Annotated in this window: 57 protein-coding genes (1 of these 57 running past the window's edge); 37 read left to right on the top strand and 20 right to left on the bottom strand. The window is 45.8% G+C overall.

The genetic code is table 11. The annotated features are described in order from the left end of the window. A protein-coding gene (locus FOA19_RS22940; RefSeq protein WP_223809030.1) for a helix-turn-helix domain-containing protein crosses the window boundary here: on the top strand, window positions 1–181 show its final stretch. Its footprint begins 413 nt before the window's first position; 181 of the gene's 594 nt are visible here — the last part of the coding sequence; its start codon lies off the left edge, out of view; its stop codon occupies window positions 179–181. Window positions 182–350: 169 nt separating this feature from the next. Here FOA19_RS22940 and FOA19_RS22935 read toward each other — a convergent pair whose 3' ends face one another. Beyond that, complete coding sequence (locus FOA19_RS22935) at window positions 351–1,019, bottom strand: DUF305 domain-containing protein (RefSeq protein ID WP_149093217.1); 669 nt, start codon at window positions 1,017–1,019, stop codon at window positions 351–353. 348 nt (window positions 1,020–1,367) lie between these two features. On the opposite strand from FOA19_RS22935, the gene FOA19_RS22930 reads away from it, so the two are divergent. The 5 genes from FOA19_RS22930 (at window position 1,368) to FOA19_RS22910 (ending at window position 5,296) form a co-directional block, all read left to right on the top strand. Continuing rightward, window positions 1,368–1,703 carry a four-helix bundle copper-binding protein gene (locus FOA19_RS22930; protein WP_149093216.1) on the top strand — a complete coding sequence of 112 codons (336 nt, stop codon included), beginning with the start codon at window positions 1,368–1,370 and terminating at the stop codon, window positions 1,701–1,703. A 43-nt stretch (window positions 1,704–1,746) separates the two neighbouring features. Then, window positions 1,747–2,037, top strand: a complete 291-nt coding sequence (locus tag FOA19_RS23620; protein ID WP_149093215.1) for a DUF6122 family protein — start codon at window positions 1,747–1,749, stop codon at window positions 2,035–2,037. Window positions 2,038–2,069: 32 nt separating this feature from the next. Beyond that, window positions 2,070–2,699 (top strand): DUF305 domain-containing protein, encoded by a 630-nt coding sequence (locus FOA19_RS22920; protein WP_149093214.1) that lies wholly within the window; start codon window positions 2,070–2,072, stop codon window positions 2,697–2,699. A gap of 209 nt (window positions 2,700–2,908) precedes the next feature. Continuing rightward, window positions 2,909–3,118 (top strand): heavy-metal-associated domain-containing protein, encoded by a 210-nt coding sequence (locus FOA19_RS22915; protein ID WP_149093213.1) that lies wholly within the window; start codon window positions 2,909–2,911, stop codon window positions 3,116–3,118. Window positions 3,119–3,196: 78 nt separating this feature from the next. Further along, a complete protein-coding gene (locus tag FOA19_RS22910; protein WP_149093212.1) occupies window positions 3,197–5,296 on the top strand; it encodes a copper-translocating P-type ATPase in 2,100 nt (699 codons plus the stop codon). A 70-nt stretch (window positions 5,297–5,366) separates the two neighbouring features. Here the strand turns inward: FOA19_RS22910 and FOA19_RS22905 are convergent, their stop codons facing one another. Beyond that, a complete protein-coding gene (locus FOA19_RS22905; RefSeq protein WP_223809029.1) occupies window positions 5,367–7,634 on the bottom strand; it encodes a heavy metal translocating P-type ATPase in 2,268 nt (755 codons plus the stop codon). Between the two features lie 399 nt (window positions 7,635–8,033). On the opposite strand from FOA19_RS22905, the gene FOA19_RS22900 reads away from it, so the two are divergent. Beyond that, on the top strand, window positions 8,034–8,750 hold the full coding sequence (locus tag FOA19_RS22900) for a recombinase family protein (protein ID WP_149093211.1): 717 nt from the start codon (window positions 8,034–8,036) through the stop codon (window positions 8,748–8,750). Between the two features lie 325 nt (window positions 8,751–9,075). Next, window positions 9,076–9,942 (top strand): type IV toxin-antitoxin system AbiEi family antitoxin domain-containing protein, encoded by an 867-nt coding sequence (locus tag FOA19_RS22895; protein WP_149093210.1) that lies wholly within the window; start codon window positions 9,076–9,078, stop codon window positions 9,940–9,942. On the opposite strand, the gene FOA19_RS22890 is transcribed toward FOA19_RS22895, so the two are convergent. The 7 genes from FOA19_RS22890 to FOA19_RS23775 all read right to left on the bottom strand — a co-directional run bounded on the left by FOA19_RS22890 (window position 9,929) and on the right by FOA19_RS23775 (window position 19,883). Further along, a complete protein-coding gene (locus tag FOA19_RS22890; protein WP_149093209.1) occupies window positions 9,929–10,810 on the bottom strand; it encodes a nucleotidyl transferase AbiEii/AbiGii toxin family protein in 882 nt (293 codons plus the stop codon). The genes FOA19_RS22895 and FOA19_RS22890 overlap by 14 nt on opposite strands. Window positions 10,811–10,929: 119 nt before the next feature. After that, window positions 10,930–12,930 carry a heavy metal translocating P-type ATPase gene (locus FOA19_RS22885; protein ID WP_149093208.1) on the bottom strand — a complete coding sequence of 667 codons (2,001 nt, stop codon included), beginning with the start codon at window positions 12,928–12,930 and terminating at the stop codon, window positions 10,930–10,932. A 10-nt stretch (window positions 12,931–12,940) separates the two neighbouring features. Beyond that, on the bottom strand, window positions 12,941–13,315 hold the full coding sequence (locus FOA19_RS22880) for a DUF3703 domain-containing protein (protein WP_149093207.1): 375 nt from the start codon (window positions 13,313–13,315) through the stop codon (window positions 12,941–12,943). A 58-nt stretch (window positions 13,316–13,373) separates the two neighbouring features. Continuing rightward, window positions 13,374–13,766, bottom strand: coding sequence for a Fur family transcriptional regulator (locus FOA19_RS22875; RefSeq protein ID WP_317132066.1), 393 nt, complete (start codon window positions 13,764–13,766; stop codon window positions 13,374–13,376). Between the two features lie 35 nt (window positions 13,767–13,801). Then, window positions 13,802–14,983: an efflux RND transporter periplasmic adaptor subunit gene (locus tag FOA19_RS22870; protein WP_190300527.1), complete on the bottom strand. Its 1,182-nt coding sequence runs from the start codon at window positions 14,981–14,983 to the stop codon at window positions 13,802–13,804. Between the two features lie 49 nt (window positions 14,984–15,032). Continuing rightward, window positions 15,033–19,421, bottom strand: coding sequence for a CusA/CzcA family heavy metal efflux RND transporter (locus FOA19_RS22865; RefSeq protein WP_149093204.1), 4,389 nt, complete (start codon window positions 19,419–19,421; stop codon window positions 15,033–15,035). Window positions 19,422–19,568: 147 nt separating this feature from the next. Then, window positions 19,569–19,883, bottom strand: a complete 315-nt coding sequence (locus tag FOA19_RS23775) for a DUF6660 family protein (protein WP_394344115.1) — start codon at window positions 19,881–19,883, stop codon at window positions 19,569–19,571. A gap of 299 nt (window positions 19,884–20,182) precedes the next feature. Between FOA19_RS23775 and FOA19_RS22860 the strand changes: the two genes are divergently transcribed. The 7 genes from FOA19_RS22860 (at window position 20,183) to FOA19_RS22830 (ending at window position 26,522) form a co-directional block, all read left to right on the top strand. Then, window positions 20,183–20,644, top strand: coding sequence for a LexA family protein (locus tag FOA19_RS22860; protein ID WP_149093203.1), 462 nt, complete (start codon window positions 20,183–20,185; stop codon window positions 20,642–20,644). Next, complete coding sequence (locus FOA19_RS22855; protein WP_149093202.1) at window positions 20,641–21,909, top strand: Y-family DNA polymerase; 1,269 nt, start codon at window positions 20,641–20,643, stop codon at window positions 21,907–21,909. Before FOA19_RS22860 ends, FOA19_RS22855 begins: the two co-directional genes overlap by 4 nt. A 156-nt stretch (window positions 21,910–22,065) precedes the next feature. After that, window positions 22,066–22,698 (top strand): hypothetical protein, encoded by a 633-nt coding sequence (locus FOA19_RS22850; RefSeq protein WP_149093201.1) that lies wholly within the window; start codon window positions 22,066–22,068, stop codon window positions 22,696–22,698. A 5-nt stretch (window positions 22,699–22,703) separates the two neighbouring features. Beyond that, window positions 22,704–23,795, top strand: coding sequence for a helix-turn-helix domain-containing protein (locus FOA19_RS22845; RefSeq protein ID WP_149093200.1), 1,092 nt, complete (start codon window positions 22,704–22,706; stop codon window positions 23,793–23,795). Window positions 23,796–23,879: 84 nt separating this feature from the next. After that, window positions 23,880–25,487 carry a hypothetical protein gene (locus FOA19_RS22840; RefSeq protein ID WP_149093199.1) on the top strand — a complete coding sequence of 536 codons (1,608 nt, stop codon included), beginning with the start codon at window positions 23,880–23,882 and terminating at the stop codon, window positions 25,485–25,487. A 160-nt stretch (window positions 25,488–25,647) separates the two neighbouring features. Next, window positions 25,648–25,914 carry a hypothetical protein gene (locus FOA19_RS22835; RefSeq protein WP_149093198.1) on the top strand — a complete coding sequence of 89 codons (267 nt, stop codon included), beginning with the start codon at window positions 25,648–25,650 and terminating at the stop codon, window positions 25,912–25,914. A 236-nt stretch (window positions 25,915–26,150) separates the two neighbouring features. Continuing rightward, window positions 26,151–26,522: a hypothetical protein gene (locus FOA19_RS22830; RefSeq protein WP_149093197.1), complete on the top strand. Its 372-nt coding sequence runs from the start codon at window positions 26,151–26,153 to the stop codon at window positions 26,520–26,522. A gap of 255 nt (window positions 26,523–26,777) precedes the next feature. Here the strand turns inward: FOA19_RS22830 and FOA19_RS22825 are convergent, their stop codons facing one another. From FOA19_RS22825 to FOA19_RS22810, 4 genes are read right to left on the bottom strand one after another with little or no spacing between them, the layout of a single operon-like run. Continuing rightward, window positions 26,778–27,191, bottom strand: a complete 414-nt coding sequence (locus tag FOA19_RS22825) for a bleomycin resistance protein (protein ID WP_149093196.1) — start codon at window positions 27,189–27,191, stop codon at window positions 26,778–26,780. Window positions 27,192–27,203: 12 nt separating this feature from the next. Continuing rightward, on the bottom strand, window positions 27,204–27,413 hold the full coding sequence (locus tag FOA19_RS22820) for a GDCCVxC domain-containing (seleno)protein (RefSeq protein ID WP_149093195.1): 210 nt from the start codon (window positions 27,411–27,413) through the stop codon (window positions 27,204–27,206). Further along, window positions 27,413–28,024: a mercuric transport protein MerTP gene (gene merTP, locus FOA19_RS22815; RefSeq protein ID WP_149093194.1), complete on the bottom strand. Its 612-nt coding sequence runs from the start codon at window positions 28,022–28,024 to the stop codon at window positions 27,413–27,415. The genes FOA19_RS22820 and merTP overlap by 1 nt, the downstream gene beginning before the upstream one ends. Beyond that, a complete protein-coding gene (locus FOA19_RS22810; protein WP_149093193.1) occupies window positions 28,021–28,395 on the bottom strand; it encodes an ArsR/SmtB family transcription factor in 375 nt (124 codons plus the stop codon). Before FOA19_RS22810 ends, merTP begins: the two co-directional genes overlap by 4 nt. 407 nt (window positions 28,396–28,802) lie before the next feature. Between FOA19_RS22810 and FOA19_RS22805 the strand changes: the two genes are divergently transcribed. After that, window positions 28,803–29,273, top strand: coding sequence for a beta-barrel fold lipoprotein (locus tag FOA19_RS22805; protein ID WP_394344114.1), 471 nt, complete (start codon window positions 28,803–28,805; stop codon window positions 29,271–29,273). A gap of 13 nt (window positions 29,274–29,286) precedes the next feature. On the opposite strand, the gene FOA19_RS22800 is transcribed toward FOA19_RS22805, so the two are convergent. The 5 genes from FOA19_RS22800 to FOA19_RS22780 all read right to left on the bottom strand — a co-directional run bounded on the left by FOA19_RS22800 (window position 29,287) and on the right by FOA19_RS22780 (window position 35,112). Then, complete coding sequence (locus FOA19_RS22800; protein ID WP_149093191.1) at window positions 29,287–30,633, bottom strand: Fic/DOC family protein; 1,347 nt, start codon at window positions 30,631–30,633, stop codon at window positions 29,287–29,289. Window positions 30,634–30,650: 17 nt separating this feature from the next. Continuing rightward, window positions 30,651–31,118 (bottom strand): hypothetical protein, encoded by a 468-nt coding sequence (locus FOA19_RS22795; RefSeq protein WP_149093190.1) that lies wholly within the window; start codon window positions 31,116–31,118, stop codon window positions 30,651–30,653. Window positions 31,119–31,200: 82 nt separating this feature from the next. Then, window positions 31,201–33,384 (bottom strand): TraM recognition domain-containing protein, encoded by a 2,184-nt coding sequence (locus FOA19_RS22790; RefSeq protein ID WP_149093189.1) that lies wholly within the window; start codon window positions 33,382–33,384, stop codon window positions 31,201–31,203. Window positions 33,385–33,579: 195 nt separating this feature from the next. Next, on the bottom strand, window positions 33,580–34,602 hold the full coding sequence (locus FOA19_RS22785) for a DUF5712 family protein (protein WP_149093188.1): 1,023 nt from the start codon (window positions 34,600–34,602) through the stop codon (window positions 33,580–33,582). A 12-nt stretch (window positions 34,603–34,614) separates the two neighbouring features. After that, window positions 34,615–35,112 (bottom strand): hypothetical protein, encoded by a 498-nt coding sequence (locus tag FOA19_RS22780; RefSeq protein WP_149093187.1) that lies wholly within the window; start codon window positions 35,110–35,112, stop codon window positions 34,615–34,617. A gap of 746 nt (window positions 35,113–35,858) precedes the next feature. On the opposite strand from FOA19_RS22780, the gene FOA19_RS22775 reads away from it, so the two are divergent. The 4 genes from FOA19_RS22775 (at window position 35,859) to FOA19_RS22760 (ending at window position 40,027) form a co-directional block, all read left to right on the top strand. After that, on the top strand, window positions 35,859–36,584 hold the full coding sequence (locus FOA19_RS22775; RefSeq protein ID WP_149093186.1) for a ParA family protein: 726 nt from the start codon (window positions 35,859–35,861) through the stop codon (window positions 36,582–36,584). A 4-nt stretch (window positions 36,585–36,588) separates the two neighbouring features. After that, window positions 36,589–37,152 carry a hypothetical protein gene (locus tag FOA19_RS22770; protein WP_149093185.1) on the top strand — a complete coding sequence of 188 codons (564 nt, stop codon included), beginning with the start codon at window positions 36,589–36,591 and terminating at the stop codon, window positions 37,150–37,152. Between the two features lie 616 nt (window positions 37,153–37,768). Beyond that, window positions 37,769–38,707 (top strand): replication initiation protein, encoded by a 939-nt coding sequence (locus FOA19_RS22765; RefSeq protein WP_149093184.1) that lies wholly within the window; start codon window positions 37,769–37,771, stop codon window positions 38,705–38,707. 333 nt (window positions 38,708–39,040) lie between these two features. After that, entirely contained in the window at window positions 39,041–40,027 is a 987-nt protein-coding gene (locus FOA19_RS22760; protein WP_149093183.1) for a hypothetical protein, read from the top strand. 738 nt (window positions 40,028–40,765) lie between these two features. Here FOA19_RS22760 and FOA19_RS22755 read toward each other — a convergent pair. Beyond that, window positions 40,766–42,727, bottom strand: a complete 1,962-nt coding sequence (locus FOA19_RS22755) for a toprim domain-containing protein (RefSeq protein WP_149093182.1) — start codon at window positions 42,725–42,727, stop codon at window positions 40,766–40,768. A gap of 85 nt (window positions 42,728–42,812) precedes the next feature. Continuing rightward, window positions 42,813–43,193, bottom strand: coding sequence for a hypothetical protein (locus FOA19_RS22750; RefSeq protein WP_223809028.1), 381 nt, complete (start codon window positions 43,191–43,193; stop codon window positions 42,813–42,815). A 290-nt stretch (window positions 43,194–43,483) separates the two neighbouring features. Here FOA19_RS22750 and FOA19_RS22745 point away from each other — a divergent pair, with 290 nt between their 5' ends. The 17 genes from FOA19_RS22745 (at window position 43,484) to FOA19_RS22665 (ending at window position 57,644) form a co-directional block, all read left to right on the top strand. After that, window positions 43,484–44,158 carry a hypothetical protein gene (locus tag FOA19_RS22745; RefSeq protein WP_149093180.1) on the top strand — a complete coding sequence of 225 codons (675 nt, stop codon included), beginning with the start codon at window positions 43,484–43,486 and terminating at the stop codon, window positions 44,156–44,158. A 171-nt stretch (window positions 44,159–44,329) separates the two neighbouring features. Next, the gene (locus FOA19_RS22740) at window positions 44,330–44,734 is read left to right on the top strand and encodes a hypothetical protein (protein WP_149093179.1); all 405 of its coding nucleotides are present in this window, start codon (window positions 44,330–44,332) and stop codon (window positions 44,732–44,734) included. A 10-nt stretch (window positions 44,735–44,744) separates the two neighbouring features. Then, the gene (locus FOA19_RS22735; protein ID WP_149093178.1) at window positions 44,745–45,074 is read left to right on the top strand and encodes a hypothetical protein; all 330 of its coding nucleotides are present in this window, start codon (window positions 44,745–44,747) and stop codon (window positions 45,072–45,074) included. A 250-nt stretch (window positions 45,075–45,324) separates the two neighbouring features. Further along, entirely contained in the window at window positions 45,325–47,640 is a 2,316-nt protein-coding gene (locus FOA19_RS22730; RefSeq protein ID WP_149093177.1) for a VirB4 family type IV secretion system protein, read from the top strand. A gap of 1 nt (window position 47,641) precedes the next feature. Continuing rightward, window positions 47,642–48,991, top strand: a complete 1,350-nt coding sequence (locus FOA19_RS22725; protein WP_149093176.1) for a hypothetical protein — start codon at window positions 47,642–47,644, stop codon at window positions 48,989–48,991. 71 nt (window positions 48,992–49,062) lie between these two features. Further along, a complete protein-coding gene (locus tag FOA19_RS22720; RefSeq protein ID WP_149093175.1) occupies window positions 49,063–49,788 on the top strand; it encodes a conjugal transfer protein TraK in 726 nt (241 codons plus the stop codon). A 21-nt stretch (window positions 49,789–49,809) separates the two neighbouring features. Then, window positions 49,810–50,667: a DUF4138 domain-containing protein gene (locus FOA19_RS22715; protein ID WP_149093174.1), complete on the top strand. Its 858-nt coding sequence runs from the start codon at window positions 49,810–49,812 to the stop codon at window positions 50,665–50,667. Between the two features lie 13 nt (window positions 50,668–50,680). Continuing rightward, window positions 50,681–52,024 carry a conjugative transposon protein TraM gene (gene traM, locus FOA19_RS22710; protein ID WP_149093173.1) on the top strand — a complete coding sequence of 448 codons (1,344 nt, stop codon included), beginning with the start codon at window positions 50,681–50,683 and terminating at the stop codon, window positions 52,022–52,024. A 30-nt stretch (window positions 52,025–52,054) separates the two neighbouring features. Continuing rightward, a complete protein-coding gene (locus tag FOA19_RS22705) occupies window positions 52,055–52,939 on the top strand; it encodes a hypothetical protein (protein ID WP_149093172.1) in 885 nt (294 codons plus the stop codon). A 3-nt stretch (window positions 52,940–52,942) separates the two neighbouring features. Further along, a complete protein-coding gene (locus tag FOA19_RS22700) occupies window positions 52,943–53,464 on the top strand; it encodes a hypothetical protein (protein WP_149093171.1) in 522 nt (173 codons plus the stop codon). A 216-nt stretch (window positions 53,465–53,680) separates the two neighbouring features. After that, on the top strand, window positions 53,681–53,935 hold the full coding sequence (locus tag FOA19_RS22695; RefSeq protein ID WP_149093170.1) for a hypothetical protein: 255 nt from the start codon (window positions 53,681–53,683) through the stop codon (window positions 53,933–53,935). Between the two features lie 26 nt (window positions 53,936–53,961). Continuing rightward, window positions 53,962–54,327, top strand: coding sequence for a hypothetical protein (locus FOA19_RS22690; protein WP_190300526.1), 366 nt, complete (start codon window positions 53,962–53,964; stop codon window positions 54,325–54,327). A 14-nt stretch (window positions 54,328–54,341) separates the two neighbouring features. Further along, on the top strand, window positions 54,342–54,653 hold the full coding sequence (locus tag FOA19_RS22685) for a hypothetical protein (RefSeq protein ID WP_149093168.1): 312 nt from the start codon (window positions 54,342–54,344) through the stop codon (window positions 54,651–54,653). A 4-nt stretch (window positions 54,654–54,657) separates the two neighbouring features. Then, window positions 54,658–54,906, top strand: a complete 249-nt coding sequence (locus tag FOA19_RS22680; protein WP_149093167.1) for a hypothetical protein — start codon at window positions 54,658–54,660, stop codon at window positions 54,904–54,906. A gap of 348 nt (window positions 54,907–55,254) precedes the next feature. Further along, window positions 55,255–55,650: a hypothetical protein gene (locus tag FOA19_RS22675; RefSeq protein WP_149093166.1), complete on the top strand. Its 396-nt coding sequence runs from the start codon at window positions 55,255–55,257 to the stop codon at window positions 55,648–55,650. 324 nt (window positions 55,651–55,974) lie between these two features. After that, entirely contained in the window at window positions 55,975–56,253 is a 279-nt protein-coding gene (locus tag FOA19_RS22670; protein WP_190300525.1) for a heavy metal-binding domain-containing protein, read from the top strand. A gap of 113 nt (window positions 56,254–56,366) precedes the next feature. After that, window positions 56,367–57,644 (top strand): efflux RND transporter permease subunit, encoded by a 1,278-nt coding sequence (locus tag FOA19_RS22665; protein ID WP_149093165.1) that lies wholly within the window; start codon window positions 56,367–56,369, stop codon window positions 57,642–57,644. Window positions 57,645–57,671 lie beyond the last annotated feature (27 nt).

The raw sequence follows: 57,671 nt of genomic DNA, 5'->3' as shown, positions 1-57,671 counted from the left end.
GTATATCAAAGCACAATTAGACTATGAGGAATTATCTCTGGGAGAAATTGCCTCTAAACTACATTACAGCAGCCTAAGCCATCTTTCCAAGCAATTCAAAGCCGTGACTGGCTTTACTCCATCAGAATACAAAAAACTTCAAGTAAATGGCAGGAATTCTCTTGATGCAGTAAGCCAATGAAGTTCTTGTTTTATTCTTCAAATGTTCTTTCTTAGTAAAGCAGCACAGATATTAGATACCGCTGGGGAAGATTTTTAACTGCACTTGAGCCTAATTCAAATGGAAAGAGGCCCTTTTAAGAGGCCTCTTTCCATTTGAAGAATTTATAAGTTCGGGTTTGAGGGAATTCTTACTGCGGGTGCTGTTCTAACCAATTATCTAGCTTCTGCTTTTCATTTTGCTGTTCATCGATAATTTTTTGCGCCATCTTTCTAATCTCTGGTGCTTTGGCTCCGGCTAAATATGCCTTAGCCATGTCAATTCCACTTTGATGGTGCATGCCCATTAGCTTGGCAAAATGTTGGTCGGTGGTACCGGCAGTAGTATGGTCCATATCGGCCATCGCTGCCTCCATTGACTGCATGAGTTTCCTGGAGGCAGCCGTATCTCCGGCCGCAGACTGACGGCTTTCGGCATACTTTTGCAGTTGTTCCTGTTCCTCTTTTTGAGTTGCCAAAGTATTCTTAGCCATATTTACCAGCATGGTATCTTGCCCATTCTCAGCCTCTTCTTGGGCCATTTTAAGGGCTCCTTCATGATGAAGGGCCATCAAAGCGGCAAAATCCCGGTCCAAATCACCAGTCATTTTAGCTTCATGCATAGCCGTCATGTTTTGGTGCATGAGGTCCATCATTGTATTCGAGCTAGGCGCTTGCATATCATGTGCGCTATGGTCTTCCGTCCTCTCGCTCCCAGAAGCCTTTTCCGATTGACCAGATTCCTGATTACATGCACTCAAGAATAAGGACAAGCAAAAAAAGATATATGTCCATTTATGGTTTGCCAAATTAGTTTCCATAGTATTATTTAAAGTCCTAAAAGTTATTACGAAGTTATATAGCCATTAATAAGTACACGTTTATACGGCACTCTTCACCCCTAGTTATTTGAAGAGTGCCTTGTGAAAATGCTTATACAGCTGAAAATAGTGTTCAGGAAACTAAAAATGCTTTGTGGTAATCTTATCGACAGATTAATTAAAAACCGGCTCCATAATTATATAATAATTATTAAAGAAATGGGGAACAGAAGGAAATAGTAACTAAATTCTATAAGTCTAATCAAGGATTGTATAAAACACGGAAGAGATATTGGAGTAAAACCGATAAGAATTCAATAGGCAATTCTTAACTTAACTATTTTCACTATGCATAATTCCCAATTTCAATCCGTTATTCAAGCCTTGACAGCATGTGCTGCCTCGTGTGACCATTGCTTCGATGCCTGTTTACAGGAACAGGATGTTAAAATGATGGAAGGCTGTATTCGGCTAGACCGTGATTGTGCCGACATCTGTAAATTAACTGCCAGCGCTTTGGCTAGAAATTCTTCGGAAGCCAGGTCTTTCCTACAGGCATGTGCCGAAATATGCAAAGCATGCGGTGATGAATGCGCAAAACACGCTCACATGCAGCATTGCCAGGAATGTGCCGAAGCCTGCCGCCGGTGTGAGGAAGCCTGCCGCTCAGCGGTTCAGGCATAAAGTAGGCTTCTTATATTTAGAGAGCCCCTAACAACGGAAATCTTTGCTACATATAGCACTGCATTTATTGGTACCCGCTGGAGTAGCCTGGCTCTTTTTCCGGAACAACTGGATGAAGACCTGGTTACTGTTGGCGGCGGGTATTATTTTAGATATCGACCATCTATTTGCGGTTCCTATCTATGACCCAGAACGGTGCAGCATTGGCTTTCACTTTCTTCATACCTATCCAGCTATTGCGCTTTATGGTATCCTGGTTTTCATACCTAAAGTAAGGCTACTGGCTATAGGTTTCCTGATTCATATGTGCTTGGACTACTTAGCTTGCTTATAATTTTTCACTATTTAAAATAAACATCTGTAAAAATGAAATATAGAATTTACGCACGTCGCTGGTTGGCATTGCTGTTTACCACCTTTATACTAGTGTCATGCGACAATGAGGACGAAGGTTTAGAAATCCAGCCTCATGACCAGAACAAGATGATGGGTATCATGCACGCCATGATGGAGGAGATGGAAATGATGCCCATGAACAGCGACCCCGATGTTGATTTTGCGAAAATGATGGTTATGCACCATCAGGGTGCTATTAACATGGCCATAGAGGAATTGGCAAACGGCAAGAATTCTGAGATGAAGGCTATAGCCGAGAAAATAAAAAGTGAGCAGGAAAAGGAAATTCAGGAATTCAACGCATTTTTAAGTTCTTACCAACCCGACCAACCAATGAACATGGAGTTTCATATGGAAGTGATGGAATCAATGGAGAAAATGGGTAGAGAAAGTGATTTACGGGTAATCACAGGGGATACTGACCAAGATTTTGCCCAGTTGATGATTCCACACCACCAAGCAGCAATGGAGAATGCAAAATCTGTGATTGAGCATGGCAACAGTCCGATTATAAGAATAATGGCCCAGAAGATTATAGATAGCCAAATGATGGATATCAAGGAATTACAAGAGTGGCTACTGAAGAATAAGCAATATTGAAGTTTAAGTTTGTTGTGTTGTGTTATAGCGTCTCATCCTTTTAGGTTGAGACGCTATTTAGCATCTTAAATCTACGGAATCTTATAACTCTTTACCTGAATTCTATCACACAACGCCCTGATTCACTTAATATCTTTGTTCTAAAGGAAGTGCATGGTTTAAGTAGCAACTTTCAGGTTCTGATTTTTAACACAAACATCTTTGCAATCATGGAAACTCTAAAGTTTAAAACTAATATCAAATGCGGCGGCTGTGTAGCCACCGTTACCCCTTTCCTGAACGGGGAAAAGAGTATTGAAAAGTGGCAGGTTGACACAAATAATCCTGATAAGATTTTAACTGTCGAAGGAAATACAGTAGATGAAGGAGAAGTAATAGAAGCGATTGAAAAGGCTGGATTTAGAATAGAACCGCTTTAGTAAGCAGATAAACAAAAAGGATAGTCTATATGATTATCCTTTTTGTTTTACCACCAATTGAAACCAAAAGCTTAAACCATGGACCACTCCCATCATCATCATCATCACCAGGAGACTCCTGCTAAGGCAGCAGCAGCAGATAAATTAGCCGAGAAGACCTTACATGCCCACAACCGAGCAATGCCTCATGAGGGACAGTATCCTTCTGGCCATGGAGAACACGGTCACGACCACCATGCCATGATGATTGATGATTTCCGGAAAAGGTTTTGGGCTTCCCTTGTGCTGTCAGTGCCGGTAATCATCATTAGCCCGATGGTACAGGTTATTTTGGGTTACCGGCTGGAAATACCCTACAGCATGTATATCGCCTTTGTCCTGTCTTCTGTCATCTTCTTTTACGGGGGATGGCCATTCCTGACAGGCCTCAGGGATGAGGTGAAGAAGGGGGCTCCCGGCATGATGACTTTGATTGCAATTGCAATAACGGTGGCTTACCTCTACAGTACCGCCATCGTCTTCGGATTGGAGGGAATGGATTTTTTCTGGGAGCTGGCCACCCTTATTGTAATCATGCTATTGGGCCATTGGATAGAAATGAAATCTGTTCTGGGGGCTTCCCGCGCTTTAGAGTTATTAGTAAGCCTTATGCCCTCTGAGGCGCATGTCATAAGAGGAGGAGAAACGATTAATATAAGGATTGATGCATTACAAAAGAACGATTTTATACTTGTAAAGCCTGGGGAGAAAGTCCCGGCCGATGGGTTTATTGAGGAAGGGGAAAGCTACATAGATGAAAGTATGCTCACCGGCGAAAGCAAGCCTGTACAGAAGAGTAAGGATGACAAAGTAATCGGGGGCTCAATAAATGGCAATGGCTCCCTGAAAGTAAAAGTGCAAGGCACAGGGGAGGAGAGTTACTTGAATAAAGTAATAAACTTGGTGCAGGAAGCACAGAAAACAAAATCCGATACACAGCACCTCGCCGACAAAGCAGCCCGCTGGCTGACCTACATTGCCCTTTTCTCCGGATTTACTACTTTTGCCGTTTGGCTATTGATTGGTGCTGAATTGGCTTTCGCCTTGGAGCGGATGGTAACCGTGATGGTAATTTCTTGCCCCCATGCACTGGGCTTAGCGGTACCTTTGGTAGTTGCTATCTCTACGGCAATTTCAGCTAAAAATGGCTTGCTTATACGAAACCGGACGGCTTTTGAGAATTCCCGCAAGATAACCACGATTATCTTCGATAAAACTGGAACCCTTACCCAAGGCTCCCACCAAGTGGCCCGCATTGTTTCATTCAATCCCGCCTTCCCGGAAAAAGAGTTGCTGCGGCTTGCAGCTGGGGTGGAGCAAAACTCAGAGCATTATATTTCTCAGGGTATCCTAATACGGGTTAAGGCCGAAGGTATCTCCATTCCTACCGCCGAAGGATTTAATTACCTACCTGGAAAAGGTCTGGAAGGGACAGTGGAAGGAAAATCAGTAAAGGTAGTTGGCCCAAATTACATTAAAGAGTTTAGCATTCAGGTTCCTGAAAGCGATGCGGAAGAAGAGGTGGAAACGGTTGTATATGTATTGATAGATGGAACGGTAGCTGGCTTTATTAGCTTGAAAGACCAAATACGCCCGGAATCAGCGGAAGCAATTGAAATCCTGAAAAGAAACGGCATTAAAAATCTTTTACTCACCGGTGATAATGACCGGGTGGCAAAGAGTGTCAGTGACACGTTGAAAATGGATGGATTTCTAGCCAATGTGCTGCCCCATCAAAAACAGGAAAAGATAAAGGAATTACAGGATAAAGGCGAATTTGTGGCCATGACCGGCGATGGGGTAAATGATGCACCTGCATTGGCGCAGGCAGACGTAGGCATTGCAGTAGGCTCCGGAACAGATGTGGCCGCTGAAACCGCTGATATTATCTTGGTGAACAGCAACCCAAAGGATATTGCTTCTCTGATTCTCTTTGGTAAGGCTACCTACCGCAAGATGATTCAGAATATCATCTGGGCCACTGCCTATAATGTCATAGCCCTGCCTTTGGCCGCAGGTGTTTTATACAACCAAGGAATCATGGTATCACCAGCCATTGGAGCCGCATTGATGAGTATGAGCACAGTTATTGTTGCAATTAACGCCCAATTGTTACGGAGTCAAATCAAAAGCCAATAAGATTTAAAAGCCTAATGTCTGCCGGTCTGACAAGCACTAGGCTTTTACAATTGGAAAACGCATTATAAAATTATAGCTGCTGTGCTTTCAAACGCAGGCTGTTAGCAACTACTGATACCGAACTCAGCGCCATCGCTGCCCCGGCAATCATAGGGTCCAATAAGAATCCATAGAACGGATAGAGCACGCCAGCTGCAATCGGAATGCCAACGAGGTTATAGATAAAAGCCCAGAATAAATTTTGCCGGATGGCTTTCACGGTTAACTTAGATAACTTCAGGGCCTTCGGTAACAATTGCAAATCAGAGGTAATGAGAGTCATCTTGGCTACATCAATGGCTATATCCGAACCTTTCCCCATTGCGATGCTTACATCTGCCTGCGCCAGTGCCTGAGAGTCATTAATCCCGTCCCCTACCATCCCTACGACTTTGCCTTGGCTTTGAAGAAGCTTTACAAAATCAGCCTTCTCGCTTGGCATTACCTCGGCTTGGAAATGCTGAATCCCCACCTGCCGGGCAACTGAAGCCGCCGTTCGGGCATTATCACCAGTCAGCATATAAACCTCGATTCCCCTTTGCTGCAGTAATCCAATCGCCTTAGCCGATGTCTCTTTCACTTTGTCGGCAATGGCCAAGATAGCCACTGCTTTCCCCTCCTCCGCAAAATAAATCACGGTTTTAGCTGCCTCTGCCCAATTTTCGGCCAAACTGGATAGGTCACTTGAAACCGATATTTCCTCTGCAGCCATGTACTTAGGGCTGCCCACTAAGTAGAAGCGTCCCTGCCAGCTTGCCTTCACCCCTTTTCCGGTTACGCTATCGAACCCATCTATCTCCACAGATGGGACAGCGCCATCCCGCAGGTGGCGGGCTACGGCTTCCGCTAAAGGATGCTCAGATAGTTGCTCCAGGGAGAATAGCACGGATTGCAGCTCTTTTTGACGTGGGCGGGCTTCTTCCGCCCAGAGAACATTCGTTACTACTGGCTTGCCTTCGGTTATGGTACCGGTTTTATCTAGAATGAGAGCATTCAGGCGGTGTGCCTGTTCCAAGCTTTCGGCATCTTTTATCAGGATACCATGTTCGGCTCCCTTCCCTACTCCTACCATAATAGCTGTGGGGGTGGCTAGACCCAATGCGCAGGGGCAGGCAATAACCAACACCGTTACGAAAGCCAGTAATCCTTGTGAAAGTCCGTTATCACCGCCTAAAACCAGCCAAGCAACCAAAGTGACAAGAGCAAAAACAAACACAACGGGTACGAAAATCCCGGCTATTTTATCGACTAATTTCTGCACCGGGGCTTTAGAACCCTGGGCATCCTGTACTAATTTGATGATTTGAGCTAAAAGTGTCTCACTGCCCACCTTCTCAGCCGTAAACCGAAAGCTGCCTTTTTGGTTAATTGTTCCGGCAAACACTTTGTCTCCCATTCTTTTGGAAACAGGCACCGGCTCCCCGCTTATCATCGATTCGTCAACATAAGAAGAACCAGAGGAAACTTCACCGTCTACCGGTACTTTTTCGCCGGAACGCACGAGAAGAACATTTCCTTTCTGAATAGTTGAAATGGGCACTTCGCGTTCCTGGTCTCCCTCAACAAGCCAAACTGTTTTAGGCTGCAATCCAATCAGTTTTTTTATCGCTGAGGAGGTACTGGATTTTGCCCGCTCTTCCAGCAATTTGCCCAGCATGATAAAAACAATGACAACCGCAGCTGCCTCGAAATATACGTGGGGATGTAAGTTCCGCACATGCCAAAAACCGGGGTTTACTGTATTAAAAACACTAAAAGCAAAGGCAGTGCCGGTACTTAGAGCTACCAGCGTATCCATGTTGGCCTTGCCATGGCGGGCTTGCTTGAAGGCATTAACAAAGAAGTTGCGTCCAAATACAACTAGAACCGGGGCGCTTAAAGCCATCATTATCCAATTGCCATAAGGCATCTCCATAAAGAACATCCCGATGACCACCACAGGCAGCGTAAGCAGGCCTGCTAATATGGTTTTTCTCTTGAGCTCCCGGTAATGGCTCTGCTGGGTTTGCTCTTGGATTTCCTGGGCGTTTTCAGTGTCTATTATCAAGTCATACCCGACCGATTGAAGCGCCTTTTGCATATCCGTTACCTGTACCTTCTCCGGATGATAGGTCACCTGTAAAGTCTGGGTCGCAAAGTTGACGTTGGCCTGGGTAACGCCCGGCGTGCTGGCAACCATGAATTCCACACTAACCGCACAAGCTGCACAGGTCATGCCGGTAACTGGCATGGAAACCTGTGAAGCCAGTCCCTCTGAAGCCAAAACCGGTGCTTGGGGGGCTTTTATATCTTTTACCATTTAGTTGTATCATTATTTCTTCATATCAAATTTACGGCCGACTTAAGATGAAGTCGTTATAGAATTTAGGAAAAGAGTAATATGTTTTTGCGGCACCAGACAAACAACCTAATCCCCTAGCCTATCTACCACAACCTACACCTATATATAAGGAGTGGACGGGAAATTGGAACAGAAAGAGGTTAAAGAGAAAAGCACGCTTCATAAATTTATTTAACATAATTATTAAAACAATATACATTCTCCTCCTATTTTACAAATCAGGAACGTTCGTTGCTGATTTGTAAAATAGGGGGTACCTTAGCAAAAAATAGAAAATGGGGCGGTAGGGAAAAAAGTTTACTGACTTTTGCAATTGCAAAACAACACCCGAAAATTCCAGCCGTCACTCTTATATATATGGAGTATCAGAAGTACATCGCCTACTACCGAGTATCGACCGCCAAGCAGGGCAGGAGTGGTCTGGGTCTGGAGGCCCAGCGCGCCGCCGTTATCTCCTTCACCAAAAACCCGGACGGAATCATCCAGGAATTCACGGAGCACGAATCGGGAAAGAACGATGACCGCCCACTCCTGGAGCAGGCGATACTAGCGGCCAAAAAGCAAAGCGCTACTTTAATAATTGCAAAGCTGGACCGATTGAGCAGGGAAGTGGCCTTTCTGTTCCAACTGAAAAAACGGGTGGAAAAAAACAACATTAACTGGCTCTGCCTGGACATCCCCGAGATGAACACGCTCAACATCGGTATCTGGGGAACCATGGCCCAACACGAGCGGGAGCAAATCAGCAAGCGCACCAAGGTGGCACTACAGGCACTGAAAGCGCGCGGTAGGGAATTAGGTAATCTGGAGAACCTGACGGAAACCGGCCGGGAACTCGGCGTGGAGGCCATTAAAAAGAAAGCAGCCGCCAATGACAATAACAGGAGGGCAGCCGAGCTAATCCGTCTTTATCGGGAGCAAAGACTGACTTGGCTGGCCATTGCCTTGAAACTAAACCAATCCGGTTTCAAGGCAAGCAGAGGAGGGGAGTTCCAGGCAACCCAGGTACAGCGAATTTTTAACCGCTATTGCTCTGAAAGCAAAAATGAGATTACCTCTACTGATTACATGTAGAATGATAATCTCTTGACTTTACGGGGAAATACCTTTAACTTTGCGTAAAGTATATATACTTTACGCATGTGAGATTACATTGTTCCCTATTCCTCCAACTGCCCATCCAATTTAGTTAATACGCTATATCTTTCACTTGCTTTTGTCAGACAAAACGTTTAACTTTGCGTATATAAAGTATATATACTTTATATACTCCATGCTTCTATTAAATTCTCTTCCTCTTCTTCAATAATTACTGGCCACCTATTGCATGTATCCTTCCAAAGTATTAACTTTACGGAAAGTATATATACTTTCCGTCTGACAAACTTTCGACACGGTTATGCCAAGTAAGTCCCGCTTTGTTATTGCTGAAAGTAGTATTAAGTCTTTCTTCAAACAGAATCCCCGAAAAGTCTTCTCCCGAGAACAACTTGGTGGAATCTTTGAGGAAAGGAAAACGGCCTGGAACCTACCGGTGACCACCACTGACCTCAGGTTTATTGAGCAGCTGCAGAAGAGGGGAATCCTAACCAAGATTGAAATCCTTTTTGACGGCTACATAAATAAGAAGGAGCGGTATATCACCGAGGATGCGAATGAGCTGGAGATAGCGGCCTCTTTGATTAACAAGTCTTACCTGTCCCATTACACGGCGATGTTCCTGAATGGGCTGACCACGCAGGTGCCCAAAACCATTTATGTCACCTTCGAGCAAAGCAAGAAACCAGACGGCAATCGCCAACTGAAACAGGAGGCCATTGATGCGGCTTTCTCCAAGCCGCAACGGAAAGCAGTCACCGAAGCCGTGTATGGTGATTACTCCTTTCTCATTCTTAATGGCATGCACACGGGCAGAACCGGGGTTCATTCTATAGAGAATGTACCGGTAACCAGCCTGGAGCGTACCCTGATTGATATTACTGTACGCCCAAGCTACGCCGGTGGGGTGTATTCGGTATTGGAGGCCTACCAGAACGCCCTGCCCAGCATTTCCCTGAATAAACTGGTTGCCACATTAGATAACATGGATTTCATTTATCCTTACCACCAGGCTGTTGGGTTTTACCTGGAACGTACAGGCTATTCCGGCAAGAAACTGGAGGAGTTGCGCAGCCGGAAGAAAGAGTTCCGGTTCTACCTGACCTATGATATGGAGGAAAAAGATTTCTCGGAGGACTGGCAGCTGTATTTCCCTAAGGGAATGTAATCCCTTGAAACGTGTTGACTACGTAGTCAAAGTAAAAATCGAAGCTCTCCAACTCCTCCGAACGAGCCACAGTATCTTTCACGCTTTCCCAGTTATCTTTATGGATGGCTTTGTGATTGGCTATCTCCTGTATAAAAGACAGAGGTACACGCTTGGCCTCGAAAATATTCGCAATCAGTTCTTTGTTTTCCTCGGTGGTCGCATCAATTCCATGCGATTCCATAATCAGGTGAATATCATAAAAGTCGCGTGCCCTGGCGCGGGCAGTACGGGATTTTATAATATCAGAATACTGCGGTAATTGCTGGCAAATGGCCCGCAGCTTCTCAAAGACAATCATTTCCGGTGTATAGACATAAATCGTATAGCCGTCCACCTTCGTCTGGGCCTTTTTTGCGACATACTCGAACTTGCTGAACTCCAACTCAAAAGTAGTGGAGCGTCCTGCGTTCAACGGAACAGCGATTCGCCGCTGGTGCTCCAAATTTCCCTGATGGGCATCGTAAGTCTTCTGGTCCAGCACCTTGAACGTAACTTGGTAGCCTCCCCAGAAATCCGCCACTGCTTCCTTCACGACTTTGGGCCTAGGGAGAAAAGTATAATCAAAAACAACCATTCCATTTTCCGCGAAGGTCTTCACCAAGGTGCTTTCTATCCGCTTGCTGATGATTCCCTCTTCTTCTTCAAAATCACCGTGGTCAATGGAGAAGTCCAGGTCATAGGAAGTTCTGGAGATAGAACTGCTGTCATGGTACACGATATCAATGGCATTACCGCCTTTCAGAACAATGCTTTCTATTAATTCATCGTCTGAAGCCAGGGCAATGATAGCCAAACGTTTGATTCTGTTGATTAACTCAATATTCATCAGCGAAATATATTTATAACGAAAGTACAATATTATCAGCGCACTAATAGTATTACTTGGGGTTTGCTTATACTGTATATGTCCAGTTAATAATGGGTATATACAGTAAAGTAATCTTATTAAAAGCGCATCCGCTGAATCCTGATTGCATTCAGAATAGCCAGGAAGGCTACCCCGACATCGGCAAAAACGGCTTCCCACATAGAGGCCACGCCAAAAGCGCCAAATGCCAACACTAAAGCTTTCACCCCGAAAGCCAGGCCAATGTTCTGCCAGACAACCCGGTTTGTACTTTTTCCAATGTTAATAGCCGTAGCAATCTTAGAGGGCTGGTCGTTCTGAATGACTACATCTGCAGTTTCAATGGCTGCATCAGAACCAAGTCCACCCATCGCCATGCCCACATCGGCCAACGCGATTACCGGCGCATCATTGATACCATCGCCCACGAAGGCTACATTTTTCCCTTCCTTCTTCAAAGCCTCTACCTTGTTTACTTTATCTTCCGGTAACAGTCCCCCATAAGCCTGGTCAATGTTCAGAGTCATGGCCACTTTCTGCACAATGGAGTCTTTATCCCCGGACAGCATGACAATGTTTTTGATACCCAATCCGTGCAGCTGCTCAATGGCTGCCTTGGCATCCTCTTTTATTTTATCCGCAATGGTAATGTAACCGGCATATTGGTTGTTGATAGCCACCAGTACAATACTCTCCACAATAGCATCAACTTCAGCCGGATAAGCTACATTGAATTTCTTCAGCAACTTTCCGTTTCCAACTAAGAGAGATTTTGCGTCAACCGTCCCTTTCAGGCCATGGCCGGAAATCTCTTCCACATCCGCTATGCTTTTCTGCTGATAGCTGTTCCCGGCATGAGCCACGACGGCTAATGCAATGGGGTGGGTTGATTTGCTTTCTAAAGCTGCCGTAAGGGCTAGGAACTCAGTTTTGTCCCATTCATTTACCTGTACCTCCTGTACCTGGAATACGCCTTCGGTCAGGGTACCGGTCTTGTCCATCACCACCGTGTCCACCTTGGTCATTAAATCGAGGAAATTCGAGCCTTTAAACAGAATACCGTTCTTGGAAGCTGCCCCGATTCCCCCGAAATAACCCAGGGGAATTGAGATAACGAGCGCACATGGGCAGGAAATCACCAGAAAAATCAAAGCCCGGTAAAGCCAGTCATTGAACACGTAATCCGCCACAAAAAAGTACGGGACAATAGTAAGCGCAACAGCCATGAAAACCACCACTGGCGTATATACTTTGGCAAAGCGGGTAATGAATTGCTGGGTTTTCGCTTTGCGGCTACTGGCCTGTTCCACCAATTGCAAAATCTTGGAAAGAGCGCTGTTTTCGTAAGTAGAAGTTACCTTTAATTGGACAACCTGGTCCAGGTTAATCATGCCGGCCAGTACCTTCTCTCCTTTGGCTTTGGTGTCCGGTTTGGATTCCCCGGTAAGCGCCGCCGTGTTGAAAGAAGAGCGCTCGGTGAGCAATTCGCCATCCAAGGCAACTTTCTCGCCAGGTTTTATCTCTATGATGTCGCCGATTTTAACCTGCTGCGGGTTAATGGGATTAACTTGGCCCTGTTGCACTAAGCCTACTATTTCCGGCCGGTTATCTATCAAGGCCTTGATGGATTTACGGGACCTGGCCACGGCTGCTTCCTGGAAATGTTCCCCGATGACATAGAACAGCATCACCGCTACGCCCTCGGCATATTCACCGATATAAAACGCCCCCAGCGTAGCGATTCCCATCAAAAAGAACTCGTTGAAAACTTCGCCTCTCCTGATGTTTCTGGCAGCATGTACAAGAACTTTGCCCCCTACCAATAAATAGGCAATTCCATAGACACCTATTCGGATATAACTGACAAACCAGTCCACTTTGAAATAATCAAGAGCGATTCCGGTTAAAAGCAACACCAAACTTATGATTGTAGGGGCATAAGAAGCACCCTCGTGCTCTTCGTGAGCACTGGCTTTATTGGAAGGCACCTCACCTTGCTCATCGGTTTTAGTAGGCCCTGGTTGTTCAGCCGTCCGGGGAGAGGTAATCTCCATTGGTTTCAATGGAGCACTTGGGGTATTATCTTCATTTGCTTTCATAATTCTACATTTAAAAGTTAGAATTTGCCTGCCGTATGATAGCCTGCAAATCATTGGGAATAGGCATAGGTTTTAAAGCAGGCACATTGGCTCCGCCGGTGTTCCCGATAGGTATTTTCCCCGCCCAGGATTTTATACCACCCACCAGGAGCCGGGGAATCTGCCCCATTATCTCCTTCACATTCCGCGTTTTCATTCCAAATTGGAGCATTTTAAAATGCACGGTAGTATGCTCAATGGGATAAGGCTGCCCCAGAATATGGGCCCGTTCCAGATGTACCCAAGCCTTTTGAAGGTCTTCCTTTAGCAGACATCCTTGGTAAGCGTTTAACTCTTGCCGGTAAAACGGCCGCAATGTTTTCGGAATCTTCCAGTTGAATTTCATTGTAACCTCCTGATTTATAACAAAGGTAAAATCGAATATACTGCAACTGCATTGCACTTTAGCAGCTGCATTTATTACAGTTGCCTTTCACAATTAAACTGACTTCTTCGGTTCTGAATCCTTCCGGCAAGGCGATGTCTGGAATACGGGATTTTGGCAGACAGAACGTTTCGCGGCATCGGGTACAGAAAAAATGCACATGCAGGTCGTGGTGTTCCTGTTGGTTGCAACTGTCTGGGCAGAGTGCATACTTGACCGCTGCGCTACCATCGTCAATGCTATGCACTAAGCCCTTTTCCTCAAAGGTTTTAAGGGAGCGGTACAGCGTTATGCGGTCAGCGCGGTGGAAATAGGCTTCTAGGTCGCTCAGGCTCACGGCAGCCGACTGATTCAATAGGTAGTCCAAAACCAGGAGCCGCATCGCGGTGGGCCGCACTCCTTTTTGTTGCAAGGTTTTATCTAAGTCCTGTAGCATTAAGCAAGATATTAATGGCCTTCACCTTCTTCCTCGGAGTTCCGCATCTTGGCCAGAAGGGAATAGGCTCCCTTCGTCACAAAGTTTGCCTGACTGGTATCTATACCAGCAGGGAGGGCTACCTGAACGAAACTCTCGGCTTCCGCCCCCTTCTCAATTTGAACCATCCGGAACTTCTTTATCACCGCTTCGCCTTCTTTTTCCTGGCCGGTGTAAAGGAAAATAAAGTTCTGCCCGTTATCCTGCACCACGGCTTCTTCAGGAAGAGCCAAAACCTGGTTCCCGTCCATGGCTACCTGGGCTTGCACATACATTCCCGGTACCAGGTCTTTGTCTTCCTCTTCCATGTGGGCATGCACCCGCACGGTGCGCTCTTCACTGATTTCCTTGCCTATCAAGTAGATGGTAGCCTCATGCTGGGCAACCGTCTCGTTAGGAAGTGAATAACGAATCTTCTGCCCTTTTTTAAGGGAAGCTACATTCTTTTCAAATACCGTCAATTCCACATGCAGATGGTCGGTGTCCGCTATCCGAAACAGCACATCCGTAGGATTAACGAACTGGCCTACATTGGCATTGATGTAAGTGACAAACCCGTCTATGGGAGAATAAAGAGGCAGGATGCGCCTGATTTTACCCTCCCGCAGGGAAGACGGGGCAATGCCTATAATCCTGAGCCGCTCGCCCAACGCCTCAACCTGAGACCTGGCAGCTCTGTACTCAGCCGTGGCCTTTTGGTAGGCTTTGGCAGAGGTTACCTGTTCCTGGGACAATTCCTTTTGCCTTTGGTAGTCCTGCTCAAGAAAGGTAAGACTGCTTTTTGCCTCCAGGTATTCCTGTTGCAGCGTCACAAACTCCGGGTTTTCTATACTCGCGATTTGCTGCCCTTTCCGGACACGCATCCCCTCCAGCAGTTCTGTGCTTTTCACATATCCTCCCAAAGGGGCACTCACAGAGGCCATGTTCTGCGGCGGCAAGTCCAGTTTGCCCGTCAAAGTCAGAATATTACTCAGGTTGCGCATTTGGGGCTTTCCTAATGCAATACCCGCGACACGGTATTGTTCCTGGGTCAGCTCTGCCGCCTGCGGGTCTTCTTCGTGCTGTTCTTCCGCCTGTGCCTCCCAAGTTCCCTGTGCCGGTTCGGATTCGTTCCCGCAAGAGGAGAAAAGCAAGAGACCTAAGAGGGAAAGCAAGTATATATGGTTTATCCTTTTCATGGAATTTTGATTAAGCCTAACAAGGCTACTGTTTGTTATCTGTGATAAATTGTAGTTCAATGACTGCCTGGTCATAATTGTAAAGCGTCTCCAGGTAATTTGACCGGATACCCAAGGCTCGGTTCAGGTTTAGGAGGTAGTCCTGGTAGTTAATCTCACCGGCCCGGTAAGCCTTGGTGGCTTGGGCAATGATGAGTTGCGCCTGGGGCAGGGCTGTACGTTCGTAGTACCTGACGCTGGCCTGAAATTTCAGAACCTGCTGATGGGCTTCCTCCCCTTGGGCCTCCAATTCATTCCGGAGGTGTTGCAGGTTCTGTTGCGCAATCCGGGTCTGTACTTTTGCCGCCTCAATACGTTTTCTCTGCGGCTTTGCCCAGATTGGGATTCCTACTCCTACCATCACTTCATGGGGCGCTTCCATGTCCAGGCCTCCGCCAATTTCGCTACTGCCCCCTCCTAAAGTTCGGTTGGTATAACCCAGCCTCAGGTCAGGCAGCAGTTTTGCCCGTTCCAGACCTGTCTCTGCCTCCCGTACCGCTATCTGTTGCCGAGCTAGCTGTAACTCTGGATTCTGTTCCACTAGCTGGATGGTAGCAACTGGTAAAGGCAGCCTGTTGAGCGTTGTGTCAGCCGTGGCCACTAAGCTGTCGGTTACAAGTAAAGCCTGTAGCCGAGCCTGAAATACTGCTTGGTCGGCTTTTGCCTGAAACACATTATTCTCTATCTCCGCCAGTTGGGTTTCTGCTGTCACTTTTTCCAGCAGGTTGGTTTCCCCGGTTCTGAGCCGTACCTGGGCGGCGCGGAGAAACTGGGAATACAAACTATCCTGATAGGCGAGCAATTGCAATTGGGAAAGTGTGTACACCAACCCGTAGTAATTCAACCTTACATCGCGGACAATTTCCCGCTGGCGTTGGGTCAGGTTTATCTTGCTTACCTCTACCAGTTCTTCCGCCAATTTTGCCTGCCTGGTAAAAACAGTCGGGAAAGGCAGGGACTGGGTAACGGATATCTCATTGTCATACTGACCGGATTCCAGCTTCCCGGTAGAAAATTGAAACTGGGTTTTCTCAACATCATAAGCGGAACCTTGGAGGCTCTGGCTCCGCTTAATACCAAGCCTCACCGCCTCAACGGATGGGTTCTTTTCAAGTGCCCTGCTCACCGCTTCTTCCAGGGAATATACTTTAGCTGGCTGCTGCTGGGCTTGTGCGGGAGCTGAACTCACTGCCAAGGCAGCTATGATAAGGATAAATATTGTCAAGGCAGCCGGTATTCCACCCCCCTCCCGCTGATTAGTCCTCTTTTTCATAAAGTAGTTTTCAATCAGAATATAAAGGATGGGCAATACCACTAAAGTGAGCAGAGTGGATGTCACCAGTCCGCCAATCACAACAGTGGCCAATGGCTTCTGAACCTCAGCCCCTGCTGAGTTAGAGAGGGCCATGGGCAGAAACCCTAGGGAGGCCACGGCAGCCGTCATCAAAACCGGACGTAATCGCACAGCAGTGCCGTTCAGCACTACCTGTTTTAAGTCCTGAATTCCTTCTTCCTTCCGTTGTCGGTTAAACTCAGCAATCAATACAATGCCATTTAATACGGCTACCCCAAACAGGGCGATAAACCCGACCCCGGCTGAAATGCTGAAGGGCATTCCCCGTAGCCACAGCGCCAATATTCCGCCAATGGCAGACAGCGGAATGGCCGTGAAGATGAGCAAAGAATGCCTGACTGAGCCGAAAGTGAAATAGAGCAACAGGAAAATAAGCGCCAGGGCAGCCGGAACGGCCACCGAAAGTCGTTTGTTGGCTTCCTGCAGGTTCTCAAACTGGCCGCCGTAGGTCATAAAGTACCCAGTAGGGAGCTGAACCTGTTGGTCAATTTTCTGCTGTACTTCCTCCACTACGCTGGCAATATCACGTCCCCGCACGTTAAAGCCCACGATTATGCGCCTTTGGGCATCCTCGCGCTGAATCTGGTTTGGACCCTGCCGGTACTCAATATCTGCCAGCTGCTCCAGCGGCACCTGCACGCCATTCGGTGCCGTGACATACAGCTGCCTTACATCGGCAATATCCTGCCGCTGTTCCTGCAATAGCCTTACCACCAATTCAAAACGGCGGTCTCCCTCATACACCATTCCGGCGCTTTGCCCCGCGAACGCGGCATTGATGGCCTGGTTCACCGTTTCAACATCCAGCCCGAACTTGGCAATCTGACTGCGGTTAATATCCACCACAATCTGCGGCAGACCGGAGACTTGCTCAAGGTACAAGTCCTCGGCCCCTTCCACGGTAGCCACCACCATGCCTATCTCCTTTGAAAGCCGGGTCAGCTCCTCCAGGTCTTCTCCGAAAATTTTAATGCCCACATCCTGGCGCACTCCGGAAATAAGTTCATTGGACCGAAGCTGGATTGGTTGCGAAACCCCAAATGTTACCCCTGGGATAGTTTCCAGGGCTTCCGTCATTTTTTCGGCCAACTCCTCCCGCGTGTCGGCACTAGTCCATTCGTCTTTGTCCTTTAAAAGAATGGTGACATCGGCAGATTCCATGGGCATCGGGTCGGTGGGAATCTCGGCTGCCCCGATTTTGCTGATGACCTCCTCCACCTCCGGAAACCGCTCCTGGAGTATCTTGGAAGCGAGTGACACTTTCTCTATGGTTTCAGACAAGGAACTTCCTGTCAGCAGCCTGGTCTCAAGGGCAAAGTCACCTTCTTCCAGGGTAGGTATAAACTCACTACCCATGCGGGAGAAAATAACCATGCTAAGACTGAAAAGTACCACGGCAGCGATGATGACCACGGCTTTCAACTTCAAAGCGCCCTTTATGAGCGGGCTGTACATTCGCTGAAAGAAGTCCATCATCCGGTCAGAGATATTCCGTTTGTGGGTGGTGTTCTTGCTCAGAATCAGAGCCGACATCATGGGCACATAGGTGAGCGAAAGCAGGAAAGCACCTAGGATGGCAAAGGAAACTGTCAGGGCCATAGGGCGGAACATCTTGCCTTCTATACCCACCAGCACCAAAATAGGCAAATACACAATCAGGATGATGATTTCGCCGAATGCGGCGGATGTCCTGATTTTACGGGCTGAATCGTACACTTCTTCGTTCATCTGGGCCTGGGTCAATCGGCCACTGCCCTTCAGAACTAAGTGGTGCATGGTCGCTTCCACTATAATCACCGCTCCGTCCACGATAAGGCCGAAGTCGATGGCTCCCAAACTCATCAGGTTGCCGGACACGCCAAAGAGGTTCATCATGATAATTGCAAAGAGCATGGCCAGCGGAATAACAGAGGCCACCACCAGCCCTGCCCGGAGGTTACCCAGGAAAAGCACCAAAACAAAAATGACAATCAGAGCGCCTTCTATCAGGTTGGTTGTGACGGTGTCCATGGCTCGGCCAATCAAATCACTTCGGTCCAGGAAAGCCTCTATCTCCACGCCCTCTGGCAGCGATTGCCGTATCTGGTCCATGCGCACTTTTACCCGCTCCACTACCTGGTTGGTGTTCTCTCCTTTAAGCAGCATCACAATGCCGCCTACCGCTTCCCCTTTTATGTTAGTGAGCGCGCCGTAGCGGTTGGCACTCCCAAACTGAACCTCAGCAATATCACCGATGAGCACCGGTGTACCGTTGGAGGTGCTGCTGACCACTATTTTCTTTATCTCATCCAGGCTCTCAATCAAGCCCTCGCTGCGGACAAAGTAGGCATTCGGCTTTTTGTCAATGTAAGCCCCCCCAGTGTTTCCGTTGTTTCGCTCCAGGGCCTCTATCACATCGGTAATGCTCAGGCTGTGGGCTTTCAACCTATCTGGGTCAAGGGCTACTTCATACTGCTTCAAAAACCCACCGAAGCTGTTTACCTCCGCCACGCCGGGCGTACCGAGCAGTTGCCGCCGCACAATCCAATCCTGGATAGTGCGCAGTTCCATGGCGGAAAACTTTTTCTCGTAGCCAGGTTTGGGATGCACCACGTACTGGTAAATTTCCCCTAGGCCGGTGGAGATGGGGGACATCTCCGGGCTCCCTACCCCCGGCGGGATTTTGCCGCTGGCCTCAGAAAGCCTTTCATTCACCTGCTGGCGAGCCCAGTAGATATCAACATTGTCTTTGAAAACGATGGTCACCACCGAAAGGCCAAAACGGGAAATGGAGCGAACCTCATCTACCTCAGAAATTGTGGCCATGGTTTGTTCCACCGGGTAACTGATAAGCCGCTCTACCTCCTGGGCCGCCAGTGAGGGGCTAGTGGTAATGACCTGTACCTGGTTATTGGTGATGTCGGGCACGGCATCAATAGGAAGCTGCGTAAGGGAATAGGCACCCCAGATAACAAGCCCTAAGGTGAAAATACCGATGATGATTTTATTGTAAATAGAGAAGCGTATTATGCGGTCAAGCATACTTTATGGCTTTAAATCAAAAGTTTAGAATTCTCCTGCCAGCTGAAAACGATACCCATAAACAGCCATTAAGCTGAATTTCGGCATAGATAAAGCCGTAAAGCTTCCTAAGCGGAACTTCACAGAGCAGGCAAAAACAAATTTGATTTAAAGCCTTGGCGGTTGCCAAATAGAAAAAGAAAGGGTGGGGACACCGACTACCCGATGAACCGGTACCGGGATGGTTACCTTAACGGCTAAGGGGCTTGTTTTCTGTGTAACAGTCTGCATCGCGAAACCGGCGCAGCAACTGCAGATACACAGGGGGGAACATAAATCCGCCGCCGGGGAATGGTCTTCCGAACCAGTGTTTGAGTTGATGCTGGTTTGTGCAAGCGTATCTACCCTTGGTGCTGCATCAGCACAAGGAATACATGATATCACTATCATGAAAACGCTCAGAAGAATAGCAAACCATTTCATCCGCTGCAAAACTAATAAAAATTTAATGCAATTGGATTGCAAATTTTTAATGATAAACGGATTAAATCCTATTTTGATATGAACGAAAAGGCCTGACTAAGTATTTTTCATAACCCAACCTATGAAAAAAGCCGTTTAGCAATTGCTAAAATATTATAAATATAGTAAAAAAAGCTCTTCCCAAAAATTCTACAAAGCACTATTGATAGTAGTATTAGCAAATAATTTACCGTCTTTATTAGCAAAAACTTATTTTTGTCCGTAATTGCTAATTATTTTAGCTAATTAAAGTATACCGCATGGACAAGAAACTAAAAGGTGCTGTAAAAATGGATACTGTTAATTTCATTCTATTGGGATATGATGCGGAAACTAAGTTCCCGCTATTTGGCTCCTATGTAAAAGCTGGGTTCCCGTCACCTGCCGAAGACTATGCCGAGGAGAGAATCAGCCTTTTGAAATTTCTTTCCGGCAATCCTACCGCTACCTTTTATGTACTACTGGATGGGGATTCCATGATTGACTTCCATTTATTTGAAGGTGACTTGTTGGTGGTAGACCGTTCACTGGAAGTACGTTCGGGTGATATTATTCTGGCTAACCTAGACAATGAGTTTACGGTAAAAATGCTTGAAATCTCCGAATTTGGGGTTCGCCTGGTACCGGGTAACAAGAAATACGCACCCATTACCATAAATGACAACTTAGAATTATTAGTTTGGGGAGTAGTACGGGGTTTAGCCAGGAGGTTCCGGAAATGACAAACTTGTTTCTGCACGCCGACATCAATAACTGCTTTGCCTCCATCTTCCGAATTTTCAACCCGGAGCTGAACGGGGTACCCATTGTCGTCCTGAGTAATAATGACGGCTCTATAATTGCCCGTTCCCAGGAAGCCAAGGATTTAGGTATTAAGATGGGACAGCCTTACTTTGAGGCACGCCCAATCATAGAAAAAAACCAAGTAAGGGTATTCTCCAGCAACTACCCCCTGTTCCATGATTTAAGCACCCGGTTCCATGATACGCTCGGCATGTTCTCCCCTCATCAGGAAATCTATTCCATTGACGAGGGTTTTTTGGATATCGGTGGTTTTTACAACGTAGACCTGAAACAGTACGGGCAAAAAGTAAAGGAAACCGTTTATAAATGGCTTGGATTACCTATCTGCGTTGGGATTGCCCCTACGAAGACACTCGCCAAACTTGCCAACAGGATAGCCAAAAAATCAAAAAAAGCGCAAGGCGTTCTGGTGCTGAAAGAACCTGCCCATATTGAGGCAGCCCTAAAAACCATTTCGGTAGGTGACGTATGGGGAATTGGCCGCAAGTACGCGGAAAAATTACAGGCTTTTGGCGTTACTACCGCTTGGGAACTCTCCCAAGTGAATGATGCCTTCGCCAAAAAACATCTGACCGTAGTTGGGCTCCGAATTGTAAAAGAATTGCGCGGGGTGCCATGCGCTGATTTGGAGATAGAGCCACCGGCAAAAAAAGGTATCTGTACTTCCCGTTCCTTTGGCCAACCCGTTACCAGCTTGGAAGAGCTGAGGGAGGCGGTTACCGCCTATACCACTCGCTGTGCAAGCAAACTTAGAAAACAGAAAAGCAACTGCCTACAAATAACGGTCTTCATTCACACGAACCGCCATAAAGAGAACGAGGAACAGCTTTACAATTGCAAAACCATTCAACTGCCTGTTCCGACGAATTCCACGTTAGAGCTGGTTCACTATGCTATGATAGGTGTAGCTGCCATTTACCGCCCAGGGTATAAGTTCAAGAAAGCGGGGGTAATCATAGATGACATCCGACCGGCTCAGGCTGTTCAGGGAAATATTTTTGATAGGATAGACCGGGGCAAGCACTTAGAATTAATGAATACAATTGATTTACTTTCCAAGAAAATGGGCTCAGGAATTGTAAAAGTGGCATCCGAGGGAATAAACCACAACTGGAAAATGAAACAAGACTATGGTACGCCCTGCTATACCACGCGCATGGAAGATATTTTAATAGTGCGATAAGGGCTATTGGGGAAATTGCCTTACCACTTCTATTTCAATTCGTATCATCACATCCCTTATCAAAGGAATATTTTACAGTATCAATTAAATATTTAGGGAATATTTTTCTTTGTATTTACAAAATATCCTTTATCTTTGTTTTAAAGATTGAAGACTATGAAGAAACTTTTACCCCAGGAAGAAGCAACCGGATATCTGCTCCCCTATTTTGAAAAATTTGTTTCCATTGTTGAAAAAGCGATGGCTGATGTGAAACGGTTGGAGGCAACTCACTCAGAGATTCGGGAAAAATATACAAGGTGGTCACCATTAGCTAAATCAGTGATGGTCAACAACTTTATGTGCATTTATGCTGAGGAAGCTTTTTCGGGTGACCCGGAAGTAATCATCAATCCTTTGCGCAATGACCCTTTCGGCATCTTACTAAGGGGTAAACTCTTCATCCGGTTCAACAAGCTTAACGCGGATTTGTCACCCAGTACCAATAATGCGACAAAGCGGACGGAAGACTTGAATTACCAGAATAGTTTTGAGGGATTTGAGAATATTCCCTGCATATATGCGGGGTACACCTCGAACCGAGAAGCCATTGACAGTATTGGCACTATCAATTTGGTTTATCGGCCCTTCAATACTGTTATTTGGAAAATAGATTTACGGACCCGGTTAGGACAGGAGCAACCGGAAATACCATTCTACACCGAGACCGGCGCAACAGTAGTCCCTATTGCAGAAAGAAGGGTGACCGTAAAGAATAAACCACAGACAGATAAGACAATAGAAGGATAGTTTAAATGATGGAAACGAATATGCTTTTCCTTGGTAAGGTGAACCCCAACATGGTCATTTTAGCTCGTGAATCGCGTGGGGTCACCCAAAAGGAGCTGGCTGAGAAAATGTGCATCAAACAGGGCACCCTGTCTAAGATTGAAAACGGCCTTCAAAATGTATCAGAAGAACTGCTGAATATATTAAGTGCTGAATTGACTTATCCGGCGAGTTTCTTCTTCCAGCAGAACCAGCTGTATAACCCGAACTTGGTGCATTATCGGAAAAGAACAGTGTTTACCAAGAAGGACTTGGCCAAGGCTGATGCCACTATGAATATCAGCAAAATCAACCTAGAGAAATTACTGAACTCAGTTGATATACCTGATTTGCAATTGCCAAAGTGGGAAATAGATGAGCATGGCTCTCCGGAAAAGTGCGCCGCTTACTTACGGGAATACTGGCGTTTGCCGAAAGGAAGAATAGAGAATATAACGAAGCTGGTGGAAGATAAAGGAATTCTGGTGGTACCAATTGATTTTGATTCGCCAAAAATGGATGGTCTGAACATCTTTACCGACACCAACCATCCCATTATATTCTACAACCGCAATATTCCTACTGACCGGCAGCGCTTGACCATTGCCCATGAATTAGGCCATATTCTACTGCACCTAGGGCAACCCATTGCAGAAAACCGGGACGTGGAAGCGGAAGCATATGCTTTTGCGGCTGAATTCCTGATGCCTGCAACGGAAATTAAATCCCACTTGGGAAAGGTTGATATTGCCAGGCTGGCAGATTTGAAAAGGTACTGGAAAGTATCCATGGCAGCCCTCATTATCCGGGCCAAAACACTGCGCCTGATTTCCGACAATCAGTACCGGTATCTTTGGCAGCAAATGAGTGCCCTGGGTTACCGGACTAAGGAACCCAAAGAATTGGATGCTGCTCCGGAGCCACCTACTCTATTGAAAGAATTGGTAGATGCCCATATAAATGACTTAGGTTATTCAGAAGAAGAATTGGCGCAGCTGCTGTCTTTACAATTGGAAGATTTTAAAACGCGATACCAGGAAAACGAAGTTGTAAGACCTAAGCTTAAGATAATCCGGTAATGGTTAATCATCTCTCAAAGCCCCTGTGTTTGGCCAGTGAATAAACATCTTAGAATTATTAGTGACTAGAAGTAACTTTTTGGAATGGTAGAGGAAAAAGACGAAGGTAACGTTTACGCCTATAATGTTGAAGAAAAGGTTATCCATATTTCCGAAGCAGGCAGCGGAAAGAAAGGATACTTTTGCTTGGGCTGCAGACGAGAAATGCAAGCCGTTAAATTTAAGATTGAGAATTATCAATCCTATTTTCGTCATGACCCCAAAGGAGTAGAGCCAAACAGAAAATGTACATACTCAGATGAAACCCATAGGCATAAACTAGCCAAAGATATTCTCCAGCAAATTAAGAAGATTAAAGTCCCGCCGGTTTACAAATACCCCCCAAAGGGACATGACGGGCTAGCCAACCTATTACTAGAGGACAGATTCATTGAAGCACACACGGTAGAAAATGAAACCTGCTTCTATGAAAATGAAAATGGGGAGATTAAGTGGGGAAAGAAAAAAGACGTAGATGAACGTTTCCTACTCATCCAACCGGACGTTACCTTTTTCAATAAAGACTACCAGCCTATTCTTTTCATTGAACTAGTGGCCACCCACAGCTTAACGTTGGAGAAACGGGTGAAAATTAGGCGTCTAGGGATTGACACTGTGCTAGTCCGCATCCCTAAAGACTCTCCACAGGAAATAGAGGGCACCTTTTACAAATCAGAAAAAACAAAGTGGGTATATAACCATGAGCAAGAACGCGCTGAATACATACCAGTTTCCAACCCAGATGCAGTGGGAGTACCACCAGTTGATGAACTCCAAAGAAAGCTTTTTGAAGAATCTTTCGAGTGCCGAGCAGCGCAAATTAGAAGCTTTGTACGTGGAATTAACAAATGCCTGGCAGCGAAACCATACCGAGATATTGAATCAAGTCTTAGAGACGAAATATCAAGAGTTGAGGGAAACACAGCAGATAATCAAGAACGACTGCGCGGACTTCAGGAAAAGCACCGAGCAGAACTTGTCGGCAGATATTCAGAAGAAACAGCAAAAGTTGAATATGGACAGGAGCAGCTTAGCCGAGAGGAAGAAGAATTTCGAGCAAGCGCAGCAACAGCGGAATCTGATTTTAAGCGAAAAGCAGCAGACCTTGACGCAGAAAATGCAGACCTTGACAGAAAATCAGGACTTCTTGAACTTAGAATCTCAGAGGAAATTACAAGCCTTGGACGAAGTAGAGGAGAAACTAACCGAGAAGAAGCAGCTATTGACCGAGACCTTAGAGCTGAAGAACGAAGAATTGAGCAAATTCATAGAGATACAAACGACTTACCAAGCCGATTTGCAGGACTTGAAGCAGCAGCTAAACGCCAGTTTGCAGACGCTTCAGACCGAGAAAGAGCAGAAATTAGTGGAATACAAGAATCTGGAAAGCAACTACCAGCAAGATTTAAACAAGATAGAACAAAACTTGAAAGCGGATTTGTCGGATTACGAGGAGAAATTACTGCAAAAATTGAAACAAGAGATACTACAGGAGATTCAGAACTGTCCCGAAGAGTTAAAAGAATACTTCTTGCGAGAGGAACACTCGCAAATTTCCATGAAGGAATCCTTGCTTTCAAAAGAAACAAAAGAGCGCTGGAATGCCTTAACTCGGGGGCTTTTAAGAATTGGATTAGACAAGAAGGGAATTGATACTACAAAATTTATAGAATATATGGAGCGAAATTCGTCTGTAGTTTCTAAAGAAGCTATCAATTAAAGAAATCGTTTTGGTTATTTAAACCATCACCTTACTTGTCCCATTTAAAAAACAATCCTCATAAGTTTGCCTTTAATTATTACATTTATAGTAATGAAACACCAAATATTAGGGCAAATACCATTAGACCAAGGAAAGAAGTCCTTTAGAATAATGCTTATTCCTGAAAACGAATCTGAACGCTTGGCTATTGATAATGTACATAACCATGAAGCAAGTGAACAAGAGTTTTCCTTAGTAAATGATTATTTGACATTTTGCTTAGGTAACAACTACTCAGTATATGATTCTAGCAAAATGAGCAAAGGGGTTTATTCTCTGAAAGCGCAATCTAATTCTCACTCCGGATTTGGCAGATAACTTCCGTTCTAGGGTAAGCAATAAAATGAACCATTCTGATAAAATTACGGAACTCGATAAATTTTTCTGAAAAATTTAGCTCGCCTGGCTAACTGTAGCGACCTTATTTCAGTTTACAAACTCTTGTTACTGAATAAAGAAAATAAAGAATAACAGAAGTAATCCTGCAAAATGGTTGTGACAGTTACATTGAAAGTAATTTAAGTTTACAACCAGCTTAATCTGCCTTTAAGTTAATGATTAAAATAAATCACCCAGACGAGGATTGTAATAATAGCCAAGCTGAATTCTTAGCTAATTGCCCTGCCGACCAGCGCCGTTTCCATGAGTTACTTTTAACGGTTGGAAACATTACTTACCGGTACCATCAGCGTGCCATAGACTTCTCCCCTAGCCTTCAGGATTATCATGAATGGCTGGAAGGTTTACCAGAAAATATTCGGAAAGGAATGCAGGAGAAAGGCTTTGAAAGCTGCAAAAGTGTTCTCTCTTTTACACGGTATGTGAATGAGAAAAACGATGTGGGGTTAGAAGAATATATTCGGCAAAAGATGGATGCGGAAGATTTAGCAGAATATCAAAGTTTTTTAACAATTGGAAAAGAATAATAGCTAATACCATGCAGGAACTCAAGGGTATCCCGAACTTAAGCCTACTAGAAGCATTTCAACAGGTAATATCTGGCCTTGCTTAGCCATCGAAGCATGATTTGCTCAATGTTAATTATTGCTGATTTTCAGCAGTTTTTATATATTATAAAAACATTATAGATAACAAAAGTTGGCTAATATGCCAAAACAATTATATTACACTTTTCCTTAATAAATTTAACGCATTTAAATACCTTAATCGGCATATTCCGATTAAGGTATTACTTCGTAAAAGGTAAGAAGATTCCTATGATGGTCTAAAACTGGAAACTCTTTGTCCCCCCATAGTTGGTATATCACCACTGTTTCAGTATCGTAGGTAACTCCCTGGCTCTGGTATTCCTTAAACAAATCGTCTATACCTTGTACCTCTATTCTGCAACTGGCAGTACCCGCCAGAAAGCTTTCGGCACCGCTGCAAATAGGTAAAATTGATAACGACGCACCTTTTGAGCGCCAACTTTCGTCCCCTGACTTCCATAGGTGTAGTTCCACCTCGTCGCGGATTAAGATAGCGAACTCGTCTTCATGGTGGCGTGCCTCAAAGCCAAGCTTCTCCGAATAAAATTTAATTGATTCCCCAATATTCCTGACGGGAAGCGCAGGAATGGATTTTTTCATTTTCATGCTTCCAAAGGGCTAGGCACAACACGGTTTGTCCTGTTGAATAGGGGGGCATTTGACGGTGCCGTAGCTACAGAATACACAACAGTCACCCTGCAAGGGCTTCAAAACGGTGTGGCAGTTCTCGCACTCGTAGAAATACTGGCACGCATTGGTGGGCATTTCCTCTTCTTTGGCGTGTCCGCACTCTGGGCATGTGATGGTGGAAGCGGTAAGAATATCCATTACTTCTTAATCTTCACTTCTGTGACTTTGTACCCTGTGGCTTTTATGGCTTTCTGGACCTCTTCAACCGAGGTTTTGGTTTTGTCAAACTCCACTACGGCATTGGATTTGGCGTAGGAAACCGTCAAGCCCTCAATTCCCTGCAATTTGTTTACCTCTCCGGTAACGTGCCCTTCACATGCGGCGCAAGTCATTCCTGTGATGGTGAACTCTGCCACCGTTTTGGCCATTGGCTTCCCTTGCGCCTTCGCGGGGCTGTTCTGCTCCGCGGATTCTGGGGAGAACACGTTGGCATAGTTGGGGACAGTGAGCATTAAGAGCGCGAACGCTGTCACTAGTGTAAGGAAGGTTTTGCCTTGCATAAATTTGGGTTTTTCTTGTTCACAATTACAATCATTCTGGGGCTGTGGCTTGAATTTCTGGTACCAAGCAAATGCCAGTACTGCCAATGTAACGCCGATAAGCCAAGGCCGAAACGGGCCAATCCAAGCAAAGGACGAGGCCAGGCCGCCTGTTCCGGCCACAAGCGCAAGGATAGGGGTGATACAACACAGGGAAGACGCAACTGCCGCTATTAGGCCTGTTCCGGCAAGTTTATTCTCCGTCTTCATACCGCTTCCAATATTTCGCTCTCTGCAATAATATGGAAAAACGGCTTCAAAACGTCCGCATATTCCGATGAAAGGGAATAATAGATGGTCTGCCCTTCCTTGGAGGAATGGATAAGGTTTCTGTCTTTCATCTTGCGAAGATGCTGTGACACAGCCGAAACAGTAATACCCAGAATGTCGCTCAAATCACACACGCAAAGCCCTTTTTCCTCTGAAAGGAGAAAAAGGATTTTCAGCCTGACAGGGTTGCCTGCCATCTCCAAACCGTCGGCTACATGGGAAAAGGAACCATTAAGGGTGTCAATAGTTGCCTTACAACGTTCTATTTGGGAAGTATCCGCGAAAGGTCTTACACAAGAAGTGTTTTCCATGATGCAAAGTTACACTTATTTAAGTATTTTAGCAAATGCTTAAATACTACCTTACTTCAAATCATTTTTAAACAAGAAATTAAAATTTGCAACTTTAACCTGTTTTTCTAGAATGTCTTAAACATGTCTATGTGTATGTAGCATTTATCTTCACAACTGAGGGGCGCATTTTCTACAACACCCAAGTAATGAAAGGGCTTTCTCCTCCCATCTAGGTAATAAACAAACTCCTCCTTGTATAATATATAGATTCTTCTCCACTCCTATTAATTGACACAACTTCTGTTTCCAAAAAAGGAAAAAAAAGATGAGTAGCATCTTTAAAAAATGAATTGCAAGTTTAGGATAACTTGCTACCATTTCTTTATCCGCACACAGGCATTAGACGTATAAGTTCTCTATAACTTTTGTCTAACTTTTTAAAGCCCGATAAAATGAGGAAGTATTATCACCTTCTGGTGCTTATCCTCTTATTTTCCTGTAGTGAGGATAAAGACATAAACCCAGACGGCGGCACCTATAAAGTAGTGATTGAGCAGGCTGGGGATTTTACTAATTATAATAAATCATTGATAGCCGTTACTCCTGATGTGGACGGCCAGACGTTGAAATTCTACAGCGTTGAGAATAATCAAACAACAGATAACTATTTAGATAATAGTGATTTATCAAGCCCCACAATCACATTGGTTTCTCAGAATCCCTCTAGAGAAATAGAATTCAATTTTATCATTAGCCCTATCCCAGTGACTCCCGCTACTGCTGGGCCGATGACAGTAAAATTTACTTTATATAAAGACGGGAAATTAATCGGTGAAAAATCATTTTCCTACCTTGATGATTTTGATGTGAAGCAGGAAAACCTAAAATTCAGATAACCTGCCCAGCCACTTATCGCTCCACCCCTCCCCTATCTTGGTGTAGCACTTTGGTGGCAGTGCCGTGGCTCTGGAACCTCTCCGGCTTTTCTAAGATACTGACTGCTTTTTTAATATCATTTACAGCGCCTCCTTCTGTTAAGCCTGGAATTGTAGCCGAAGCGCCAAGCGCGTTATTGACGTGCGCTTTGTTCACCCCTCCGACATAAGGGACTTTGGTAACGAATTTCACCACGTCTTCCAACCTTTTCCCTTCCGTCTCTTTTCCATTGGCTTTCAACTCTAAGCATATGATGGCCGAAGCCTTAATAAAAAGCTCCTTTGCTTCCGTGTGGTTCTTCGGCTGGCCACTCTGGAGTTGTTGCGCTGGCGAAGGTAACTTTAAAGCAGGAATCTCCTTTCCGGCGGAAACATATTTCACTTGGTCAATTGCTTTTGTAAATCGCTCGGCATCCTGATAAAGGTAATGCTCCGGTTTCGCCCCTCCTTCAAGAATAGACTTGCCGATAGTGCGTAAACCCTTCTCATAGTTTTTCAAGCTTTTGGGTTCTTCCACAATGCTTTTCACTTGCTGCTTCACCACGATATCCCACCGGTCAGCTATCCGGTTGCCGGTCACCTCCAGTTCCCGCAACGCTTCGATACGCTTCATAGCAGCCGATGGCTCCGGAGTTTTGGCTATTCCTCCTTTCCTGTCTTTCTCGGCTTCAATACCAGGCAACGGAGTGGTGATTTCTTGTAGGAACTCTTTCAGCGGAGCTAAGTTTTTATGTGCTTCCTGAGGAGCGTGTGGTTTTACAATTGCAAAATTTCTGGCTTCATTATATTTAGCGGGTTCTGCCCGATTAAAGTCAATGTCATACCCGGCTTCTTTTCCTAACTGAGTAAGAGCGGCTTGCAGGGTTCTACCGTTACCCTCCCGGAAGGGGTGAACATGATTGTACTGGTCTAAATAATAGGCGGCGCGCTCTATAAATTTTTCTTGGCCTAATCCTTTCAAATTGTTTTCCTGCTGGAGTTGCTTGCTGATGGCTTCCAGACGCTGTTCTATCTCCTTGAAAGGTGCATATCTCATTTCCTGGGGCACTTGGTTGGCAACTGTATCTTTTACGCCTTGGAACCCTCCCCTATTCGCTCTGGTCTCCCCAGCCCATGGATAAACCTTTTGGAAAAGCTCCTTATGGATTTTTTGCAAATGCTCCTGGTCAAACTTACCGGGAATGCCCCCCTCCTCTTTCAGGATGGCCGCACCGAAACCGGCAAACTTATTCTCCAGACGCGCCAGGGCTTCCCTGTTCCGGATGCCCTTATGGTTAATTAAAACCCCGTCATCATCGCTGAACCCGTCATGCTTTGCCATTGCTGCAATTGTAAAAGTTAACCTTTCTTCTCTCCATCTGCCCTATCTTTAAAAAGGTCGGGTAAGGTTGCCCTTGAATTCTCTTTGGATGATTCCTTTTCATTGAAAGTTTGGTCAACAGACATTTTTGCGTTCCAATACTCTTCATCGGAATCAGGCAAATATGAAACAGAATTGGCCGCTTCCTCGGGAACGGCCAATGTAATGCTTGCTGGTTTAGGTTCAGGTTCAGGGCTTGGCGAATCCAGTCCGTGGTACTTCGTCAACTCATCCAATGCTTGCCGCAGGGTGCATTCGCCGTCAACATACTTCTGCATAAATTCTAAGGCTTCCCCGTCGGGCATCGGGCCATTGCTCATAACAAGTGCAAATCCGTGATTTGCGATGTTTTCACGCTCCGCTCTCTTTGCCAGTTCCTCAATGCTCAACCCTGCAGGGGCAGGCTTGAAAAAGGTGCCTCCGGGTTTCCAATTGCTATTTTCCATACTTTGTTTTTCACTCAATCTTCTATACAATATACGCAAAAATGGCCAAAAAAACCAGTATAAACAGGGGGTAAAAGTGCCGCTACTCCTCTCCGGGAGCCAGCGTGTTAGGATACATTTCTACTGTTTCTTTTACCTCATCGCGCACTTTTTGGTAATTCGCCTGAACTATTATTCTCTGCGCCTCCTGGGAATCGGTTTCACCTTCATCTGCAAAGAGCGCGAACGGTTCCAGTTCATGTATTTCCGTTTGGGCATCGCTGCGGTCTATCCGCCCTTGGAAAAAGGCAGATTCTGTTTCAACAGTCTGACCGATGAATTCTCCCTGCTCTAACCCAACGGCATCTTGAATACGGACCAAACTGCGTTCCTGAAGGCTTACGCTTTGATTCTGGCTCCGGTTCCGGTGGCCAGCACCGCCGGTGCTGCTGCCACTGCTGGTTGATACCATTGACTTATCTTCCCGACCAACGATTTTAGAAATGAGTTCAGCAGTCTCCATGTTGTTTACTTTCCCTATAAACCAATTATTGAGGTTACTAATCATTACCTGCATTTTATCCCGTCCGTATGAATCAACCATCTGACTCAAATCCTGGCTCATGTAAATGGTAGCTATTTTATTACTCCTGGCCGTCGCGGGAATTACCTCCAGTCCAGGCACGTAGATAGTCGCTGCCTCATCCAGAAAAACATAGCTTGGGTGCTTCCGCTGCTGGTTCATCAGTTTGAGCGCCACGGTTATGATACAGCTGATAACCGGTGAAAAGGTATCTTTTAGGGTGGGGTCATTGCCGATACACAATAACTTAGGATTGTTCGGGTCATTCAGGTCTAACGAGAATCCCTCTCCCCTACTTTCATCCGGGGTAAGCACCCAGACAATCTCCGGGCTGTTTATGCGGCTAAGGATAATTTGCAAGGTGGCCACGACCCCGGCAATTTGTTTCTCGGCCTTCTGTTCTACTGCGGTGATGAGGCTTCGGACCATATCTCCGCACTCTATGTCTGTATCCAGCATTGATAAAACGTGCCTAAAATCCTTATACAGGGCCGTTGCAACTACATGGGGGATGGTACAGTATGCTGGGAAGTTCTTGCGGTAAAACCAAATGATGCCCGTCAAATAAGCAATCGCGGACGTACTGAAAAACTCCCCTGAATTCTTAATGGTATTTGTATTCAGGTTATTGATTATCGCCCGGCTGTATTCTTCGGCAAAGGCTACTACGGGCATTTCCTCCGGCCTTAAGGGGTTAAGTCGCTCCGTGCGGGTTAAATCCCGGAAATTGATGACATGAAGTTGTACGCTGGGCTCGGGTTCGCCTTTGGCTTCCGCTTGTTCGGCAGCAAGGGTTAAGGCACGCTGCGCGACTTCTGTTAGCACTGGGAATTTAAAATCGTAAATCAAGCCTGCCCAGTTTTTACTGGCAAATTGCTCAATTACCGGTTCCCCAATACTGAATGACTTCCCAGCTCCTGCACCTCCTAATACCAGATTCCCCCTAAAAGCGTTGGGTACGTTTATATAACCTCCGTCCTGGGTGGGCAAGCTGAAACCATTTTCTGAAGTAAGCTTTTTGCGTTCAGTAGTTAGTCCGAAGTCAGGCCGCTTGCTACGGGCAATAACCAAACCGGCGACGAAGGTGCTGAGAATTCCTACCAGGCTGGCCATGGGGTAGCCGTACAGAATAAAATCTAGGGGAAACTTTGCAATTGTTAAAAGTACATAGCTACTTATCAGGAAAAATCCACCGCAAAGCAGGAAAATAACCTTTCTGTTTTTTCCAGATATCGGTTTAAGTTTGGGCTGCCCTAATTTCCTTTCCGGGGCTTTCTGAATGAAGAGAAATGCAAGCGAAGCAGCCAGCAGGGAAAGTCGGAAGTAAATACCGGCCTTATTGTATATGCTATCTGCTTTCAAGAGAGATTTTCGCTTAATGTCACTTCCGGCACTCCCCAATCCACCACCTGCACCCTCTACGGTACTGATGCTGTCCCTACCAGCCATCCCATTGACTGATTCAGTTTTTTTCTTACTTACCCCTGTCCTCATACGGTCGGCATGCCGCCGCCTCAGCTCAATCTGTCGGGCAATTCTCTTTTGTTGTGGCGTAAGTTCGGGGTTTGCTTTCACCCAGGCACGTGCCTGACGTATTTCTGCTTGATGAAGCAATACATAATAATCCCCAAAAGCTATTGCTAAAATCACTAATCCAATAACCAAGGCTAGGTTTTGATTCTTACCCGGTGTAGGTACCTGCATAATTATCTCTTCTTAAAATAAAATATGGTTCAATTGCCTTGCCTAAGAAGCCCAGCACAAAGCTGCGTCTGCTTCGGAAATATTTCTTTTAAAATGGTCTCACAATTTACCTGGCATCACCTACCCCTTGTCCCGCTTTAGGCTTGAGTGCTTAAATATTTTCACAATTGCAAAAATATAACAGACATAGCGGCCCTAGTCAATTTCCATTTCCCCATTCCGACGGCTTTTCCGCTCTCCTATTTCTTCTGTTTTAATATCCTTACCTGTACCTGAGTTTACCGCACGCTGAAAAGCGTGCAGCAAATTTCTGACCGGTGCCTTACTTGGTGTGGGTTGCTCCCTTCCCGTCTGCAGTAGATAGTACGCATTATCAATCGGCTTTCCCTGTTGCGCCTTCGTTTCAATCCGTTTTAAGGAGCGGTAAAAAGTCTTGTCAAAATTTCTGCTAACGGCGATTTCCTTTACGCGTTCGCCATCAAGCCTCTGGCTTCTGGGCACATTTCTATTAATGTCTTCTACCCGCTCCCCTATACGTATGGACCTGGTGACATCCCGGCTTGCATCGCGTTGCTTGACCTTTATTTTCTCTTTCTCTTTAGCGGTATATCTGAATTGATGCTCAAACTGCTGCCCTGACTTCCGCTGCCAGTCTATCAGGTCGAACCTGCTCTTGCGCCCATTGGGGTTCAAGGTTATTTTTTGGTTCCTGTCCCGCGCACTGACAATTATATGCACATGGGTCTGCAAGCCTGGGCGCTTATCGCCCACCTTTGCCTCTCCAGCCAATACTTCATTATCTGTTCCCCGGTAGCTCCGGTCTTGGTGGATAGTAGCAGCCCATACCAGGTCTTTGGAGGCAAGGCGTTCGTCCCCTTTCAGGTTAAAATTTTGAGCGTATAGCTCCATGACCTGCCGGGTATAGGCTTTCAATAGTTGTTCATCATTTTTGATGTGCGTGAGCTCATCTGCACTGGGACTTATGATAAGGGAATAGAATTTAGAATCTTTCGCAGTAAGTCCTTTCACATTGGAGTCAATATCCTGTTGTACCCGTTCAGGCTTTAAACCATCGCTGTCCTGATTAAAAAAAATCCCTAAATCCTCTCTTTCCCGCTTTGCTTCATGAACCAAATAGTTGAGCGTTTGAAGACTGCTGCCATTATTGTCATAGGCTGCAAGACCGTGTGATTTTGGGTTTATCAGTTTTATATACATGACATTCTCCTGTTAGGTATCTGCTTTCGGTTGCTCCGATTTCTTCTTTTTACCAGGCGCATTCTCCTTCGCAGAATCAAATATTTGCTTAAGTTGATTAGTGATAGCACCCTCGTTTTGTTCTCTCAAAGCTTTAAGTTTACTTTTCCCGCTTCTCAAATCCTCGTCTTTATACGTGCTCAACACAATCTCCTCCATGCGTAAAACTCGGTCAATAGTCACCCTTGAACGTATCAATTCTTCTAACAGCACCGATAATAATCCTCGTTCTTGCTCTTGCATATAACCAAATATCCGGTCGCCTAAACGTTTAATATCCTGCATTATCAATGCACCTTCCCTTGCCTCAATTTCAACTGGATTCAATCCTCTTGTGCCGAAATAATTTACGGCAGCATCTAGGTAATCAATCGCAGACAAGCCCAGGCGTTTAGCTTCTTTGGCTAATAAGTGATGTGTCACAGCATTAAGGCGGGCACTGGTCGTGCTTGTTTTTTCGAGTTTGCTCATATTATTGAAAATGCCAATATCTCAACTATATATCTACAAAATATTACTGATTACTAAGCACTTATGTTTCATTCTCTACATTTTTAAGCTCTGCTTAAAAGCAAGTGTTTATAAATCAATGCCTTAGCATTGCATTTTAAATGCTCTTCTTGCTAAAAGAAAAAACTACCCCGCATTGGACTTAGGACTTAATGAATAGTTGTTTAGTGAAGTAAACTTGGAAGTGATGGTTCCCAAAGATTAATGTATTGCAGGTCTTACCACTACTCACTAAACATTTTAACTATTTTATAATGTTATAATATTATAAAATATAATCTTAATAAAGTTAGTTGTTAATGATAAGTTATAACAATATAATTTTATATTGTTATAACTTATCCACCAAAGGTTGACTGGTCATTACAATTGTTATAATATTATAGTTTTATATTATTACATTATTATAGTAGTATAGTTTTATAAAGGTATATTTGTATAAGATAATAGAACAATAAGGTTATTGTTGCATGCTCCTATATTTCTATAATACTATAGTTATGGTGTATTATATTTTTATAAGGTTAATGCATGATAACAATATATTATTATAATATTGTAAAGTTATTGTATTATAATAATATAAAAATATAAATCAATAATATTATAAAGTTATTTAAATATAAAATTGAGCCATGATAAAGTTATAAACCTATATTATTATAAATTTGTAAAAAGAAGCTAAGTGATTTAGAAAAAAGTTCGTTATGAAAATTATAAGTTTTGCGACCCAAAAAGGAGGGTCAGGAAAATCCACGTTGACGCTAGTCCTGGCAGCAGCGTTGGCAGTAGACTACAAACTTAAAGTGGCGGTGCTGGACTGTGACTACCAGCAAAGCATCGTGAAAACCCGTGTCCAGATAGATGAGGAAAGTTTGCAATTGCTAAAAGAGTCTAACCCGGATGCTACATATCCCTTCGATATTTTCTCAATTGACTTAAATGGAATTTTTGATTTTGTAGATAACCCGGAAAATGATTACGATTTAGTATTCATTGATGTGCCAGGCCGGGCCGATGGCGATGATGTTTTTAATGCGCTTACTGCCTGTGATGCGGTCATAGTTCCACTAGTTGCTGATTATCTGGATAGAGCAAGTACGGCTGAATTCATGCATATCCTGCAAACGATTAAAACAGAGGCGGATAAGGCAGAAATACCCTTTGAGTATTTCGGTATTTCCACTAAGCGCTCAAACAATAAGGAGGAACAGGAAATGGATGATTATGTGGATGCCCTGGGATTAGCTCGTTTTAAATCCTCTCTTAGCTACCGGGCAGCTTACAAACGCGCATCCACTCTGTATAGCCTGACAACACCCGCTTATTTGCGCTATGTAGGTGGAGATAAAAATGTCTCAGAAGAAATACATGCTGTCTGCAATGAATTAATTGAACGGATGGAATTACCCATAAAATCTGTAACAGAATAGGAAAATGGCTGAACAAGAAAATAACGGCAATAGCCAAAGCGAGAAAAAAGAGATTAAAAAGCAAGGTGCGCCAAAATTCGGGAAAGCACGTATCGTGGTTCCCCAAGCTTCACGTGAAGCAGCCCGTTCAAACATGGCTGGTGAAGCGATGGTAAAAAGCATAAAGACGGAAACGGCTCCAGTTGCTGAACCGGATACACCAGCATCGGAAATTACCCCATTAGTTGATATGGGTTCCAAGGGTGAGAGTAGGGGGGAAGAGCGGGCTGAGAATAATTTAGCCCATGTGCCAGTGGATGCCGGGAAGTCTGCCTCTCCCGCTCCAGAAGGAAAGAAAGCTCGTGCCGCTGCAAGGAAAACGGCCCCAAGTGCTGATAATCAGCCGGAGGAAACCAAGAATGTCAGGCTGTTGAGTTCTCTTTGGTTAGATGCAAAATTCAACCTGGTTCAGTTAAATGGAAGTGGTGGCCCATCAAATCTGACAGATTATGCTGAAGAAGCATTCAGATTGTATGAAAAGCACCTTCTTAAAACAGGTAAGATTAACAGAACTCGGACGGATAAGTAGTTTTGCGATTGTAAACACTTGCAAAATCTTTACTTTTATCCAATTTATACACTAATTTTATAACTTAATTAAGTTAAAGCTAGGTTTCATCAGTCAAAAGCTAGGTTCTATCAGTAAAACCTAGTTTATCACTGCCTAATACTATTCATTTTAGCATGTAGTATTAAAAAGGACTCGCCTACTGATGGAACCTAGCTTTTAATAATATTATTTATATTTATTTTTGATAAGATGCAATTCGCGCGCGCAAAGCTCCTACTTTTTTGGATTTTTTTGTTGTTTTTTCTTTCATTTTTTCCCGTCTGTCCCAAAACCAAACCTCTAAAAGCCTAACTTTTTAACTACAAGTTTGTAGTATTTATATTATTTGTTTAGTATTTGCAGGAGTCATAAGATATTGGCTTACTGACTATTAAGCGCTCTTTAAGCTAGGTTTTATCCGTTTAAAGCAAGGTTTCATCAGTCAAAAGCTAGGTTTAATACGTGAAAAGCTAGGTTTGATATGTGGAAAAGCAAGGTTTCATCAGTCAAAAGCTAGTAAAGTTTTTGGTACTTGTTTTTTCTTTTAAATTTTCTATATTTGGCAGAAAGTTGTGCAATTACTAGTTGGTGGACAATGGCAAAAGGGATAACGGCAAAAGAACCGCATAAATTAGAAATAAGGCAGCATAACGCCATTACAACGGCACGTTATGAGATGTCAGCTATTGAGATGGATATTTCGTTTTTCCTTCTTTCCAAACTGCGTGCCGATGATAAACCTGGTACAAAATACCAAATTTCTGTGAGGGAATTGCAGGAAGTGACTGGAAGGCAATGGCACCATGGCCAATTTTTGGAGGCGACTTCTGCGCTCAGGAGCCGGGAATATGTATTTGAGGATAATAAAACCGTTTTACAGGTGGGGTTACTGGCTTCTGCCTTACACAGAAAAGGGGAGGGATTGATTGAACTTGAAATTTCTGAGAACATAAGGCCATACCTCATAGATTTAAAGAACAACTTCACCAGCTTTCAGCTCCAGGCGGCCTTTATGCTGCCCAGTAAGTGGGCTAAACGCATCTATCAGATTGCAAGCCAATGGAAGGACATCGGAGAAACGAAGATATACTCTATTGATGATTTAAAGGTAATCCTGCATCTAAAGGACCCTAAGAACAAGGAAAAGGAGCAATATTCATCCATCTCCTTATTCAAAAAGAACGTTCTGGATATTGCTGTGGAGCAAATCAATAAATTCACCGACCTGAGAATAAGCTATGTATTGACGAAAAGAGGCCGGGTTTTCACGCACATCCGGTTCTACGTGAACAAACAAACAATTCAGCAGTTACCGTTAGCTTTCGATTTGCCAACCGATGATGTAAGGAAGCAGAACGCCAGGACTATCCTGGATGATTTAAATATTATCGAAGAGAAGCTTGTTAATAAAATCTTGTACGACGAGAATTTATTGAACAAGCTTTTCCAGTTCAGCTATAAATTGAAAACTGACAAAATTAAAGCCGCATCCAATCCTGGGGGGCTATTCCTTAAAATTGCCGGTTTGGTCTAAAAGCTAGGTTTCATCAGTCAAAAATTATGCTGATTGGTAAATTAGCAATAGACAGGGAGCAGAATTTACGAAGTCATAGGAATTATAATTGTTGAACATCCCGCCCTTCGGGCGGTCAATTTCAGTTGCTTTTTGCAATTGCAAACTGCAAGGGTCAAAAAATGAGGAATCGTTCCTCACAAAATAAACATAGGAGTTATTGAATATAAAAAGAAGGCCAAAAAAGGTGTGATTTTTTATTATTTTATGTATCTATTAATATACATTAACGTATAATATAATATACATATCATAACAATTGCAAATAATCATTAACCTTTAACCCTAGGAACCATGTCAACTCAAAGCACAAACCTCGATAAAGCCACTGCATGGGACAATATCTGTTTTCCGGTAAAAGAAGAAAAATTGCAAAGCCTTTTGCCTGACAACTACAATCTGCTGCCGTCTGACAGGCAACGGGCTATCGTCGGCACCATGCCGGACGGTACACAGCATATCTTTGCCCTTCAAAGCGATGAATACACGTTGATTCCTAATCAGCTACTGCGCTCGGTGGTGGACAGCGTGGCAAAAGATTACACGATTGATGCCCGTTATTCAACCCGTGGGGATTTCAGCATTAATGTTATCCTTCCCGATAGCTTGAAGGTGGGCAACGAGCGGATATATAAAAACCTGATTATAAACAATTCATATACTGGCAAAAGCCCCTTCAATATCCAAGGTTCGTCCATTGAATCAACGAACGAAGAAAAAGTAAAGGTTTCCTATTATCGCCAAATCTGTTCCAACGGCCTGATGGGCTGGGCAGATGAATTTATGTCCTATGAAGAATATTTTAACTGGCTGGCCAATGGTCAACCTAAAAAATACCTGGATGCTTTAAAGGAAAAAGTAGAGCACGTAAACATTGAGAGGATTAAAAAAGAGGAAAGAATCCTGGCGGAAACATTCCACCACAAAGGGCTGAATCTGGAAATATTCAGGGAACATTTGACTAAAATTCTCCGGAACTTCATTGCGCAGAAAGATTCAGTTACCGGCACGGTATACAATAAACTGGTAAGGGTGGCCATGCCTACCGATGCCGACGTTCAAAAAGTTATTACGGAAGCCGGTTTACCAAAGAAGCTGGCCGCCTTGGCCGTGGAGCGGTTAAGGTTTGAGGAAAAGGAATTGGAAACCGAAGCCAATCTGTGGTTGGTTTATAATGCTGCAAACTTTGCCCTTTTTAACGGAAAATCTGCCTTGACCATTAACGAACGCTTCAAAGCTGACCAGAAGGCGTTTAATAACATTGCGGCAATGGCTATGTAACTAAGAATTTTTTCGCAGAAATAGGTGAGGCTAAGAAATCCTCACCTATTTCTTGCCTAATTGGAAAGGGCGCTTTTGTAATCGCAAAATTTCTCAAACTTTTCCCCCCTACCGCCCAATTCTTTGCAAATGATGGGTTCGCTTTTTCTGCGAAACCACCATTTGCTTTTTTCTTCCTTTATCGAAGCGGGGAGGGGGCGTGGTTCCGCATCCCGCTGCATATAGCGTATCCGGCTTCCCCAAGCCCTCTTCCGGCCATAGCCCGTGTACATTCTGTATGGTGGGTTCGCCTTTTCCGCGAACAGGCCATACTCCATTTCCGAGGCTCCTGAATATAGGGTAGGGGAGTGTGGTATAAGTTAGGGCTGGAGGTGAAGAGCAACGGAGCCAGCAGCCCTAACTTATACCATACTCCCCGGTTTTCCGGAAAAACCCGCGTTAGGGATACCGGCCACTTGTTCGCATAAAACTGGACTTTTCAGCCAGTTTTATAGGTGGCCGCCGTAGGGGAGTAGCCCGGCCGCCAGGCAACGCCCAAGCTATTGATTAATCTTTAAAATACTCATGCTGCCACGACTAGCAAATTTCTTTTAAAGGGCGGTAGGGGAAAAGATAATTACGGAATTTTCTCTTCTATCTCGATGAACCTAAATAAAAAGCCTCTTTTAAATTATGAAAGATTTTTGAATGACATGGTCTTGCTTTATTTGATACGGCTCAAAAAACTAACCTGGTTTACTACCTTGTTATTTCTTGCTGAGAGGGCCTATAGTTCTCCATATTACTCGCAATATTCCGCCTTTCCGTGCGGTCTGAATGATGTTCTACCACGTCATTCCCTTTTTGGTTACCTATCGCGTCCAAGGTCTTGGATATCTTGCCTATTTCCGGGTCATCCGTCCGGTAGGCAACTTTCATTTCTGAGTGCCTTAAACCATTAGTGGACGTACTTTGAATATCGCCCACTTTTGCCCCACTTCGTTCCACCGTATCTTTCACAGCTTCTGCCTGACCTTTCGCACCGGTCCCCTTATCTCTTTCCTCCACTTTAATGATTAACTCCTTTTCAGAACCAGGCCCATCCAGCTGCTCCTTAGCCGGTAGTCGCTGGCCTGCATCAGTTTTAGCCGAAACCGCACTTGATGTTGCCAGAATTGCTTTATCCTGATGGACTTCTTTATGCTGCAGCCGTCTATCTTGGGCGTCATTAGATTGTTGCAATTGCAGGAGGTACTGGGCTTGCTCCAGGCGTTGGGCTTCCGCTCGAAGCTGTTCTTTATGTAACCGCTGCGCCTCACGCTCCCGCTCATCTTGCGTGGCCTGTGCCTGGATTTGTGAAGAGCTTAATCCCTGACTGGCTAATTCCAAATCACGGTTGTAATCTTTCGCGATTGGATATTCTACCCGGATGAAATTTACCGGGTGCCGTTCCTGCTCGGGGCGAAGCTGTTCGCGTTGTCGGTAGAGCTCCTGGCTGATTACTTCCAATTGGGCGGTGTCGGCTTTGGCTACGCTAAGTTTTATTACCGTGTCCTTCTCGGTAGAGCGTTGCACCTTCATTTCAATACTCGGCTCTTCCTGTACCGAATTGATACGTTCTACCTGACCAGTTAGATATTTTATGCGCTCGACCCCTTCCTGGCTGTTTTCATGATGGTACTCAACCCGCAAATTGGCATGGTACCTCCCGGTAGTAGCGTGCCATTGCACCGGGCGGCTGGCCTCACTGTAAGCCTCCTGATTGGCCAATTCCTTGAATGGTCGGGCAGGCTGTAAATCATTCAGGTAATTGATATTGAACCTTCTTCCTCCCGCATCCCTATCATCGGCCAGTATTACCTCCTGGGGGTTTTGCTTATCTATGACTCGTTGGATTAAGGCCGTCTGCCTTTCGGTCACAGTTCCGGCAGTGGCAATGTACATGGTGTTCTTACCGTCATTCTTCAGTTGGTGGTAACTCATGGAATCGATGGCGCTTTCATTCAAAACCAGCCTTTCAATAGGAGTCCCTTTGCCTTGGGTGGGGTGGGAAACCCAAATGCCGTCTTTGGGCAGTTCCAGTAGATTTTTATAGCCGGTGTTCTTCTGTTCCACGCTGGCCAGCCCATGTTCATTGTAAAGGGGAAAGGCGGTATTCCGGAACCCATGTTCGTTTTTCTCGGTCGTGAATACGCGTCCTTGAAAGGCTGGACTGTCAATGGTTTCGTCTGTGAGGGAGCGGCTATAGAGGTAAGCCCGGTCAGTTAACTCTCTTTTTACACCTAATACCTCTGAAATCAGTCTGGTTCTTTTCTCTTCTTCTGTTTCGGTGGCTGTTCCCCCATGCCCCTTAGGTTTTCCTACCGGCAATCCGTCCAGCCGGGCCGGGGCCGCAGCATAGGTTCTTTGAGGCTCCGGGTACTCATTCAGGTACTCGCGCAGGTGTTGCCGCACTTCCCCCAGGTTTTTGCTTTCCCTGGTTTTTACGAAATCGATGATGGTACCTTTATCGCGGTCGTCACCTGGATTGAAATATACCTGCTTATCGTCCTTCCTGGTAACGATGATATGCTCCCCGCCCTTTTCCAGGTGCTGCCAATCCTCGCGTTTCCCTTGCGCCATTATCTGATAGCCTTGTTTTTGGGCATACTCCACTAAGTCTATCCTTTCCTTAAACCGCTCTAGTTCCTGCGGGTCATTCTCCAAAAATTTTCGTTCCATGCTTGTATGAGCTTTTGGTAATCCATAAAATACAAATAGCGGGTAAACCCGCTATATTTTCCAATATGAATACCCTTCCCAGGTGTTAGTGGGGTGGGGCCTTAGCCAAGCTATCAATATAGGCGAGTTGCTCTTTAAACTTACCTAGTTCCTCCCTGCCCGGGAAGAGAAACAGATAACGGTCTTCTTCACCGATGGATAAAGGGTTCCGGGAAGCGGTTGTCTCAAATGACAGAGCTGCCAGAATCCTTTGTAAAAGAAGGTGTTCCTTTCTTTTCAGGGTACTGTTCTTAAGATTCACGACGGTGGTATAGGGAAATAAATACTGCTTACAGAAAGCCTTTACCTGACCGTGCCCCAATAGTTTTAACCGGTATTGAATATAACGTAGCACATCTGCATATAATACAAACAGACTAGGGTCCGGAAACCCTAAAGGTTGAACGGAGGCGGTTGTAGGCATCATGAAGAACATTTTCAATTGTTAACCCTACAAGCGCTATACGGCTGCATCAATTAGCAATTGTATTCTATAAATAATTGCCTACAATATATAATTATATTTTTTAAAAACTAAATAATTGCCTCAAAATCACGCATTTATAATTATTCTTAACTATTGAATAACTATAAACTAATTAACGTATAACAATTTGAATGGTTTCCTGCCCTCTATAAGAGAATATACAACTATATACTAACTTTTGCACACTATCTGTATAACTCCCGAATTATTTTCCCGTTAAAGGGAGAAATATGCCGCTGGAAACCTACATTATTGGTTTAGTGCTAATTCCAATTTCTTTATTGGTGGCCTTGCTCTGGTGGCGATTTTATGGGTCTGGTAAAGAAGCACGGAAGGTTATAGGGAAATCAAAGTCCGGTAATTATAAGTCACTGAGAACTTATAGATATGAAGTCCGGGATTTTGTGACACTGTTTGATGAATACCCGGAAGTTGACCCCGAATCTACGGGCACCTTACTGGAATATTTATTTAGTAACGAAGAATACTTGGATGATATAAGCACGGCGGAAACGCCTGTTGTATGCGAAGAAAGCCGTGACACTATGCATGCCGATTCTGGAAACAGTCCGAAGGCGGCCACTGCACATACTGACTCTGTTACGGCTGGCGATAAGGAGGAACCCTCAGTGCCTGGTGTTAGGAATACCATTACCCCAGACGTATTTCCGGGGATTGAGCAAGACGATAGCCCTGCCCAATCTCTTTACTACAACCCCCTTACAGCACCGGCACCAACTGATAACGATAAGAAGAACAGGGAGGCTGAAATAGCCTTGAAAAGGCGGAGGAGGGCTGAATTAAAAAACAACGCCTCTGCTGCCCAATCCGGTTTCAACGCATTGTTTTCACCGGATTCATCTATTAAAAATGCAGTAGCCAGAAATACTGCTGACAGTGAATAAATCGACAACTAAAGTCTTTCAGCGATGGCCTTAGAAATCACACTTCCAACTTCTTATTCGGAAAGTCTCCCTTTCGCCCTCCTTTGTATTCCAAAGTTTAAAGAAACGGCATACCCAAGGATTAAGAACCCTTTTCCTATATCAAAATCAATTATAACTAAATACTGAAAAATGTTTACTGAAACCTACAAAAGGAGTGCTGGCCTGGTGGCGCAAATCTCTGGTTCGATTCATTCGCTTGTGCTTACTGGCCGTCAATATGAGGCCTCTCCATGGGAGAAAAGGATGATGGCTACTGCTATGGGCCTGGCCCTGACGAACGGGGCAATGGCCCAAGGCGGCACCGCAGCTGCTTTAGAGGGGGTTCAGGAAACCATCATCACTATTGTGCAGGTTATTTTCTCCATTATTCTGGTGATTGGATTAATCCGGGTCGTGATGAAATTCGTCAACGGGGCACCGGATGCACTTTCTTCTTTAGGGTGGCTGGTCGGTGGGGTAATCCTTTGGTTTGGCTTCCAATTCTTCAAAGACGACTTGGTAGGGACAGTGGGAGGTGAAGGAGGGGTACGTTAACCACCTCTGTATGCGCTCTTACAAAAGTATTGAAAAACCGGCTCAGGTTCTTGGAATGAACATCATGGACTTAGGCTTGGTGGTCGGTCTGTTCATCGGCTCGGTGTTGCTGCTGGGTTTTCTGAACATGATGGTACATATCCCGCGACTGGTCTATTTGGCTGTTTTCCTATTGGAAGTAGGATTGATTCTGGTGATGCGGTTTTTAACGAAAACCCATCCCCCCGGCTTCCTCATAGGTTGGCTTTCTTTCCAATTCGTGCAGCCCCGGCGCATCGCCGTAGGCATTGTCCCCCCAGTGAAGAAAAAAGATGAAAAAGCAAAAAACGGTTCCATTTGATAAAGTAATGCCGGTCCATTCCTTTGAGGATAACAAAGTTATCTTCAAAGATGGGCGGGTAGCGGTTGGGTTCGCAGTTGAGCCTGCGGAGATGGAGGCCTGGACCCAACAGGATTTTATCTCATTCAATAATGCCTTATTGGGGGTATTACGGTCATTGCCAATAAATACGATTGTCCAAAAAACAGATATTTACTACGACCGGCCTTATCGGGAAGACAGGAAAGAACAGACCTATTTCGAAGGGAGAATGAATAAGCATTTCTTTGAACGGCTGGTTCTTTTCCAAAAATCCTACCTGTTCCTGAGCTTTGCCCCGGCGGAGGTGAAGCCGATTAAAACCAATGCCCTCAATGCTTTGGTTTCCCGCATGGGGGAAACCCTGGTTAAAAACCCGTTTGAGAACCTGCTCCACACCCTGGAAATCGCCGAGGCCGTTGCCCAGGAGTTTTCCACTGCTTTATCGGGAACAGGGGAGGTGGAGATTATGCGCATGGGCTCGGAGGAAATCAGCGACCTCTACCATCAATATTTCAACCTCAATTTTGACATTGTGCCCCGCCGGCAGGAGCGTGAAATTATGAATGAGGTAGGGACGCTGGCTGTGGGAGAGAACAAAGTTAACTTCATCTCCATGATAGGGCAGGGCAGTGAACAACACCCTGCCGTTCGTAACAGCTATGGGGTAACCGCCCCAATGCTCTACCCGCTTACCAACGCACTGCAGTTCCCGCATATCCTGACACAGGCCTTTGTGGTGCAGGATACCAGGGCCGCACTTTCCACCCTGGACACAGACCGGAAACTGAATAATTCGCTGTCAAGGCTCGCCACGCAGGACAACCAACTGCGGGCTATTGAAATAGAGGAATTTACAGCTGAGGTAAGGGCCGAAAACAAGCAGATTATCGGCTTGCACCTGTCTGTGCTGCTGTGGGAAACAAATGACAACATCCGGAAAGAGAACATCGAGAAAACGATGGCCGCCTTCCGATACATATTCGGAACGGAAAGTGTGGTGGAATCACACCTATCCTTGCCTCTGTTTTTCGGCCTGTTACCGGGAAATACCTATCAGGTACCGGACAGGTGGCTGACCACCACTTCCGACCGTGGTGTATGCTACATGCAGTGGACAGCAACCTACAAAAATGACCACGTAGGGGAATATTTCTGCGACCGCAACCGCAACCTGCTGCAGGTAAACCTATTCAACACCGACCTGGACAATCAGAATGCCATTGTCATTGGGCCCTCCGGTTCCGGTAAAAGCTACACGTTCGGCTACATTGTCGTGCAGCGCCATGAGCGCAAGGCGCGGCAAATCCTGATTGATATCGGCGGCACCTACCGTAACGTGGTGCAGTCGCTGAACGGGGTGGATTTCGATAACACGTACTTTGAGTATGACCCGGAGAACCCGATAGAATTCAACCCGTTCCTGGTGCCCCGCTCCCCTGATGGGAGGAAGTGGGTCTATAATGACGAGAAGATAAATTTCCATTTGGCGCTACTGGCGGTTCTGTGGAAAGGCGGGGCAGACAGTGCGCCGTTGAACAAGTCCGAAAGGGCGATTCTAAGCCGCTTTCTGATTCAATATTACAAGTACCTGAATGAGGAAGGAAATGCTGGGCAAACCGACGAGGAAATGCCTGGTATGGCCAGCTTTGTGCGCTTTGTACGCAGATTTGATAGGGATATGCAGGCTACCCCTGCCATTGCGGACGGCAGGGAGGAAATGCGCAGCCAATACAAAAAGGACATGAATTACTTCGATATTCATCAATTCTTCCTAGTGTTGGCGCAATTCACCGAAGGAGGCCGTTACGAGAAAGTCCTGAATGCCCAGCAGGACGTGGAGCTGTCCGAGCACCGCCTCATCTGCTTTGACCTGGCCAAAGTCAAAGCGGACCCGGATTTATATCCGGTCGTAGCCATGCTCATTACTGAGCTTTCTCTGGACCTGTTCCGCAAATTCCCGGACGACATCAAATACATTGCCCTGGACGAAGCTTGGGCAATGCTTTCCGGCGGCGTGATGGAAGACTTCATTGTTTCCATGTACCGCACCATCCGGAAAACCAACGGTTCCATTACAATTATCACGCAGGGGATTCAGGAAATCGTGGAAAGCAGAATAGGCTATGCGCTGATTAATAACAGCTCCACCAAAATTATCCTGCGGCACTCTAATCCGGACTCCCTGGCTAAACTGCAAACCCCGCTGGGCTTCACCAACCACGAAATGGATTTAATTAAATCCGTCCGTTCTACAGCCGATTTCAGGGAGTTCTTTATCAAGCAAGGCACCAAGGGGAAAGTATATATTCTGGAGGCTGCCCCGGAACTGGGTGCCATCCTAAGTTCCAAACCCTTGGAGCGTAATCACTTGAATCGCTTGGTGAAACGGTACCAGCAACAGCACAGGCGGTTTGCAATTGATAAAAACGGCAAGGTGAAAATGGAGAACGGCTACCCTGTTTTTGAGACCTTCACTGAACAGCGATTGGATTATGCGGTGGAGCAATTCACCGAAGATAAGAGAGCGGGCCTATTAGGTAAATGATATGGAAGCAGCATTACTCTTTGTTGCCCACGGAATTGATGACAGTTTCCTAAGGGCCTGCGACCGTTCACTTGAAACTGTTCTGGATGTGTGCCGGTTCATTACGCCTACGTTTATGAGCATTGCCTTGATAATCTCCATTGGGCGGGGATACCTGTCTGGGCATGGCTTGCAGATAGACTTTTCACCCATTATCAAGGCATTGGCCTTATTCCTGGTACTTTTCTTCTACCAGGACCTGATGAATGTCCTGGGGGCCGGTATCAAAGGCGTAACGCAGCTATTCGATGGTTCGGGCAATGTAGGCGAAGCCTTACAGAAGCTTACAACCCCACCGGGCATTGCCGCCGCCGCGCAATCCGACAATGTGGCGCAGGCAGACGTGGTAGAGCAGGGCGGGGCCTGGTATTCTAAAATCTATAACAGCATAGCCAACTTCTCCCTTATGAACCTGATTACTCAGTTCTTTACTACGACTACGGTCATGCTGGTAAGGCAAATAGTGCTGTTTATCCGGCAATTCGTACTAGGCTTTCTGTATGTAATCGGCCCCATTGCCATCTGCCTTTCCGTTATTCCCGCTTTTTCCGGGCTGGCTGGGAAATGGATGCAAAACTTTATCGCGGTACAGTTCTGGGCCTTGACCATGAATTTACTTGATTTGATTTATTCCAATTTTGCCGACCAGAATACTGCCGTGGGAGGCGTCTTTGGCGGTTTGGTCACGCCGGGGCAGAGTTTCAATGACGTGCAATTCCTGCTGATGTCGGTCGCTTTCATCATTCTTTACTGCATGGTGCCTACCCTTACCAGTTATTTTATCGGCTCCACCGCAGTCCAGGGCTTCATGGGCGCGGCGGTAGGCGTTGCTGCCGGTGCGGCCAGCACGGCAGCGGGAGTAGTTGCACCCCCTGCGGCAGGTGGCGGGGTCTCCGGCGTGCTTGGCAGGGCAATGGGATTCAGCAATTCTGGAGGCGGTGGCGGTAGTTCAGGCAGTGGGAGTTATGGAGGGGAGAATGGGTCTGGTTCTGCTTTCTCCGGTGCGGCCCCGGCCATGGCCACGGGTGGCGGTGCCGGCACATCCGTCCGCTATAACGGCGGCATGGCCGCTGCTGCTCCGGTCAGGGCTTCCAGCGGATATTCTGGCGGCGCTGATTACCGAGCCACTGCAAATGATTCCGATTCTAGTAACGATAGCGCGGCACCTTATGATGATACTGATGATGGCGCTTCTGCCCTCCCTTCCATGGGTTCCTCGGGATTTATGCGCAACTCAGTAAGGAGAAGGAGGGAAAGCCGAAAACCTCCTGCCTGGGAAGAAGATGATTTAGATGACATATTCAATGATTAAAAGATTGATTCAGGAATTTAAAGCTAAAATATATGAGTAATGTAAAAGATTTAAACACCTCTTTTAAAACCATGAGAACCATTTCACTGGCCTGTATTATTGGGTTCGTGGTATTAGCGGTGAGCGCAGGATATGGGTTCTATAAGGTCACTCAGGATGCGGGGCGACGGGTGTACGTGGTGACTAATTCGGGCTCGGCAGCGGCTCTGGCCGTTGAGGAGGATACCCATACGCCGTTTGAAGCCCGGAACATGGTGAAAGGGTTTATGAAAACTATGTTTGGCCATGACCAATACACTTTCAAGCAGAACCTGGATGCCGCTTTGCCTTTGATTGAAGGTGCCGGTGGCCGGAGAATATTCGAGAACTTCAACCGGGGGCAGGTGTTGCAGAATTATCAAAGATACTCAGCACGCTCGGTCCTGGACGTGGACAGCATCTACCTGGACATGAAAACTCGGCCCTATTCCGGCAGAGTCTACACCAAACAGCGCATTTTCATCGGAGACCAACAACGGCAGAGTCTGCCGATGGCGGCCAAATTCAACCTCGTGGAGACTGACCGCTCTGATGAGAACCCTTATGGGCTGCTGATTACCAACTTTGACTACATTGCCTATAACCCACCGGTCTCGCGGGAAGAAAAAGAATTTCTGCAGCAACAGGAAGCCGAACGGCAAAGAAGGCTACGGGATGCCGCCGCAGGGGCAGGCGTAGCACCCCCTCCCGGTTATTCTACACCGGCTCCGGCGGACGGTTCTCCGGCTGCCCCTGGAGCTTTACCGCCCAGTCAATAAACTTCAATAAAATGTAGTGTTATGAAAAATATATTCTTTGGTTTTGTTCTTCTTTTGTCCCTGGCGGCAGTTTCGGCCAGTGCACAAAAAGTAACCCCGCTTTCGGATATAGCCGTGTCTGATTCCTCTACCACCTATATGGTCTTCAATGGCCCGGTTTCCTTGGTGGATGTGGGAATGGCCGGGAATTACCTGGTGAAGATTGAGGCAAACGCGGTTTTTGTCCGGGCCAAGAAAAAGAACACCGTGCCTACCCCTATCCTGATTCGTTACGGCTCCGAATACTGGATGGGACGGCTGGTGTACGCCTCTGGTCCGGTGATGCAGTTGTATGATTTCAAAGACGGTACACCCAGCTTGAATAATGGAACGGGTCCTGCCTACTTGGGAAGCTCACCGGGGAATGAGCTGGCAATGGATAAATCAGCGGAAAAGAAAGAAGTGATAGAAAGCAACTTGGTCAAGCTGCGCAAAGCCAAGGAAGAGAACCAATCGGTGGCAGTAGTGGAAAATGACCTGGTGCTGTCGCTGGCCAACATCCGCAACGACAAGGACTTCACGTATTTGCGCTTTAAGGTTATCAATAAAACGAATATCGACTACAACGTGGATTTTATCGATTTCCAGCTGGTGGAGAATTCCAAGAAGAAATTCTTGGGTAGGAAAAAAAATGAAGCCAGACGGCCCCTGGCTCCGTCCGGCGGGGAGTCAAACCAGAATATCACCGGGCGGTCCACTGGATACCTTACCTATGCTATCCCACTTTACGCAGCCACAGAAAACGGTTACCTGGAAGTGACGCTGCGGGAACATAACGGGGCACGGGTGCTGGTACTCCCTATCCCTTCCAAAGTAATAAACAGGGCTTCCACCATTTAAGGATAATGTAAGAATGGAAAAGGTAAACGAGCATAGCCCGGAAAATGAATTCAGGCAGTCAGCAACTGCCACCGGTACCGTGCCAGTGAAACGCACGCCACTGGAAACCTTGAAAGAGCATTGGTTCAAGTTCCTGCTGGGCTTGGTGGTGCTGATTTTCGCAGGGCTGTTCCTCTGGCTTAAATCGGCGCAGAACGCGGCTGAGCAAAATACAGTACCGGTGGCGGCGGCCTCCGAGAACATTGAGCAAGCTATCCCGGAGGTGGTAACGGATAACCTGGAAAATAAAACGCCTTCCACTATTTTAGAGGAACAGCGCAAAGCCGAACAGGAGGCCCAGTATGCGCAGGCTGCTCCGACGGAAGAAGAGGTAGTCAATGCGTTTGTGGTAGACACGGCCGGTCAGGCGGCACGGAGGAGATATAATCTGCAATTGCAACAGCAGGCAAAGCTGGCCGTCCAGGAGGTCGATACCGTGGAAACCACAGTCCAAGACCAATCCACCGGCCAATACCGCACGCAACAAATCATCGTACCGCGTAACCCCAACCGCCGGAGCGGGGCCCGCCCAACCGCCAACAACGTTATGGCACCTGCTTACGATGCGGACGGAACCCCCTTTGAGACAAACCCGGAAGTCTTGCGGATGCTAGCCGCCTCTTCCCCGCAGACCCGTCAGATATATGAGCAGACGACCGGAAAGCGTTACCGGGAACCTGGTGCAGCCAACGTCTCCAGAGGGTCGCAGGCTGCCATGCCTGGGGCCGACGGCTTCAACACCTATAAAGTGACAAATGCCCGGTTCAGCCCAGGGGATACGAATAACCAACAAGGAACCCTTACCCCTGATGTCTTTTATAAATGCGTGATTTCCGGGGAGCAAAAAGTAAGAACCGGTTCCGTGGTGATTATGCGCCTGCTGGAGGATGCCGTGGTTTCCGGGGTTACCTTCCCGAAGAACATGGTCTTTGCCGGTATCGCCAAGGTTGAATCCAACCGGGTGACGGTACAGATTGAGCGCCTAGGCCCTACCAGGGTGAAAGCTGATATTTTCGATTTCAATTACATGCCGGGTATCATGATAGACCCGGAAAAGAAAATAGCCAAGGATACGAACCAAGGACTGTACGATGCCCAGCGGCAGGCAAGCCAAGAGTTGAGCACGGCCATTGACCGTTCGGCCTCGGCGGCCAATTCAGTGGTAGGGGTGGCAGGCCGGGTTGCGGCCAACGTGGTCTCAAAACCCAGGTCCCGCCAACGGCTGAGGGATGTACTGCTGCCAGACGGGTACCCGATATTGATTACTTCCGCTGCGGCGGGGCAAATGGCTCCCGCTGCCAGCGTTGGGGCAAATTGATTTATTGAGTCTAATTTTAAAAGGTGATGTATGAAAAGAGTGGTTATTACGGTATTGGCGGCAGGGCTGCTGATATTCCGTCCCAGCAACACGGATGCGCAATTCGTGGTAAACGACCCTATCCACATGGGAGTGCATATCAGTGATTTTGCCAAACGCCTGGCGCAATGGGCGGAAACGGTGCAAAATTACCAGGTGATAAAAGATGCGAAAACCATTGCCGGGGTAACCAAGGATATCACTGGGGAGGTAAAGGATTTAACCTCCGAGGGCTTGGCCTTGCAACGGCAAATTCAGGAGGACTTGCGGAAAGTAAACAGCATCGTGGATTTGCGCATCTCTAACCCGGCAGAGTTGTTTGCCCGTGCCTTGGCCATGTCCGGAGGCAATTCCGGTACACACTACATGCCTCACTTCTCGAAAGCGCAACGGCTGCGGGTAGCCTTGCAGAACAGCAATCCGGAAGAAGACATCAAAACAATCTTTTCAGTGTTTTCCCGGACTTCGGGGGATTCTGACAACAATGACCGCATGAGCTCGGCTGAGTATGTGGAGCGCCGGGAAGAGTCTGCGGTTTCTGCCTACGCCTATGAGGAAATGAACCAGAAAAAGAAAATTCAGACCGCCCTTAATTATTACAAGATTGCCGATGAAATGACCGAGCAAAGCATTGAGATGAACGCCACACTGAAGAACCCCGGTCGGTATTCCATGACCGAGGGAGAGCGCATGGCCATGATTAACTCCTCTAATGAAAATATGGTTCGGGCCATGCAACTGAGACAGGAGGCAGATAGGCTGATTGCGGAAAGTTCGCAGAAAGGGCCCGCGCATATTGCCGCTGAAATGGTCTATACCGACTTGATTGCGCAAAAGCAGTTGATTGATTTGGAAAGAAGAACTAAGAGTTATTAAAAGATGAAAAAGGCGCTGCTCTCCCTGCTGTTATTTATCGGCCTCGGCACATTGTCCCCTGCATTGGCACAACGGCACGTCAAACACATTTCTGCCTGGGGTGTGCATTATGGCCGCACCGAAATGGGAAAGTTTTACGAAGGCAGCTATATAAACTACCTGACCGATAAATTGAGTGTGCGGGTCAGCGGTTTACGGGAGTTCGGCGACCTGGAGGTGGGGGAATACTCTGCCTTCAGTGGCCGGGGTTTCTTGGCACCGCAGTTATTCCGGATTGGTGAATTCGCCTATTTCCACCTGCTCCTGGGTGGTGCCGCATCCTACGAAAGGACGGGGGAAGGGAGTAATTCGGACAGACGTGAACGTTTTACCTACGGGCCTCAAGCTGGCGCCGAAGTGGACTTCTTCTTTGGCAATCGAATTTCATTGGTTGCAACCGGGATTAAGGGGAAGATGTTTAACAAGACCCATTTGGACGAGTGGCCAGGCTTTATCAGTCTTGGCCTTAGATACCATTTCAGATAATTTCCTATATCTAAAAAGTCCCTGCCAATGGTAGGGTATTTTTTTAGGTGCTTATCATAAAGTGTATATTATTCAAACCAAAATTGTACCGTATCATATACATTGTTCGTATAATTAGAAGCAGTAACTACAATCAAAAGCTGCAAGCAAATGGAGTGAGTTTGTAGAAGTAGCATACTGCTATCTTAAACCAATGTCTTTAAATATTTGCCACGTATGAAAATATCCGATGAGCCGGTCAAGTTGTTTTTAGAATTGCAAAAAAAACTCCCTGCAATATTATCCTCTTTCGGGATAAAGCAAGTGTATGTGTATAAAGGAATAGGAATGCCGCGCCCTACCTGGGAGGTGAAGAAGAGAAACCAAACCTTTACCATTTCAGAAATGCAGGACATCTGTGACTTGATTAATACTGGTAAAACCAAACCAAGGCAGCAAAATAAAAGTACAATCGTGGAAGTCAAAAATTGATTTTATAATTTCAAAAATGTATGGTTATGGGTAGTATGTTTCTGCAGATAGATACCCCTAACATGATGTTCAGGGATTTATTGGAGCCTATAGCTGGTCCACTGACAATACTAGTAGTGATGGGGGTAGCTGTCTATGCGTTCATAAGGAGAAGGAGCTATAACCGAAAACTTTATAACGCCATTACCCGGCCTACGGTGGTATACCAGCAAGGTGCGGTTCCTGCCCCAACTGTTCCTGTAGATAGTTCGCCTGCTTTATCTACTGAGGAATTTTCTAGGCTACCTTGGAAGGAAAGGGAAGCCCTATACAGAAATAGAATCATAGAGCTAAGGGATACTAACCGGAGGCTGAGGGCCAAAATGAAAGAGGCAGGATTACCGACGGATTAATTTACAATTGCATAATGAAATCTTTAGATATTGAGGGGCTGGCAAGGCAGTCTGATTTCGATTACAGTTTCAACGGGGATATACTAACCATCCGGGACCTGGATAAAGGCAATAAATCGGTAACCAATAACATTGACAATATCCTAGCCTATATCAACCAATTCATCCCCGTATCTGATTACCTGGTTATGTATTTGGATTCCTCTGGAATTTGGGATGGCGTGGCCGTACAGGAAATTTCGGGTAACTTCTCCTGCCGGTTCTTCCCCTTGAATGAAAAGGATTATGATAAAGCAGTAGCTAAAATGCACTTTTTGCAATTGTAAGGCCATGACCCTGTATCAGTTTAATTCTTTAGACCAAAACGAAAAGGCCAACGCAGTTTGGGAATCAGGGAAATTTATTAAAACTGTAATCCATTGCGGAGTTTACAAAGCTCTCTATGCCATGGGTGATTTCTTTGCAGAAATACACTTTTCACCGGAAGATGGCATCAAGGATATGCGGGGGTTCAAAAGTAAAACCCGTTTATTACCTTATAAAAATATAGGATTGTCCCTGTTGACTGTTGTAAACTAATTCAACCTAAAATCAACCGGCCCCTCTAGAAAAGATAGAAGGTATATAATCATTAGGGCGGTAGGGGAGAACAAAATCCCTGAAGTTGGTTCTACCACGACCGACCTTTTAAAATACAAAGCATCAACTTAAATCCTGAATCATTTGTATTTATTATTTTAGAATACAGCCCCAAGTCGGAGCAAGCATAAATACTTAAAATTTTAACCGATTTATATAACTTTTATCAAAAATTATATAACATCATTATACAAAATTGTTTATACTTTTGCAAGATTGGAACTAGTATGTCGGCAACTCTCTTTGACTGTTACCCTTTGATACTAAGATAAATAGATAGCATCTTAAATGAAGGCACTGCAAAAATTGATTCACATTAGCTTAATAGCAGCCATTTTACTGGCTTCTTTTGGCTTCCGTGTGAATATTTCGCATTGCTCTGGCAAAGAAGATAGCTCTATCAGTCTTTTTTCATCCCCCACCTGTTGCTGTGGGAAAGCCGCAAAAACCCCAATGAAGTCCTGTAATGACATGTCTTGTGTCATGCAAAGGGGAGTAGCCACGCAGACAAATTTCAACTCCGCGACCCAGCAGGTAGCAAAGATTGTGAAAGAACCGGTACTGTCCCCAAACTTTACCGAAACAATCCGTCCTGCCATTCTTGAAGCTGAACCTCACTTTACATTGCCACCTCCGTTCTCCGGCAGGTTCATCGGCATTTTAAATCAGACGTTTATTATTTGAGTACCCAATCTTTAGAAGTGGCCAACTATCCTTCCTTCGGCCTTCTTCTATCCTGTAAATTCATAACAGCTTTGTGCAACTAGGCTATTGGTCCAAAAGACTAATATGACTGCTTGCATTTCAACCTTGCCTTAGCCTCATGCTTTAGGCAAATCCGCATTCGCTGATTCCTGAATTTATAGCCTCTACTTACCCATTTCCCTTTACAGTTAAACTGTCACCCAGAGCATCTGAGATGGCCAATCCTTCATTGATTGGCTTTTGGGTGCTTATGTGTCTGGAAGACTGATTGTATGTATTTCAAATTTATAACCCTACCTAATTATGAAATCTTTAAAAGTAACAATGGTTGCGGTCTGCCTCGGCTTGACTTTATTCTCAGCCTGTAACAGCTCTGGAACAGAACAAAAAGCAACAGAAGGAACAACTTCTGAGGCCCAGGTAGCCGGAGTAACCTACACTTGCCCCATGCACCCAGAGGTGGTGAGTGACGTGAAGGGCAAATGCCCTAAGTGTGGCATGTTCCTAGAGGAAGTTAAACCAGGCGAAAAACTGGATTCTGCCGCCGCGGCCCAACAGCACCACGAAGGAGAGCAGCACTAGTCTCTGCTGAATATCTTACGGTCAAAACCAATTGCTACCGTCGTTTTGGGGTTGTTCTAAGTAAAGCAGCCCCAAAACACTAAGCCATCAATGCCATATATCTTACTCCTTTTATGATTGGCAAATTAATTTCTTTTTCGCTACGTAACCGGATGATTGTCTTGCTCATTGCCGCAGGCATGTTTGGTTGGGGGCTTTATTCCGTCACCACCAGCAAGGTGGACGCTATCCCTGATTTGTCAGAGAACCAGGTGATTGTATTCACAGAATGGATGGGTCGCAGCCCTCAGATTATTGAGGACCAGGTGACCTATCCCTTGGTGACCAACCTGCAGGGCATGCCGCAGGTGAAATATGTGCGCGGCGTCTCCATGTTTGGGATGAGTTTCATCTACATCATCTTTGATGACAAAACTGACATCTACTGGGCGCGGGAACGGGTGCTGGAACGCCTGAACTATGCCAACCGCCTTTTGCCCGAAGGGGCCATTCCCACCTTGGGTCCAGACGGCACCGGCGTGGGCCATATCCTTTGGTACACCCTAGATGCCCAAGGCATGGACTTGGGAGAGCAAAGGGCGGTTCAGGATTGGTACGTGAAGTTCGCCTTGCAGAATGTGCCGGGCGTGAGTGAAATCGCCTCTTTCGGGGGCTTCCAAAAACAGTACCAAATTACCGTTGACCCTAACAAACTCACTTATTACAACCTGTCGGTGCCGCAGGTGATGGCCGCCGTGCGGGCCAACAACAATGAGAGCGGGGGGCGTAAATTTGAGATGAGCGATATAGGCTACATCATCAAAACCACGGGCTATCTGCAGTCCCTTGAAGAAATTGAGAGCATCCCCATCACTACCCAAAACACTATTCCGGTAAGTGTGCGAGACGTGGCCACCGTGCAGATGACAGGCGAAAGCCGTCTGGGCATATTTGATTTGAATGGCGAAGGGGAGGCCGTGGGCGGTATTGTGGTCATGCGCTACGGTGAGAACGCCGAGGAAGTCATCAGAAACGTCAAAGCCAAAATGGAGGAAGTTTCCACCGGGCTTCCCAAGGGTGTGAAGTTTAACATTGTCTATGACCGGAGTGGGCTGATAAATGAATCGGTGGATTCCATTAAAACCACTTTGATAGAGGAAATGCTGGTGGCTTCGGCCATTGTGTTCCTCTTCCTCTTCCATTGGCGCAGCGCGCTCATCATTATCATTCAGCTGCCGCTTTCTATAGCCATAGGATTCATCTTGTTGAACCTCTTTGGTATTACCTCCAACATCATGTCTCTTACCGGTATTGCCCTGTCTATCGGGGTGATTGTGGATGATGCCATTGTGATGGTGGAGAATGCTTACCGGCATCTAGCGGATGCCCAACAAATTGAGGAAAATGAATAAGGAAACACGACTTTCGATTATAGAAAA

It is taken from the genome of Rufibacter hautae, assembly GCF_008271695.1.
Classification (GTDB): domain Bacteria; phylum Bacteroidota; class Bacteroidia; order Cytophagales; family Hymenobacteraceae; genus Nibribacter; species Nibribacter hautae.
The sequence above is the reverse complement of the archived record's forward strand: the minus strand, read 5'-3'. Positions and strand labels throughout refer to the sequence as shown.

Bases quoted from the DNA above. Each gene is read 5' to 3' on its own strand.
- FOA19_RS22905 (WP_223809029.1), bottom strand. From the start codon at position 7,634: ATGGTAAAAGATATAAAAGCCCCCCAAGCACCGGTTTTGGCTTCAGAG.
- FOA19_RS22830 (WP_149093197.1), top strand. From the start codon at position 26,151: ATGATTAAAATAAATCACCCAGACGAGGATTGTAATAATAGCCAAGCT.
- FOA19_RS22790 (WP_149093189.1), bottom strand. From the start codon at position 33,384: ATGCAGGTACCTACACCGGGTAAGAATCAAAACCTAGCCTTGGTTATT.
- FOA19_RS22735 (WP_149093178.1), top strand. From the start codon at position 44,745: ATGCGCTCTTACAAAAGTATTGAAAAACCGGCTCAGGTTCTTGGAATG.
- FOA19_RS22810 (WP_149093193.1), bottom strand. From the start codon at position 28,395: ATGGAAAACACTTCTTGTGTAAGACCTTTCGCGGATACTTCCCAAATA.
- FOA19_RS22880 (WP_149093207.1), bottom strand. From the start codon at position 13,315: ATGAAATTCAACTGGAAGATTCCGAAAACATTGCGGCCGTTTTACCGG.
- FOA19_RS22715 (WP_149093174.1), top strand. From the start codon at position 49,810: ATGAAAAATATATTCTTTGGTTTTGTTCTTCTTTTGTCCCTGGCGGCA.
- FOA19_RS22785 (WP_149093188.1), bottom strand. From the start codon at position 34,602: ATGTATATAAAACTGATAAACCCAAAATCACACGGTCTTGCAGCCTAT.
- FOA19_RS22885 (WP_149093208.1), bottom strand. From the start codon at position 12,930: ATGAAAGCAAATGAAGATAATACCCCAAGTGCTCCATTGAAACCAATG.
- FOA19_RS23775 (WP_394344115.1), bottom strand. From the start codon at position 19,883: ATGAAATGGTTTGCTATTCTTCTGAGCGTTTTCATGATAGTGATATCA.
- FOA19_RS22705 (WP_149093172.1), top strand. From the start codon at position 52,055: ATGAAAAGAGTGGTTATTACGGTATTGGCGGCAGGGCTGCTGATATTC.
- FOA19_RS22745 (WP_149093180.1), top strand. From the start codon at position 43,484: ATGCCGCTGGAAACCTACATTATTGGTTTAGTGCTAATTCCAATTTCT.
- FOA19_RS22690 (WP_190300526.1), top strand. From the start codon at position 53,962: ATGGGTAGTATGTTTCTGCAGATAGATACCCCTAACATGATGTTCAGG.
- FOA19_RS22820 (WP_149093195.1), bottom strand. From the start codon at position 27,413: ATGGATATTCTTACCGCTTCCACCATCACATGCCCAGAGTGCGGACAC.
- FOA19_RS22935 (WP_149093217.1), bottom strand. From the start codon at position 1,019: ATGGAAACTAATTTGGCAAACCATAAATGGACATATATCTTTTTTTGC.
- FOA19_RS22840 (WP_149093199.1), top strand. From the start codon at position 23,880: ATGGTAGAGGAAAAAGACGAAGGTAACGTTTACGCCTATAATGTTGAA.
- FOA19_RS22765 (WP_149093184.1), top strand. From the start codon at position 37,769: ATGGCAAAAGGGATAACGGCAAAAGAACCGCATAAATTAGAAATAAGG.
- FOA19_RS22795 (WP_149093190.1), bottom strand. From the start codon at position 31,118: ATGGAAAATAGCAATTGGAAACCCGGAGGCACCTTTTTCAAGCCTGCC.
- FOA19_RS22720 (WP_149093175.1), top strand. From the start codon at position 49,063: ATGAGAACCATTTCACTGGCCTGTATTATTGGGTTCGTGGTATTAGCG.
- FOA19_RS22860 (WP_149093203.1), top strand. From the start codon at position 20,183: ATGGACAAGAAACTAAAAGGTGCTGTAAAAATGGATACTGTTAATTTC.
- FOA19_RS22915 (WP_149093213.1), top strand. From the start codon at position 2,909: ATGGAAACTCTAAAGTTTAAAACTAATATCAAATGCGGCGGCTGTGTA.
- FOA19_RS22855 (WP_149093202.1), top strand. From the start codon at position 20,641: ATGACAAACTTGTTTCTGCACGCCGACATCAATAACTGCTTTGCCTCC.
- FOA19_RS22730 (WP_149093177.1), top strand. From the start codon at position 45,325: ATGAATAAGCATTTCTTTGAACGGCTGGTTCTTTTCCAAAAATCCTAC.
- FOA19_RS22695 (WP_149093170.1), top strand. From the start codon at position 53,681: ATGAAAATATCCGATGAGCCGGTCAAGTTGTTTTTAGAATTGCAAAAA.
- FOA19_RS22760 (WP_149093183.1), top strand. From the start codon at position 39,041: ATGTCAACTCAAAGCACAAACCTCGATAAAGCCACTGCATGGGACAAT.
- FOA19_RS22900 (WP_149093211.1), top strand. From the start codon at position 8,034: ATGGAGTATCAGAAGTACATCGCCTACTACCGAGTATCGACCGCCAAG.
- FOA19_RS22780 (WP_149093187.1), bottom strand. From the start codon at position 35,112: ATGAGCAAACTCGAAAAAACAAGCACGACCAGTGCCCGCCTTAATGCT.
- FOA19_RS22910 (WP_149093212.1), top strand. From the start codon at position 3,197: ATGGACCACTCCCATCATCATCATCATCACCAGGAGACTCCTGCTAAG.
- FOA19_RS22755 (WP_149093182.1), bottom strand. From the start codon at position 42,727: ATGGAACGAAAATTTTTGGAGAATGACCCGCAGGAACTAGAGCGGTTT.
- FOA19_RS22865 (WP_149093204.1), bottom strand. From the start codon at position 19,421: ATGCTTGACCGCATAATACGCTTCTCTATTTACAATAAAATCATCATC.
- FOA19_RS22675 (WP_149093166.1), top strand. From the start codon at position 55,255: ATGAAGGCACTGCAAAAATTGATTCACATTAGCTTAATAGCAGCCATT.
- FOA19_RS22845 (WP_149093200.1), top strand. From the start codon at position 22,704: ATGATGGAAACGAATATGCTTTTCCTTGGTAAGGTGAACCCCAACATG.
- FOA19_RS22700 (WP_149093171.1), top strand. From the start codon at position 52,943: ATGAAAAAGGCGCTGCTCTCCCTGCTGTTATTTATCGGCCTCGGCACA.
- FOA19_RS22670 (WP_190300525.1), top strand. From the start codon at position 55,975: ATGAAATCTTTAAAAGTAACAATGGTTGCGGTCTGCCTCGGCTTGACT.
- FOA19_RS22750 (WP_223809028.1), bottom strand. From the start codon at position 43,193: ATGATGCCTACAACCGCCTCCGTTCAACCTTTAGGGTTTCCGGACCCT.
- FOA19_RS22775 (WP_149093186.1), top strand. From the start codon at position 35,859: ATGAAAATTATAAGTTTTGCGACCCAAAAAGGAGGGTCAGGAAAATCC.
- FOA19_RS22920 (WP_149093214.1), top strand. From the start codon at position 2,070: ATGAAATATAGAATTTACGCACGTCGCTGGTTGGCATTGCTGTTTACC.
- FOA19_RS22680 (WP_149093167.1), top strand. From the start codon at position 54,658: ATGACCCTGTATCAGTTTAATTCTTTAGACCAAAACGAAAAGGCCAAC.
- FOA19_RS22930 (WP_149093216.1), top strand. From the start codon at position 1,368: ATGCATAATTCCCAATTTCAATCCGTTATTCAAGCCTTGACAGCATGT.
- FOA19_RS22740 (WP_149093179.1), top strand. From the start codon at position 44,330: ATGTTTACTGAAACCTACAAAAGGAGTGCTGGCCTGGTGGCGCAAATC.
- FOA19_RS22725 (WP_149093176.1), top strand. From the start codon at position 47,642: ATGGAAGCAGCATTACTCTTTGTTGCCCACGGAATTGATGACAGTTTC.
- FOA19_RS22665 (WP_149093165.1), top strand. From the start codon at position 56,367: ATGATTGGCAAATTAATTTCTTTTTCGCTACGTAACCGGATGATTGTC.
- FOA19_RS22800 (WP_149093191.1), bottom strand. From the start codon at position 30,633: ATGGCAAAGCATGACGGGTTCAGCGATGATGACGGGGTTTTAATTAAC.
- FOA19_RS22770 (WP_149093185.1), top strand. From the start codon at position 36,589: ATGGCTGAACAAGAAAATAACGGCAATAGCCAAAGCGAGAAAAAAGAG.
- FOA19_RS22895 (WP_149093210.1), top strand. From the start codon at position 9,076: ATGCCAAGTAAGTCCCGCTTTGTTATTGCTGAAAGTAGTATTAAGTCT.
- FOA19_RS22825 (WP_149093196.1), bottom strand. From the start codon at position 27,191: ATGAAAATGAAAAAATCCATTCCTGCGCTTCCCGTCAGGAATATTGGG.
- FOA19_RS22835 (WP_149093198.1), top strand. From the start codon at position 25,648: ATGAAACACCAAATATTAGGGCAAATACCATTAGACCAAGGAAAGAAG.
- traM (WP_149093173.1), top strand. From the start codon at position 50,681: ATGGAAAAGGTAAACGAGCATAGCCCGGAAAATGAATTCAGGCAGTCA.
- FOA19_RS22890 (WP_149093209.1), bottom strand. From the start codon at position 10,810: ATGAATATTGAGTTAATCAACAGAATCAAACGTTTGGCTATCATTGCC.
- merTP (WP_149093194.1), bottom strand. From the start codon at position 28,024: ATGAAGACGGAGAATAAACTTGCCGGAACAGGCCTAATAGCGGCAGTT.
- FOA19_RS22685 (WP_149093168.1), top strand. From the start codon at position 54,342: ATGAAATCTTTAGATATTGAGGGGCTGGCAAGGCAGTCTGATTTCGAT.
- FOA19_RS22850 (WP_149093201.1), top strand. From the start codon at position 22,066: ATGAAGAAACTTTTACCCCAGGAAGAAGCAACCGGATATCTGCTCCCC.